Origin of the sequence: Trichlorobacter lovleyi (assembly GCF_015239775.1) — a bacterium.
Taxonomy (GTDB): domain Bacteria; phylum Desulfobacterota; class Desulfuromonadia; order Geobacterales; family Pseudopelobacteraceae; genus Trichlorobacter; species Trichlorobacter lovleyi_B.
Map to the genome: position 1 here is coordinate 1 of NZ_CP058409.1, position 57,671 is coordinate 57,671.

General features: G+C 52.4%; 51 protein-coding genes, 2 pseudogenes and 1 riboswitch (1 of these 54 running past the window's edge). Of the genes and pseudogenes, 30 read left to right on the forward strand and 23 right to left on the reverse strand.

Features of this window, described 5'->3' with window-relative positions; genetic code table 11:
• The first annotated feature begins 24 nt into the window (after positions 1-24).
• The 5 genes and pseudogenes from dnaA (at position 25) to tnpA (FY034_RS00025) (ending at position 7,524) form a co-directional block, all read left to right on the forward strand.
• Complete coding sequence (gene dnaA, locus FY034_RS00005) at positions 25-1,380, forward strand: chromosomal replication initiator protein DnaA (RefSeq protein WP_265555306.1); 1,356 nt, start codon at positions 25-27, stop codon at positions 1,378-1,380.
• Between the two features lie 230 nt (positions 1,381-1,610).
• A complete protein-coding gene (gene dnaN, locus FY034_RS00010; RefSeq protein WP_265552754.1) occupies positions 1,611-2,729 on the forward strand; it encodes a DNA polymerase III subunit beta in 1,119 nt (372 codons plus the stop codon).
• 13 nt (positions 2,730-2,742) lie between these two features.
• Positions 2,743-3,843, forward strand: coding sequence for a DNA replication/repair protein RecF (gene recF / locus FY034_RS00015; RefSeq protein ID WP_265552757.1), 1,101 nt, complete (start codon positions 2,743-2,745; stop codon positions 3,841-3,843).
• A complete protein-coding gene (gene gyrB / locus FY034_RS00020) occupies positions 3,840-6,248 on the forward strand; it encodes a DNA topoisomerase (ATP-hydrolyzing) subunit B (protein WP_265552759.1) in 2,409 nt (802 codons plus the stop codon). Before recF ends, gyrB begins: the two co-directional genes overlap by 4 nt.
• Before the next feature lie 761 nt (positions 6,249-7,009).
• Positions 7,010-7,524 (forward strand): annotated as a pseudogene (tnpA, locus tag FY034_RS00025) (IS200/IS605 family transposase).
• Here the strand turns inward: tnpA (FY034_RS00025) and FY034_RS00030 are convergent.
• From FY034_RS00030 to FY034_RS00050, 5 genes are all read right to left on the reverse strand, one after another.
• The gene (locus FY034_RS00030; protein WP_265552761.1) at positions 7,488-8,180 is read right to left on the reverse strand and encodes a DnaA ATPase domain-containing protein; all 693 of its coding nucleotides are present in this window, start codon (positions 8,178-8,180) and stop codon (positions 7,488-7,490) included. The pseudogene tnpA (FY034_RS00025) and the gene FY034_RS00030 sit on opposite strands and share 37 nt — an antisense overlap.
• A 47-nt stretch (positions 8,181-8,227) precedes the next feature.
• Positions 8,228-9,238: a cell division protein FtsZ gene (gene ftsZ, locus FY034_RS00035; RefSeq protein WP_265552762.1), complete on the reverse strand. Its 1,011-nt coding sequence runs from the start codon at positions 9,236-9,238 to the stop codon at positions 8,228-8,230.
• A 15-nt stretch (positions 9,239-9,253) separates the two neighbouring features.
• Positions 9,254-10,135, reverse strand: a complete 882-nt coding sequence (locus tag FY034_RS00040) for a hypothetical protein (protein ID WP_265552764.1) — start codon at positions 10,133-10,135, stop codon at positions 9,254-9,256.
• 201 nt (positions 10,136-10,336) lie between these two features.
• The gene (locus FY034_RS00045; RefSeq protein ID WP_265552766.1) at positions 10,337-10,864 is read right to left on the reverse strand and encodes a hypothetical protein; all 528 of its coding nucleotides are present in this window, start codon (positions 10,862-10,864) and stop codon (positions 10,337-10,339) included.
• Between the two features lie 34 nt (positions 10,865-10,898).
• Entirely contained in the window at positions 10,899-11,765 is an 867-nt protein-coding gene (locus FY034_RS00050) for a hypothetical protein (RefSeq protein ID WP_265552768.1), read from the reverse strand.
• Positions 11,766-11,886: 121 nt separating this feature from the next.
• On the opposite strand from FY034_RS00050, the gene FY034_RS00055 reads away from it, so the two are divergent.
• A complete protein-coding gene (locus FY034_RS00055; protein ID WP_265552770.1) occupies positions 11,887-13,371 on the forward strand; it encodes a DUF2779 domain-containing protein in 1,485 nt (494 codons plus the stop codon).
• Between the two features lie 42 nt (positions 13,372-13,413).
• Positions 13,414-14,550: a phospholipase D family protein gene (locus tag FY034_RS00060; RefSeq protein ID WP_265552772.1), complete on the forward strand. Its 1,137-nt coding sequence runs from the start codon at positions 13,414-13,416 to the stop codon at positions 14,548-14,550.
• A gap of 4 nt (positions 14,551-14,554) precedes the next feature.
• Here FY034_RS00060 and FY034_RS00065 read toward each other — a convergent pair whose 3' ends face one another.
• Positions 14,555-14,722, reverse strand: a complete 168-nt coding sequence (locus tag FY034_RS00065) for a hypothetical protein (RefSeq protein ID WP_265552774.1) — start codon at positions 14,720-14,722, stop codon at positions 14,555-14,557.
• Positions 14,723-14,877: 155 nt separating this feature from the next.
• Here FY034_RS00065 and FY034_RS00070 point away from each other — a divergent pair, with 155 nt between their 5' ends.
• Positions 14,878-15,555, forward strand: a complete 678-nt coding sequence (locus tag FY034_RS00070; RefSeq protein WP_265552777.1) for a hypothetical protein — start codon at positions 14,878-14,880, stop codon at positions 15,553-15,555.
• 25 nt (positions 15,556-15,580) lie between these two features.
• Here FY034_RS00070 and FY034_RS00075 read toward each other — a convergent pair whose 3' ends face one another.
• Complete coding sequence (locus FY034_RS00075) at positions 15,581-17,197, reverse strand: AAA family ATPase (RefSeq protein WP_265552779.1); 1,617 nt, start codon at positions 17,195-17,197, stop codon at positions 15,581-15,583.
• Positions 17,198-18,062: 865 nt separating this feature from the next.
• Between FY034_RS00075 and tnpA (FY034_RS00080) the strand changes: the two are divergent.
• Positions 18,063-18,473, forward strand: a pseudogene (tnpA, locus tag FY034_RS00080) (IS200/IS605 family transposase); the annotation flags it as partial.
• Between the two features lie 93 nt (positions 18,474-18,566).
• On the opposite strand, the gene FY034_RS00085 reads toward tnpA (FY034_RS00080), so the two are convergent.
• The 9 genes from FY034_RS00085 to FY034_RS00125 form a co-directional block, all read right to left on the reverse strand.
• Complete coding sequence (locus FY034_RS00085) at positions 18,567-18,941, reverse strand: hypothetical protein (RefSeq protein WP_265552781.1); 375 nt, start codon at positions 18,939-18,941, stop codon at positions 18,567-18,569.
• Positions 18,938-19,516 (reverse strand): hypothetical protein, encoded by a 579-nt coding sequence (locus FY034_RS00090; protein ID WP_265552783.1) that lies wholly within the window; start codon positions 19,514-19,516, stop codon positions 18,938-18,940. Before FY034_RS00090 ends, FY034_RS00085 begins: the two co-directional genes overlap by 4 nt.
• A gap of 20 nt (positions 19,517-19,536) precedes the next feature.
• Positions 19,537-20,778: an MBL fold metallo-hydrolase gene (locus tag FY034_RS00095; protein WP_265552786.1), complete on the reverse strand. Its 1,242-nt coding sequence runs from the start codon at positions 20,776-20,778 to the stop codon at positions 19,537-19,539.
• The gene (locus FY034_RS00100) at positions 20,775-21,866 is read right to left on the reverse strand and encodes a hypothetical protein (protein ID WP_265552788.1); all 1,092 of its coding nucleotides are present in this window, start codon (positions 21,864-21,866) and stop codon (positions 20,775-20,777) included. Before FY034_RS00100 ends, FY034_RS00095 begins: the two co-directional genes overlap by 4 nt.
• Positions 21,867-21,868: 2 nt before the next feature.
• Complete coding sequence (locus tag FY034_RS00105; protein WP_265552790.1) at positions 21,869-22,252, reverse strand: hypothetical protein; 384 nt, start codon at positions 22,250-22,252, stop codon at positions 21,869-21,871.
• Positions 22,253-22,396: 144 nt separating this feature from the next.
• Positions 22,397-23,410 carry an SMI1/KNR4 family protein gene (locus tag FY034_RS00110; protein ID WP_265552792.1) on the reverse strand — a complete coding sequence of 338 codons (1,014 nt, stop codon included), beginning with the start codon at positions 23,408-23,410 and terminating at the stop codon, positions 22,397-22,399.
• Positions 23,411-23,426: 16 nt separating this feature from the next.
• Positions 23,427-24,428, reverse strand: coding sequence for a helix-turn-helix transcriptional regulator (locus FY034_RS00115; protein WP_265552794.1), 1,002 nt, complete (start codon positions 24,426-24,428; stop codon positions 23,427-23,429).
• Between the two features lie 202 nt (positions 24,429-24,630).
• Positions 24,631-25,002 (reverse strand): hypothetical protein, encoded by a 372-nt coding sequence (locus tag FY034_RS00120; protein WP_265552797.1) that lies wholly within the window; start codon positions 25,000-25,002, stop codon positions 24,631-24,633.
• Positions 25,003-25,103: 101 nt separating this feature from the next.
• Entirely contained in the window at positions 25,104-26,066 is a 963-nt protein-coding gene (locus FY034_RS00125) for a replicative DNA helicase (protein ID WP_265552799.1), read from the reverse strand.
• Positions 26,067-26,716: 650 nt separating this feature from the next.
• On the opposite strand from FY034_RS00125, the gene gyrA reads away from it, so the two are divergent.
• From gyrA to FY034_RS00140, 3 genes are read left to right on the forward strand one after another with little or no spacing between them, the layout of a single operon-like run.
• Positions 26,717-29,263 carry a DNA gyrase subunit A gene (gyrA, locus tag FY034_RS00130; protein WP_265552801.1) on the forward strand — a complete coding sequence of 849 codons (2,547 nt, stop codon included), beginning with the start codon at positions 26,717-26,719 and terminating at the stop codon, positions 29,261-29,263.
• A complete protein-coding gene (locus FY034_RS00135) occupies positions 29,247-30,863 on the forward strand; it encodes a hypothetical protein (protein WP_265552803.1) in 1,617 nt (538 codons plus the stop codon). Before gyrA ends, FY034_RS00135 begins: the two co-directional genes overlap by 17 nt.
• Entirely contained in the window at positions 30,854-31,861 is a 1,008-nt protein-coding gene (locus FY034_RS00140) for an NAD(P)H-dependent glycerol-3-phosphate dehydrogenase (protein ID WP_265552805.1), read from the forward strand. The genes FY034_RS00135 and FY034_RS00140 overlap by 10 nt, the downstream gene beginning before the upstream one ends.
• On the opposite strand, the gene FY034_RS00145 is transcribed toward FY034_RS00140, so the two are convergent.
• The 6 genes from FY034_RS00145 to FY034_RS00170 all read right to left on the reverse strand — a co-directional run bounded on the left by FY034_RS00145 (position 31,789) and on the right by FY034_RS00170 (position 35,649).
• Complete coding sequence (locus FY034_RS00145; RefSeq protein ID WP_265552807.1) at positions 31,789-31,989, reverse strand: hypothetical protein; 201 nt, start codon at positions 31,987-31,989, stop codon at positions 31,789-31,791. The two genes, FY034_RS00140 and FY034_RS00145, sit on opposite strands and share 73 nt — an antisense overlap.
• A 219-nt stretch (positions 31,990-32,208) precedes the next feature.
• Complete coding sequence (locus tag FY034_RS00150) at positions 32,209-33,024, reverse strand: flagellar motor protein MotB (protein ID WP_265552809.1); 816 nt, start codon at positions 33,022-33,024, stop codon at positions 32,209-32,211.
• An 11-nt stretch (positions 33,025-33,035) separates the two neighbouring features.
• Positions 33,036-33,785 (reverse strand): flagellar motor protein, encoded by a 750-nt coding sequence (locus tag FY034_RS00155; protein ID WP_012468128.1) that lies wholly within the window; start codon positions 33,783-33,785, stop codon positions 33,036-33,038.
• Between the two features lie 3 nt (positions 33,786-33,788).
• On the reverse strand, positions 33,789-34,106 hold the full coding sequence (locus FY034_RS00160) for a flagellar FlbD family protein (RefSeq protein ID WP_265552813.1): 318 nt from the start codon (positions 34,104-34,106) through the stop codon (positions 33,789-33,791).
• Positions 34,107-34,196: 90 nt separating this feature from the next.
• Positions 34,197-35,294: an AAA family ATPase gene (locus FY034_RS00165; RefSeq protein ID WP_265552814.1), complete on the reverse strand. Its 1,098-nt coding sequence runs from the start codon at positions 35,292-35,294 to the stop codon at positions 34,197-34,199.
• The gene (locus FY034_RS00170) at positions 35,287-35,649 is read right to left on the reverse strand and encodes a PilZ domain-containing protein (RefSeq protein WP_265552815.1); all 363 of its coding nucleotides are present in this window, start codon (positions 35,647-35,649) and stop codon (positions 35,287-35,289) included. Before FY034_RS00170 ends, FY034_RS00165 begins: the two co-directional genes overlap by 8 nt.
• A gap of 159 nt (positions 35,650-35,808) precedes the next feature.
• Positions 35,809-35,908, forward strand: a riboswitch (TPP riboswitch).
• 56 nt (positions 35,909-35,964) lie between these two features.
• On the opposite strand from FY034_RS00170, the gene thiS reads away from it, so the two are divergent.
• From thiS to FY034_RS00215, 9 genes are all read left to right on the forward strand, one after another.
• Entirely contained in the window at positions 35,965-36,165 is a 201-nt protein-coding gene (gene thiS, locus FY034_RS00175; RefSeq protein WP_265552817.1) for a sulfur carrier protein ThiS, read from the forward strand.
• Positions 36,166-36,168: 3 nt separating this feature from the next.
• Complete coding sequence (locus tag FY034_RS00180) at positions 36,169-36,948, forward strand: thiazole synthase (protein WP_265552819.1); 780 nt, start codon at positions 36,169-36,171, stop codon at positions 36,946-36,948.
• Positions 36,949-36,956: 8 nt separating this feature from the next.
• Complete coding sequence (gene thiE, locus FY034_RS00185; protein WP_265552821.1) at positions 36,957-37,577, forward strand: thiamine phosphate synthase; 621 nt, start codon at positions 36,957-36,959, stop codon at positions 37,575-37,577.
• A gap of 119 nt (positions 37,578-37,696) precedes the next feature.
• Complete coding sequence (locus FY034_RS00190) at positions 37,697-38,650, forward strand: TIGR01212 family radical SAM protein (protein ID WP_265552822.1); 954 nt, start codon at positions 37,697-37,699, stop codon at positions 38,648-38,650.
• 135 nt (positions 38,651-38,785) lie between these two features.
• The gene (locus tag FY034_RS00195) at positions 38,786-42,436 is read left to right on the forward strand and encodes an Eco57I restriction-modification methylase domain-containing protein (RefSeq protein ID WP_265552824.1); all 3,651 of its coding nucleotides are present in this window, start codon (positions 38,786-38,788) and stop codon (positions 42,434-42,436) included.
• Positions 42,433-43,278, forward strand: coding sequence for a Bro-N domain-containing protein (locus FY034_RS00200; protein ID WP_265552826.1), 846 nt, complete (start codon positions 42,433-42,435; stop codon positions 43,276-43,278). Before FY034_RS00195 ends, FY034_RS00200 begins: the two co-directional genes overlap by 4 nt.
• A gap of 62 nt (positions 43,279-43,340) precedes the next feature.
• Entirely contained in the window at positions 43,341-44,444 is a 1,104-nt protein-coding gene (locus FY034_RS00205) for a DUF362 domain-containing protein (protein ID WP_265552828.1), read from the forward strand.
• A gap of 258 nt (positions 44,445-44,702) precedes the next feature.
• Positions 44,703-45,005, forward strand: coding sequence for a hypothetical protein (locus tag FY034_RS00210; protein ID WP_265552829.1), 303 nt, complete (start codon positions 44,703-44,705; stop codon positions 45,003-45,005).
• A gap of 71 nt (positions 45,006-45,076) precedes the next feature.
• On the forward strand, positions 45,077-45,268 hold the full coding sequence (locus tag FY034_RS00215; protein WP_265552831.1) for a hypothetical protein: 192 nt from the start codon (positions 45,077-45,079) through the stop codon (positions 45,266-45,268).
• A gap of 30 nt (positions 45,269-45,298) precedes the next feature.
• Here the strand turns inward: FY034_RS00215 and FY034_RS00220 are convergent, their stop codons facing one another.
• A complete protein-coding gene (locus FY034_RS00220) occupies positions 45,299-47,410 on the reverse strand; it encodes a TonB-dependent receptor (RefSeq protein ID WP_265552834.1) in 2,112 nt (703 codons plus the stop codon).
• A gap of 147 nt (positions 47,411-47,557) precedes the next feature.
• Here FY034_RS00220 and FY034_RS00225 point away from each other — a divergent pair, with 147 nt between their 5' ends.
• The 9 genes from FY034_RS00225 to FY034_RS00265 form a co-directional block, all read left to right on the forward strand.
• A complete protein-coding gene (locus FY034_RS00225; protein WP_265552837.1) occupies positions 47,558-48,427 on the forward strand; it encodes a phosphate/phosphite/phosphonate ABC transporter substrate-binding protein in 870 nt (289 codons plus the stop codon).
• Positions 48,427-51,459: a hybrid sensor histidine kinase/response regulator gene (locus FY034_RS00230; protein WP_265552841.1), complete on the forward strand. Its 3,033-nt coding sequence runs from the start codon at positions 48,427-48,429 to the stop codon at positions 51,457-51,459. The genes FY034_RS00225 and FY034_RS00230 overlap by 1 nt, the downstream gene beginning before the upstream one ends.
• Positions 51,440-52,549 (forward strand): response regulator, encoded by a 1,110-nt coding sequence (locus FY034_RS00235; protein WP_265552843.1) that lies wholly within the window; start codon positions 51,440-51,442, stop codon positions 52,547-52,549. The genes FY034_RS00230 and FY034_RS00235 overlap by 20 nt, the downstream gene beginning before the upstream one ends.
• Positions 52,550-52,621: 72 nt before the next feature.
• Entirely contained in the window at positions 52,622-53,494 is an 873-nt protein-coding gene (locus tag FY034_RS00240; RefSeq protein ID WP_265552845.1) for a phosphate/phosphite/phosphonate ABC transporter substrate-binding protein, read from the forward strand.
• Entirely contained in the window at positions 53,494-55,488 is a 1,995-nt protein-coding gene (locus tag FY034_RS00245) for a putative bifunctional diguanylate cyclase/phosphodiesterase (RefSeq protein WP_265552847.1), read from the forward strand. Before FY034_RS00240 ends, FY034_RS00245 begins: the two co-directional genes overlap by 1 nt.
• On the forward strand, positions 55,485-55,925 hold the full coding sequence (gene dtd / locus FY034_RS00250; protein ID WP_265552850.1) for a D-aminoacyl-tRNA deacylase: 441 nt from the start codon (positions 55,485-55,487) through the stop codon (positions 55,923-55,925). The genes FY034_RS00245 and dtd overlap by 4 nt, the downstream gene beginning before the upstream one ends.
• Before the next feature lie 5 nt (positions 55,926-55,930).
• Positions 55,931-56,227, forward strand: a complete 297-nt coding sequence (locus FY034_RS00255; RefSeq protein ID WP_265552852.1) for a hypothetical protein — start codon at positions 55,931-55,933, stop codon at positions 56,225-56,227.
• Between the two features lie 217 nt (positions 56,228-56,444).
• A complete protein-coding gene (locus FY034_RS00260; RefSeq protein WP_265552855.1) occupies positions 56,445-57,077 on the forward strand; it encodes a fused DSP-PTPase phosphatase/NAD kinase-like protein in 633 nt (210 codons plus the stop codon).
• A gap of 28 nt (positions 57,078-57,105) precedes the next feature.
• A protein-coding gene (locus FY034_RS00265) for an MGDG synthase family glycosyltransferase (protein ID WP_265552857.1) crosses the window boundary here: on the forward strand, positions 57,106-57,671 show its 5' portion. 586 nt of this gene lie beyond the right edge of the window; 566 of the gene's 1,152 nt are visible here — the first part of the coding sequence; its start codon is at positions 57,106-57,108; its stop codon lies beyond the right edge, outside the window.

The window sequence follows — 57,671 nt, forward strand, 5'->3', positions numbered from 1 at the left end:
ATGCCGTCCTCAAAAAACAGTGCCATGCATGCGGTTTGGAAGCAGACCGCTACGAATCTCGAAAAAGTTATATCACCTCAGAACTACACAAACTGGATTCAACCGATTCAATTCAGCCATGCTGACAATCAATCACTGTACCTGCTTGTACCCAACCAGTTTTTTAAGGAGTGGCTCGAGGATAACTACGTTGACCTGATCAACAGTGCCCTGTCGGTGACTGCGGATAAGAATATGCTGGTGACGTTCCTGATTCAGGAAAAAGAGGCAGATAACCTGCCGCTGGAAGTTATAGAAGCCCCACAGCAGAAGGAAAGCATATCCTTAAAGGAGCTGGATCAAGCCAAAGAGACAGCACCACTCAACCCGCTCAACCCACGCTATACCTTTGACCAGTTTGTGAGTGGTGCCGGAAACCAGTTTGCCCACGCGGCTGCCATGGCTGTTTCTCATAATCCGGCCATAACCTATAATCCGCTATTCATTTACGGGGGGGTCGGACTGGGCAAAAGCCACCTGCTTAATGCGGTCGGACATAAAATACTGTCAGATAACAACAGCACCAAAATTTGCTACTGTTCTGCTGAAAAGTTTATGCATGAAATGGTAAACTGTATAAAACTTAACAAGATGGATGAATTTCGTGAGCGCTTCCGTTCAATAGATGTACTTCTGATTGATGACATTCAATTCATAACCGGCAAGGAACGCACCCAGGTTGAGTTTTTTCATACCTTTAACGCACTGTACGAATCCCATAAGCAAATTGTCATAACCTCTGATAAATTTCCGAGAGAAATGCCAAATTTGGAGGACCGTCTGCGTTCAAGATTTGAGTGGGGTCTGATTGCAGATATCCAACCACCTGATCTGGAAACAAAAATAGCAATTCTCAAAAAGAAGGCTGATACAAACAGAATACAGCTTCCAGATGATGTGGCCTATTTTCTTGCATCGAGCGACACCAGAAACATCAGGGAACTTGAAGGAATGCTGATACGCTTGGGTGCCTACAGCAGTCTGCAGCATATCCCGATCACCTTAACCATGGCCCAAAACAACCTGAAGGATATACTGGTTAACAAGAGAAAAGAGATAACGGTTGAATTGATTCAAAAGACGGTGGCGGACCACTTTGGACTCAAGGTGGCGGACCTTAAATCAGAAAAGCGGCTCAAGGCGTTTGTACTAGCCCGTCAGGTTGCAGTCTGGCTTTGCAGGGATATGACAACTGCCTCCTACCCGGATATCGGTGCGAGGTTTGGTGGAAAAGATCATTCCACTGTCATCCATGCAACAAAAAAGATCGACAAATTACTGGTTGAAGATCCTAAATTATCTAAGATCATTAATGAATTAAAAGAATCAATTCAACAGTAAGACTTTGCATCAAGACCTGTGCATCCAATTGTTGATAACTGTGGGTAACTCTGACCCTGTTCATAACCGGTCCAAACCAAGGCTGTTAATCAACAGACATGAATGACATTTATCTTAATTAATTTAGTAAGATACAGGTTGTACACGGTTTCCACAGGACTAATAATAAATACATAGCTTTTAAATACTTTTTAACTGCTTATCTAATACCTGGAACAAAGGAGTCTGGCATGAATTTCAAAATTGACAGAGATACCTTTCTTAAAGCGCTGCAAAAAGTACAGGGCATTGTCGAAAAGCGGACATCGATGCCAATCCTGTCGAATATCCTGATCGAGGCACAGGGGGACAATCTTGAAATTGTCGCCACTGATCTTGAGGTAGGCCTGAAAGGCAACTATCCAGCCAAGGTGGAAAAAGACGGACGGATTACCGTTGGTGCAAAAAAACTGTATGAAATTGTCAAGGAACTCCCAAATCAGGAAATTACGTTTTCAACCAAGGAAAACGACTGGGTAGAAATCACCTGCGGCAAAGTCAGATTCAATATTGTTGGATTGCCCTCAGATGAGTTTCCGGCGGTAGCTACGGTTAAAGATGAACAATTGTTGGAGCTTGAAGCAGCCTTGTTAAGAAAGATGATTGAAAAAACATCCTATGCAATCTGTAACGATGAAACCAAATACAATCTCAACGGCATCTTCACCAGGGTCGAGCAGTCTGAAAAAGGTCAGTGCCTGAAGATGGTTGCCACTGATGGCCACCGGTTGTCTATTGCCTCCGCTGCCTTCAGCGGTACGGCAAATCCCGAACTGTTGAAGGGGGTTATACTTCCCAAAAAAGGTATCTTTGAGATTAAGAAGATTACCGACGAAGGTGACGGGCTCCTGCAATTCGGCTTTGTTGACAGCAGTGCCGTGATCAAAAAAGGAGACACAACGCTGGTCATGCGGCTGGTGGACGGAGAATTCCCTGATTACACCAGGGTCATACCGGCTGCAAACGAACAGATTGTAAAGGCACCGCGAGAAGAATTGATCCATGCCGTGCGACGGATGGCTATCCTGTCCAGTGAGAAATTCAAGGGAATCATGTTGGAGATTGAGGGGAATGCGGTCAAGATCTCATCGAGCAATCCGGAGCTCGGAGATGCCATGGAAGAGCTTGATGTAAGCTACGATGGAAACCCGTTCTCAGTTCGATTTAATGCCCGTTACCTGCTGGATGTATTGATGGTTTGTGAAAGCCAGCAGGTGTTGATGAAATTTAAAAACGAACTCTCGCCGTCAATTGTGACTCCTGATTCAGATGATGAACTTTTAGCGGTTATCATGCCAATGAGGCTCTAGATCAGACGTGTTTTTGAAGCAAGTATGGCTTGAACAGTACCGTAATATTCAAAAAGCCTGTATTCAGCCGGCACGACACCTGACCGTCCTGTATGGCAGAAATGGGCAGGGTAAAACCAATTTTCTGGAGTCTGTGTACCTGCTTGGGAATGCGCGACCTTTTCGAGCTGCCAAGGTTCCTGATCTGATCAACCATGGCAGCCGGTCAGCAGCAGTGCGTGGGTTGGTACTGGCAGCAGGCGTTGAAAGTACCATTGTACTCCATGTTGAAAACAGCACCCGCCGGGTAACGATTGATGATAAGGCGGTGCATCGGGCAGCTGATCTGCATGGAAAGCTGGCGGTTGTTGTCTTTTCACCCGATGATACAGCCATGGTCAAGTTGGGACCGGAAACCAGGCGGCGCTATCTTGATCGTTCACTCTATGCCAGTGATGCTGCTTTTCTGGCGGATTACCACAATTACTACCGCATCCTCAAGCAACGTAATGCGCTGCTTAAAACCAATCAGCAGGAGGGGCTTGATCTCTGGACTGAACAGCTGGCAACGGCCGGTATCAGGCTCATGCAGCATCGCCGGCGCTACACAGACCGGCTCAATCAGCTGTTGCAACAGAAGTATCAGCAGATAGCAGGAGAACGGGAAAAGGTGGCTGTTGCCTACCAGCCTGACGTGACCTGGGCAGCTGAGGACAACGGGGCAGAAGTCCTGTTGAATCTACTTACAAGCCAGTATGAGCAGGATCTGCGTTATAAGAGCACCGGTCGGGGTCCCCACCGTGATGACCTGCTGTTTTCGATTGGAGGCCGTCCCCTGAAAGGCTTTGGCTCACAGGGACAGCAGCGCAGCTTTGTGCTGGCCCTGAAAATGGCAGAACTTGACCATCTTCAGGAAACCTTTGGCGAGATGCCATTGTTGCTACTCGATGATATCGCTTCTGAACTGGACCGGGAGCGGATGACGAACCTGCTGGGCTATGTACGGCAGCGGGAGGTCCAGGTGCTGATAACAACAACCGACGTAACTCCCTTTCTTCCGGTGCTGCAGCAGGACAGCAAGCTATTCCGGGTTGAAGAAGGCAGACTGACGTACGAAGGAAACGGAACACCATGAGCGAGTTTGAACAGAACGGAACAGCAGCATCAAACGAGTACGGCGCTGGCAGCATCAAGGTCCTTGAAGGGCTTTCAGCAGTCCGTAAACGCCCGGCCATGTATATCGGCTCTACTGCCAGTGCAGGTCTGCACCACCTGGTGTATGAAATCGTTGATAACTCGATCGACGAGGCACTGGCCGGTCACTGCAACGATGTCTCGGTAACCATCAACACGGATGGGTCAATCACCGTGGTGGACAACGGGCGCGGTATTCCCACTGACATGCACCCCACAGAAGGCCGCTCTGCTGCAGAGGTGGTCCTGACGGTCCTGCATGCCGGCGGCAAGTTTGACAACGACTCCTACAAGGTCTCAGGCGGTCTGCACGGGGTTGGTGTCTCGGTGGTCAACGCACTTTCCAAGTGGCTTGACCTTGAGATCAGGCGGGATGGCAAGATCTGGCGCCAGACCTATCACCGTGGTGAACCGCAATCACCGCTGGAGGTAACCGGTACGACCCGTCGCCGTGGCACCAAGATCACCTTTATGCCGGATGAGGAGATCTTTGAAACCACGGAATACTCCTTTGATGTGCTCTCCCAGCGTCTGAGGGAACTGGCGTTCCTGAATGCCGGGGTGCGGATCAAGATCAATGATGAGCGTGCTGACGGAAAATCCCACGACTTTTTCTACGAAGGCGGGATCAATTCCTTTGTGGAATACCTGAACCGGGCCAAGACGCCGCTGCACCAGAAACCGATCTACTTCAAAGGGGAAAAAGGCGGTGTGGAGATGGAAGTCTCCATGCAGTACAACGATACCTATGATGAAAAGATCTTCAGCTTTGCCAATAACATCAACACCCATGAAGGCGGTACCCACCTGGCAGGTTTCAAGGCGGCCCTGACCCGCACCATGAACACCTATGCAGCCGGTAACAACCTGACCAAAAACGCCAAGGTGGCCATCTCAGGCGATGACCTGCGGGAAGGGATGACCTGCGTCATCTCGGTCAAGATCCCCCAGCCGCAGTTTGAAGGTCAGACCAAGACCAAGCTGGGTAACTCGGAAGTTAAAGGCTATGTTGAATCGCTCCTAAATGAAAAACTGGCGGTCTATCTGGAGGAAAATCCCCAGGTGGCCAAGCGGATCCTGGAAAAGTCCATTGAAGCAGCCCGTGCCCGTGAAGCGGCCCGCAAGGCCCGTGACCTGACCCGCCGCAAAGGGGCCCTTGATCTGGGTGGCCTGCCCGGCAAGCTGGCTGACTGCCAGGAAAAGGACCCGGCCCTCTGTGAACTGTATCTGGTCGAGGGTGATTCTGCAGGCGGTTCTGCCAAACAGGGACGTGACCGCCGCTTTCAGGCGATCCTGCCGCTGAAGGGCAAGATTCTCAACGTTGAAAAGGCCCGTTTTGACAAGATGCTCTCCTCCCAGGAGATCCGTACCCTGATCACCGCCATGGGTACCGGTATCGGCAAGGATGATTTTGACATTGCCAAGCTGCGCTACGGCCGGATCATTGTCATGACTGACGCCGACGTGGACGGTTCCCACATTCTGACCCTGCTGCTGACCTTCTTCTACCGCAACATGCAGGAGCTGATCGAACGTGGCCACCTCTACATTGCCCAGCCGCCACTCTACAAGGTCAAGCGGGGTAAAAAGGAACTGTACCTGCGTAACGAGGCAGCCCTGCAGACCTTCCTGCTGGAGGAAGGGGCTGAGGAACTGATCCTGAGCATGGAAAAAGGGGATCGCTCCTACATCGGCAAGCAGATCATTCCGGTGATACGTCAACTGATCGAGTGGCGGGCCCTGTTTGAAAAGGTGGTTAAAAAAGGTATTCCGGCAGACCTGCTTGATCTGCTGATCAGGGCCGGGGTACGGCCGGGAATCGAGGAAGTGGCTGGACTGGAGTCCTACCTGAACACCATGCAGGGGTTGATAGACGATTGTGATTACCAGTACCAGGCAGAGGATGAGCGGGTCACCTTCAGGATCGGCAATATGCGTTCGGTGATTGATAATCAGACGCTCGGGGTTCTTGCCAGCCATGAATATGAACTGCTGGTTGAATCAAACCGTAAGGTGGCAGAGCTGATGGCAGGCGGATTGGCCCGTCTGGAAGAAAACGGCAAGGGACTGCTTGAGACCAGCCGTCATGAAGAACTGCTGAGCTACTTCCTTGATTATGCCAAAAAGGGTCTGGCGATCCAGCGTTACAAAGGTCTGGGTGAAATGAACCCGGATCAGTTGTGGGAAACCACCATGAACCCGGAAAACCGGACGCTGTTGCAGGTCAAGATTGAGGACGTGGTTGAGGCGGATCAGATCTTTACGGTCTTGATGGGCGATCAGGTTGAGCCACGCAGAGAATTTATTGAGCTGAACGCCTTGAATGTCGTTAACCTCGATGTTTAAATCTGTATGTAGGTTTTCCCAATTAATGACTTTTTGGCCCCATAACTTAAAAAAATCCTACATACATTAGTATATTTTAACAAAAGCACCCAAGTGGGTGCTTTTGTTTTTGATTGGACATAAATTTAAAAATTGAATGCTCGCTATTCGACAGCAATTCCTTGTGACCCTTCTTAAAGCAGACTCCTAGTTTTAATCTCCCCGCAAATATTTCGCAATTTTGTCAATATCTGCGAGCCTATTCAGGCGACTTGCATCCTGTGATGTTTTATTTATATCACCGATTTTATTATGTTTTTTTTGTCAGCCTGCGATAAGGAAGGTACTATAAACAGAATAGCGGTCAGTTGAAAGGTAGATATGTTAATGACTACTAAAAACTGTCAACCAACTGGAAGAGCACGTAAGTTGTTAAAAGGTCGAATGTTGGTCACCCTGTAAAATTCGCAAGCCAAAAATGTGGACGTTCTGTCCACCTTGAATCCCCCCTTGAATATGACCTAGCAATCCAGCTTGAATTTGATCCTTCAGTCATACTCTTTCAAGAAACAACCCCTGGCCTTGAAAATCCAATATAACGGGAAAATTAGGACGGTACCGGCCTGGTGATTTTGAAGCGATTGCTATTGCAGCTAGCGCTCCTAATTGTAGGTTTTCAGTAAACCACCGGCTCTGCCGGTGAGACTTGAAAAGGTTATGCCGTTCCAGCGACATTTCCTCCTGAGGAAAGCCCCTAGAGGCAATCAACAGGAGGAAATGCCATGCGAGAGTGGCAAAGCTTAGCGCATGTAAAATGGGAGTGCAAATACCATGTGGTGATAGTGCCGAAGTACCGTAAGAAAGTGCTTTATGGTAGGCTTCGAGGAGAAGTTGGCAAAATCATCCGTCAGTTGTGTCGCCAGAAGGAAGTCGAACTTATCGAAGGTCATGCCATGGCAGACCATATCCATCTGGTATTAAGTATTCCGCCGAAGTACAGCGTTGCGATGGTTATCGGTTATCTGAAGGGTAAGTCAGCGATCCATATCCACCGCAAAGCCCAAGGCGTCAAGAAAGGTTTTACCGGTCGGCACTTCTGGTCACGAGGTTACTGTGTCAGCACAGTTGGGCTGGATGAAGAAATGATCCGAGCCTACGTCCGTGATCAGGAACATCTGGACAAACAAGAAGAGTTGGACTTTACCCAAAATACCTAGCCCCTTTTAGGGGCTTTCCTCAAGCCACCCGCTCTGCGGGTGGTCATGACTGCATCTCAACATTCATAAGAGAACTGTAGGTACCCAACCTGATCAGCATACCCTCCAATTGCCTGATACCGCTAACATCCACATCAGCCAGAAAATCTGCGACCTCATCTACCAGCTTTACCTGGTGCCGCAACGCCAGCTTTTCCAAAATCAACCGTTTGATTTCATAATCCGGCATTGTCAGCTCAACCTGCATTCCACCGGAAAATCTGGAGTGAAGTGCATCTGAAAAACCATCAAGTTTTGAAGTGTGCCGGTCTACGGCCAGCACAATCCGAGACTGTCGAATAAAGAGCTTGTCAAACAAGTACAGCAGCTCTTGCTGGCTTCGCTCCTTATTATCCAATCGCTGTAGATCATCCAATAACAGCAGGTCCACTGAGCCGAAACTAGCCCTAAAACTGTCCATCTGATTTTCCTTGAGGCATTCTATGAATTCCTGCACAAAGGTATCTGCTGAGCAGTATCTGATTTGCATTGCTGGATTCCACCTTAATGCCTGATGCCCTACTGCGTGCAGTAGGTGGCTTTTCCCAAGTCCGTGGCCACCATAGATGATTAAGGGGGTGAAGATTGCCCCGTGATCTATGGCTGCTGATAGGGCGACTGAAACGGCAAGCTGGTTGCAGCTTCCGTAGGCAAACGTCTCAAAAGTCCAGTCTGGGCGTAAAAATGTGTCAATCATGTTCAGCTCCTGTAGGGAGTGGTTGTGCTCCTGCTGTTGTTGTTCAGTTAAAGCTCAATCAGTTTACCCTTGGCCAGTCGTAATTTTGGTTTGTCCGTACCTGGTGTGACACCAATTCCGGTGGCAATCACCGTCACCTTGATCTGGTCTGCCAACTCTTCATCCACAACTACCCCGACGATAATGGTCGCATCACTCCTGATCTGCTCCGTCATCAACCTGCAGACCTGATCAAACTCATCCATGGTCATACTGCTGCTGCCGGCAATGTTGAGCAGCAACCCCTTGGCTTCACGGATGTCCAAACCTTCAAGTAGTGGATTGTGAATTGCCATCATTGATGCCTCTGTTGCTCGATCCGAGCCACTTGATATACCAACCCCCATCATTGCCATACCGCGAGAGCCCAGAATGGTTTTGAGATCACTCAGGTCAACATTGATATGGCCATGCTTACTGACGATCTCCACTATCCCCTGCACTGCCTGCCGCAGCAGGTCGTCAGCAGGTTTGAATGCCTCAAGCAATGAGGTTCCTTTGCCGGATATGCCGATCAGTCGGTCATTGGGTATAACAATCAGGCTGTCCACCAGGGGCAACAGGGTCTTGATCCCTTGATCAGCGATCTCCATACGGCGCTTGCCTTCACGGGAGAATGGCTTGGTCACAATAGCAACCACCAGTGCGCCTGCTTCTTTAGCCAACTTTGCAATCTCCGGTGTGGTACCAGTACCGGTGCCACTTCCCATGCCAGCAGCCAGAAACACCAGATCTGCCCCTGTAAGACTATTCAGGATGTCCTGCTGACTCTCCTGTACTGCAGCTCTGGCGATCTCTGGGTTGCCTCCGGTACCAAGCCCACGAGTATCTGTCCCGATCTGAATTTTCGAGGCAGCCCGTGATTTTCTGAGCCGAGGTTGCGAGGTGCTGATAGCAATATACTCAGCACCATCAAGGTTTGCTGCCAACATAGCATTGACTGCATTCAGGCCTGCCCCACCGATGCCAATGACCTTAATTGCTGCGGACCCTACGACAGTTTGCTCTCTGTATTCCACAAGCCCTCCTTCTGTCTAAACGATTGCCAGAACCGCTACCCTGGCAGCGTCAAGTAGGCTGTTATCAATGACGCAGTTGTAAATAATGTTAAATCCGTTGGTTGGAGGGGGGATAAAGAAGCGGAAAAGTTCTATGATGGCTTGGTCAAAGTCATTTAAATACGTTTCTGAGTTACAGTAGATACATGCCATAGCACCACGATAGCTGTTTGAACTGGTTACCTGCTGTTCTAGTTGTGTCAAAACCTTTTTGCTGGCCAGCACTCCCTTGTTTGCACCTGAAGCCTCACCGATTATAAAAATGCCGTTACTGCCTGAACGCAGTATCGAGTGCAAGGACGCTCTGACATTGGCAAAATCAACACCGGCAAAGAAAGTGGTGGTATTGACTAGGTCTGAAACCATTGCAATCAGATTACGGGCTATAATGGGGTCTGCAGCACAGTAGCAGGATGGCGATGAGTTTGGCTTGCAAACAGAATATTGGAGATAAGCAGGAAAATTGGGGCCAATAATGACTACCTGAACGCCTGCCTCTGCTGCTGCATCAACGCAGGCTGACAGCACGGAACTGCATAGCGGTTGAGCTGTGTCAGCAAGCATAAACAGCAGGTCACTATGCTGGATAGCATTAACCAAGCCGGAAAAGTCGGGTATATTGTGTTGCTGGTAATCAATACGCAACTCGTGGCAGCTGATATGAGGTACTGAATATGCCAGCAATCGCGTGCAGTACGTGCCGAATGAACCGACACCAATCGCAGATATACTCATCTTCTGCTGGCAAATTTCCGGTTGTCCATACTGTGTTACCAGAAGCGATGAAATGCTGTTAGGCAGTAGTGCTGCCGCAAGGCTACCTTGTAGTATGGTGGTGAGAAATGTCCGTCTGTCCATGTTCTGTCTCCATTGCCAAGATCTGAGTAGCGCCATAGTAGGCCAACAGAGCGTCAAAATATGTCGTTTGATATGTGTTAGGTGACGATTAAATTAGACAAACTTTGCATCTCGCCTTCTTAAAAACCTTTTGCTGCAGCATGATTACGTGGCGGTTACCATGTTTCGTGCATCACAATATTTCTAACTAAGCTTGTTTTGTCATTTTTTCATACTTTCTGCCCTCAGGCAGCTTAGGTAGGCAACAGCCTTCAGGCTTGCTGCTGCCTGATATTCAGCCTCCTCTTGGGACAAGAACGTGTCTTTAGCTATGATAGTTGCCACCATACACTTCCAACGCTCCACATGCAGTGGCCAGCAGTTGTCGGAAAACACACCAACATGCTTACGCAGAAGTTTCTTTTGCAAGGTCTGGTTGTCAGGCGTCAGCCTGATTATTGCATCCGCAAGGCCAGGTAAAACCCCCTGCGTGTGAAGATGTTCACCTTCTAACCATGCTTTAACCTCAAGTTTTGGATTTCCAGCATTAGCCGGATAGTTAAGAACCCCATTTGGATCGATATAAGGTTCTTCTGCTGTCTTACCGGACGGATTGGGGGCTGGCTTGATATCTTGGTGAACTGAGGCGTCTACCTGATTTGGCAACTCCTGTTGGAGTTGTTTTGTCTCTTCTGCAGCAAGGCAAGGCTTTGCAGTGTGTTGCTTGGTTTCAGAACTGATATCTTTCATAGTTGTGTTCTCCAGACCTCAGGCAATACAAAACTCACCGCATTGCCAGGATGGCGACTTTGATGGTATCAGCAGCTAACTGCTCATCCGGAATAGCTCCAAAGACAAAGGTGATGTCATTTGAGAAATAACCGTCCATCACTGAGGCAGCCTGGGCATAGTAGTCAAACGACATAGCAGGGGAGCCGTAGATACAGGCCATGGCACCGCGGCAGTTAGCTGAATCCAGCCCCTGCTGCTGTAGCTTTTCCAATGCTTGACTGCTGGCTAGAGATTCCCTGTCTGCACCAGTAGCTTCACTACATGAGAACAGACCATGGCTGCCTGAACGGAGGATTGCCTTGATATCACCATGGTCAATGCCAACAAAGCTGTCGGTGTTGACCAGATCTGCCACCAGAGCCACCAGATCTCGGACTGTGGCGGGGTCGGCAACCGTGCAGACAGGTAATGATGCACAATCAGTCGAGCGTGAAGAATGAAGGTGGGCTGCAGATGGCCCAATGAGCACTGTCTGCAGGCCTGCTGCTGTGGCTGCATCAATACAGGTTGCCAGCTGTGAAGCTGATGATGGTTGGCTTGCATCTGCAAGCAGAAACAGGAGATCAGGCTGTTGGATAGACAGGGGCAGCTGCGAGAAATCAAAACTGCCGGTATAATGCCGGCTTGACGCCAACACATGGCCGCTGATGTTGTGTACTGAATAGGCAAGCATCCTGCCGCAGAGTGCTCCAAACTGGCCAACACCCAGTGCTGCGATCCGCATGTTTTGTTGAGGAATTTCACCAAGGTGGTGCAGCGATGCATACTGTGCTATCAGAAGCGGAGAGATACTATGCGGTAGCAGTGTTGCTGCCAGCGTCCCCTGCAGCATGGTGATGAGAAATGTTCGTCTGTCCATAGTTATGCTCCCTGACTTACATCATTTGTAACGGTGGTCAGGGTAGTCGATATACGCGACAATGGCTGTCGCTTGAAAATGTTAGTGGTAGCAGTACATCATCCTGACAAATGGAGCTGCCATGAAAAAGTCTGCCATCCCCGGTCTCAGCAAGTCCCGCTACCTTAATGGTCTGCAGTGTCCCAAATATCTCTGGCTTGCAACATGGCGCAAGGAGCTGAGAAATGAATTTGATGAAACAACGGAAGAGATATTGGCCCAAGGGCATCAGGTAGGAGCCATTGCCCAGGAGCTGTTTCCTGGTGGTGTGGAGATCCCCTATGAAGGGCTGAGTATTGATGAGCAGCTGCAGCAAACACAGGAAGCTCTCAAGCAGAGCAAGGTCATTTACGAGGCCTCGTTTGAGTACAATGGAGTCTTTGTCAAGGCCGATATCCTGCGCAAGGTGCGTGGGGGCTGGGAACTGTATGAGGTTAAAAGTTCAAGTAAGCTAAAAGACACCTATTACGACGACCTGGCAGTGCAGTACCATGTCATTACCAATGCCGGTATCAAGATAACCAAGGCGCATCTGGTTCATATCAACAGCTCATATCAGCGCAAGGGCAAGCTTGATCCCCAGCAGTTATTTACCATTGTTGATCTGACCGAAGATGCCCTGGAAATGCAACCTGCAGTCAAAAAGCAGATTGCAACCATGAAGAAGATGCTGACCGGTGCAGAGCCGATTGTTCAGATTGGCCCGCATTGTGATGCCCCGTATGAATGCGCGTTTAGTGAGTATTGCTGGCAGGATGTGCCAGATGAAGGATCGGTTTTTGACCTTGCCGGTAACGGTGCGGACTGCTTCAAGCTCTTTCATGAGGGGATCACAAAGCTCAAGGACATCCCGCTTGACCGCGTAAAGGGCAAGCAACGCCAGCAGGTGGAAGCAGCCAAAAAGAAGCAGACCATTGTCAACAAAGAGGGACTACAGGAGTTTATGGATAGTCTCTGGTATCCACTTTGCTATCTTGATTTTGAGACCTTCATGGAGGCGGTTCCCTCCTATGATGGGCAACGTCCCTACCAGCAAATGCCGTTTCAGTTCTCGCTGCATATCCAGAAAAAACTAGGTGGTAAGGTATACCATCATGAATATCTGGCACCACCAGCTATAGACCCGCGCAAGGAGTTTCTGGATGAGCTGCTGAAGGTACTGCCTGATGACGGGTGCATCATGGTGTACTACAAACCGTTTGAGCAGAGTCGGCTTAAGGAACTGGCAGAACTTTACCCGCGTAAGAAAAAGCAGATACAGCATTTAATTGACAATATGGTTGATCTGCTGGATCCGTTCAAGGCACGGCATCTCTATTCTTGGAAACAGCAGGGCTCTCACTCGATTAAGGCAGTACTACCAGCCTTTGTGAAGGACTTGAGTTATGATGATCTGGAGATTGGTAACGGTAGTGCAGCCATGCAGGCCTACCACACAATGTGTACCTTGGTTGACATCCCCAAAAAGCTGGCTACACTCAGGAAACAGTTGCTGGCCTATTGTGAGCAGGATACGTTGGCGATGGTGAGGCTATTAGAAGTAATTGAAATTAAAGTAGACGGGTAAACAAATGTATCGGATCTATAATTTGAATTTTTGGGGGTTAGAATGAAAGCAATGAGTTTATTTTTACATTCTCCTGATTCAGACAGTAAATTAACGACTTTCTATGAAAAAGCTTTTTCAAATGCAATTGAACTTTATATAGTTACTGCATATTTGACTGATTGGAACGAATACCTACGGCTTAATAAAGACTGTAAAAGTTTTAGGGTTATAATAGGTAAAGATTTTGGCATTACAAAAAAAGATGCATGTCAAAAATTATTAAATTGGTTGCCTTCAAAAAGAAAAGGTCAATTTTTAGTTGCTGATTTAATTGGTGGATTTCACCCAAAAGCTGTTTTTTGGAAAGAAGCAAATCAAAAATGTTTTGCTATTATAGGATCATCTAATCTTACAAAAGCAGCATTTGAAACTAATTATGAAGCTAATGTTTATTCTGAAATACCAAATTCAGATTTTATTTTAGCTAAAGAATGGATTTTAGAAATAGAAGATAAATCAGTAGTTGTATCTGAAGATTGGTTAACTAAATATTCTGAAGCAAATAGAGTATCTATAAACAAGAAAAATAAATCATATAGCAATTCAATAATAGCAAATATAAAATTGCCTAGCCCACGTGGTATTAAAGAATCCATTTTAGTGAGAAGAGAACAGTTGAGTATATTTAACAAATACAAGTCTCGGCTAAAAAATTTATTCTATAGATGCGCAAACGATGTAGGAATGACTTCGATCGATTTTTATAACGAGTTACAATCCTATTGGGGATTTGATGTTGGTGATCGGATGCAGGGAAAGGGGTGGGAAATTCTTGGAAAACATAGCAATTTTAAAGAACTGTCATTGAGTTTTATGAATATAATTGAGGCTGACAAGAAAAATAGAGACGATGTTGTTGTAGAAGAAATAGACAGGCTCTCTGGGCTTAATGTGCCAACGAGAAAGGCTTTTTTATCTGAAATGCTGTGTTTGTTTTTCCCAAACGAATATCCATTGCTAAACACACCTGTAATTAGCTATCTCAAAAAAATAAAATTCAGACCCCCCAGAGATGCAAGTGAAGGGACAATATACATTGATATTGCGCGTAAACTCAGATTTTCACTAAAACAAAACCCTGACCATCCAGCAAAAAATTTAGCTGAACTTGATACCGTGATCTGGAGTTCCACGTGACCTTTTAGGTCACATACCCCCTCGGCACCCGCTCCGTAAGCCAGACCCAGCTTGCGGAGCGGTAGAACTTAAATCCTTCTGCATGCATCCTGCCAGCACTATCCAGCGTGATGCCGATAGCATCCGGTCGGTGCTGCAGCACAAGGCTTAAGAATTTGCTGATTTTTCTCATGGCAATTTCTACCCTGTTTAACCAATCAACGAATCAAGATATTACAGTGCCGAAACTGCAGCATTGCCAGCTCAAAGCGACCCGTTGTGTCGTCTGGTGATGATAGCCTTGATTGTAATGCAAAGGATTAGCGCCCTCCCGGATTGGAGGTTTATATGGACAGGCGTGGATTTTTAACGTCACTGGCAGTTGCACCGCTTGCAATCAGAAAGCTGACAACGCCACAGGCTGCTGCACATCAACCTTCCGGATACCCTGATATATTGCAGAATTTCTTGGAAAGCCAGCTGGAGTTGGACTACAGGTGCTATTCACTGAAACGTGATCCAATACAAAAAGAAAATCTGCGAACAGCATTCAGCATAGTCGCCCCAAAGACTAATTCAGATCTTGCTTTTGTTGTCTGGTGTGGCGAGAAATACCTGCCAGTGGCTGATGTCGCATATAGATATAGTGACAGCAGACAAGCAGGCAGATCAGGGCGTTGTGATCAGTATCCGTGTATATCGCTCGATCATTTCCGCATCCCTGATACCGGTGGCATATTTGCCTTCAAAGAGGAGCTGGCTGCTTTGCTTAGCGAACTTACGGATTTAAATTATAGAGAGGCAATGCAGGCGCTATTTGCTGTCTTCAGAGGTACTCAGGAGCAATTTCAGCGTAATAAAATCGATGCTGTTGATTTACAGAGGATGCTGAAGCCCAGGTATCGTGACCGCTATACACTGGAAGAGATCAAACGCCTGCATACCTTTATCAGCGACTGCTATGGAAACAGCGGTTACTACAGCATGGCTTTGATTACTGTGGAGCGAGCCCTGAACATGCTGTAGTAAACGCCTTGACTCGCATGTGTGGTTATACCCCAAACCCGATCTTCCTAGGGCTGGCCCCCTTGGCCTCACATTCTTTCTTCAGGATTCCATAGAGTTTGACCGCTGTGCCCGGCTCATCCCACAGCTCAAACTGGCGACTTGCCACGGCAAAATCGCCGGGGGTAAGCTGATTCAGCTGCCAAACCTGCTCCTCCCAAGCCAGAGCATCTGACCCGTTCCCGCCAAGCCGTACCAGTTCCTGCTTGAACAAGGCTACCCGCTGTTCTGGCTTGAGCGGATCAAACCGCACCTTGAAGGCAAACCTACGCAGTGATGCCTGATCAAGCTTGTTCATCAGGTTGGTGGTACAGATAAAGATCCCTTCAAACGCTTCCATCTGAGTCAGCAACTCATTGACCTGGGTTACCTCCCAACTGCGCTGTGCATCCCGACGGTCTGACAGAAAACTGTCCGCCTCATCCAGTACCAGCACGGCATCCTGCTCCCGTGCCTCGGTAAACATAGCAGCAATGTTCTGCTCCGTTTGCCCCACATACATTCCAAGGATACTTGATGCCCGTTTGACAACCAGCGGCTTACCTATTTGATCTGCCATGTAGCGGGCCAACTCACTCTTGCCGGTACCGGCAGCGCCGTAAAAGCAGAAAGTACCCTTTGGCTTGCGCTTGATGCCCTCAACCAGCTTGGCAATCGGCAGATCAGTATTGAGCCATTCCAGACTATAGCCGGTTCGGATAATATTTCTGTCGGGCTTACGACGTTGGCCCAGCAGACTGGTGCTGCGCTCTAATACTTGTTCTACCAGTGCACGTGCCTTGGCCTTGTTTTTGGGGCTACCGGTTTTGGCAACTTTTGCTGCCCGCTCAAACTGCGCTGGAGTGATTTCATCATTGGCCGCAAGCCGTTCGATCCAGCCTCGTGGTGGTTCAAGGCTATTCAAATGGTACTGGGCCATTGATACCCTGACCTCCTGAGGCGGCGTGGGAAATGCTACTGAATAGTCAAAGCGCCGCAGATAGGCCTTGTCAATCTGCCCCACCTTGTTGCTGATCCAGATTGCCGGTACCGGGTTATTCTCCATGGTGCGGTTGATCCAGGCCTTACCTGGGCCGGCACTAACAGAACCTTCACCATCTTCGCCAAACATCATTGAAAACAAATTTCCACCAGATTCAAAAACATCCTCTATTTCATCAAACAGGATCATAGCCTTATTGTTTCGCGCCAGGAGTCGCTGACAGAAGGCATAAGCGCGCAGTCTTGCCTCGCCTTTAATCGGATCTCCGTCCTTGTCAGCAAAGACAACCTCAAACAGTTCCAAATTCAGTTGCTCAGCAAGAGCCTGAACAAACTGGTTCTTGCCAACACCGGGTTTCCCATGAACAAGGATATTGACGCCACGCAACTGGTTTCTGACAGCATTCTGGAAATAGCTTACTAGCAATTCCTTCTCTTTTTTGAGATGAGGGAAGTTGTCCAAGCCAAGCTGGGGGGGGGCTGCCCTCCGCAAAAAATGAGACATTAGACTGTCTGCATTTTTGTGTGGTTTCAGCATGATGTCCTGCAGTCCTGACAGTATCTCCACCTTTTGCTCCAGATCGCAGAGACTCTTGTTGAGCTTGACCAGCCCCGTGCTCACCAAAGGGCTTTCAGGAAGGAGTGAACGGTGAAATTCTGATTCCTTTATGCCTGTCAGGTGTGACAGCAGTTTGCACAGTGAGTCAGTTGTTGTTTTATGTGACCTAGGGCAAATGGCTCCATGAAATTCAGAGAACATGCTTAGCCCTGCTGCAAAAGTAAAAACGACCTGATCTGCATCGGTCAAATTCAGCATATCGGTCAGCAGCTTGATATTTTTGAAGAGCAGAAGTGAGCTTGGAATTTTTTTCCTGGAAAGCTTCTGGCGCTGACTGACGAGCATTTTCATGCAATATCCAGCCGTAACCCTGTCCGGTTGCTCTAGGTGGTCGACATCTAAATTTGTCATAACGCAGAAGTCTGAGTCGTTGAAAGCATCTGGCCAGTTGCGGAAGGAACGGGGTTTATACCACCCATAATAGAGTGCAATGTCTATCAACCAGATCCCATAAAGGGGGGCGTACTTTATATTTTCACCTGGTCGCTTGCCATATGAATTGGTCTTTGCTGCTGCATGTGCGAGAAATGATAGTGACATGGCTTCTGCCTCCCAACAATAGTGTTGGGTACAGAGTGCCACACCATGACGACAGGATGTGTCGTTTTAGAGGTGTTCGGGTAATTGGTTATTTAAAGATCTACACCAGGGACTTGTAAATTAAGAATTACTAGCTGATAAGGAGTAAAGCTGTCGACGCAGGGCACTCCAGCACCACCTTTTAGTTCTTTTACGTCAGCAAAGCATTTTAATTGTAGGTTTTCAGTAAACCACCGGCTCTGCCGGTGAGACTTGAAAAGGCTATGCCGTTCCAGCGACATTTCCTCCTGAGGAAAGCCCCTAGAGGCAATCAACAGGAGGAAATGCCATGCGAGAGTGGCAAAGCTTAGCGCATGTAAAATGGGAGTGCAAATACCATGTGGTGATAGTGCCGAAGTACCGTAAGAAAGTGCTTTATGGTAGGCTTCGAGGAGAAGTTGGCAAAATCATCCGTCAGTTGTGTCGCCAGAAGGAAGTCGAACTTATCGAAGGTCATGCCATGGCAGACCATATCCATCTGGTATTAAGTATTCCGCCGAAGTACAGCGTTGCGATGGTTATCGGTTATCTGAAGGGTAAGTCAGCGATCCATATCCACCGCAAAGCCCAAGGCGTCAAGAAAGGTTTTACCGGTCGGCACTTCTGGTCACGAGGTTACTGTGTCAGCACAGTTGGGCTGGATGAAGAAATGATCCGAGCCTACGTCCGTGATCAGGAACATCTGGACAAACAAGAAGAGTTGGACTTTACCCAAAATACCTAGCCCCTTTTAGGGGCTTTCCTCAAGCCACCCGCTCTGCGGGTGGTCATGACTACCCTCTGGAAAATCAAGCTATTCCAAATACCCCTTATTGCAACGAGCACACTGGTAGTGTTCATCTCTCTCATTTTCGAGTTGAACTCCCTCGAGGCCAAAGAAAGCAACTATAGCCTCACGATTTCCTGTGTTTAAGCAGCCATCCACATACAACCGAAAGTGTTGCCTCGATTTAAAATAGACCACCCGGCCACGCGGATAGTAGTCGTAGGCGTGGCTCTTGAGTCGGCGCTCCACGTCAGTTTCAGGTTTCAGTTCGTCCCAGAAGTCGTAATGTCCACCGTGTTGCAAGGCATCACCGTATGGCTCGGCTTCGGAGAGTATCACCGCCTCACCGACAACCTTCCCTTCTATGCACCAGAACATACCGACCTTGGTGTCTTGCATCATGCTCTGCATGCTTTCAGATCGTGGTTTTTGCGGCATAATTGAATTTCACCCCATGTATTCTTGAATAATTCGTCACCGAGCTCCCGTAGCGAAATGATTAAAATTTGTCCGAAAGTGGCCACAAAGATATATTCCTGCAGTAATTCAGCATGCCAAACTTCATTCCAGGTTTTGAATGTGTTTGATCCAGCCGTTTGAAGCTCAAGCCCTTCTGGAGATATGGTCAAAGTACGCTTGCCGATTGACAGTGGATCTTTTTCGATCTGCTTTTGGGCAAGTTTGTTCGGGTACTGTCGATAGTTCCACCATGCCCAACCTGCAAGAAGTAACGATAGTAGAATTAAAACACTGATCCTCTCAACGACCGAAGAATACCCGAAAAAGCAGCCAATAATTGCTCCGCCAAATCCCCAGCTTGGATATCGAACAGCACTGAAAAACCGCTCTGGCCTTGAGGTAATGCTGGCATCATCAGCGGTGTGCTTGCTGAGCCCGACAATATCATCAGGGCCATTGAAGGTTCGATTGTAGAGTGCAAGAATATCTTCTGCCTTATTTTCATAGGTAATTTGCATCAATAGCTCCTTTCAAGACATCAAAGCTGTAACTCATCCCCGTCCTGTAGCATCACAACGTTCTCGAAATATTTACCATAGTCCGAAGCTTTTTCAGTGTGTATTGGTATGAGCTGCTTCGGTTTCAGTGCATTTGCCAGCCGCTGGAGATCCTCTACCGGCGCATGCCCGCTGGTGTGGGCATATATGAAATTAACTTTCGGGTCTTCACGAAAAGCGGCGATCCGGTCACTGCCGAAATAGTCGGCGTGGTTTCCATCAAGGTAGCCCAACCACTGCGAGTAGATGATATTGACCGGTTCTATGTCATTCCTGAAGGCACTGATTTTACGAAAGGATGACATTCTGCCGAAGTAGAGGAATGACGAAGGTGCTGACACCAACTCCTGCCACTTCACGCGATGACGGTAAAGGCGTCGCCGGAAATCTCCAAAATATTCAGGATTAGCCTTCAGTTTCTTATCAAGGCTGTAATCCGCGTAAACGCTAACCTCGGGCCACTCCATGCCCGGAACATTTCCGGTCACCTGTCGTACCTGCTCCAAAACCCATGCGGTGTAGATGTCGATGACCAGGGTTTTTCCGGATCTGTGACAAGCGTTAAATGAGGAGACAATACGGTCGATATTCTGGGATGAGGAGATAATGAAAGAGATATTTTTCTGGTTTCTGATGACTTCTAGTATTTTCTGCTCAACGGATGCTTCATCGGGGAACTGATCATTGCTTCGTTGCATCATCGTTCCTTCTAGAAACATCAGATCGATATTGGGGATTGGGTGTTTCACCATGTTCTCAAACAGCTTTCTCTTGCGGCCGTGCGCGCGGAAGTCGCCACCATAAAAAACCCGTTTCCCTTCTGCCTCAATCAGAAAGGCATAGGCATCGACTGCTGAATGATCCACTAGGTAGGGTGTAATCGTGAACGATCCAATATGGAAAGGCTTCCACGCTTTAAAATACTGGAAATGGTTGCCATGCAGCTCTTTATTCAACATGACGCTGGTTGTATCGATGAGATTCCTGCCGAGTTCTCCAATATAGACAGGAATTTCACATGGAAGGCGGCCCATGAGCCCGAAGTGGTCCTGGTGGGGGTGGCTGACCAGAACAGCGTCAGCCTTCAAGTCTGTCATATCTATAAGCGGACTGTTATCTGACAAAGGCAGCCCGATATCGAGAAGAATGGTTGTTGCCCCTGACGTCAACTGGATACAGGTCCCACCAATTTCATTGCTACCACGAAGAATGGTGAGTTTCATAAGGTGGTTGTCACATCTTTAAGAAAGAGTTTGCCATCTGCAGTACAGGAGATTTTGAATATTGAAGAACGGGATAGCGGATGCTTCAGAAGGTCATTAACCTCTCTGGCACGCTTCCAGTATTCATCACTTGCTGGATCCTTGCCATCGGTGACCGCCAAAACAGAGGTTGCAGATTCAAAGCCATTCGAGGGTATGAGGTTTAGTGCGTCTGTCGGCAAAATGCCCAGTTGCACTTTTTGACGAACCATCTTCTTGATATTCAGTACAATTTCAGGATCTGCAGTAGCTTTACTGAAGGATTTCTGATAGACCGCAGCCTGAAGCGGACCCCACGCTATTCCATCACCATTTTTGGCAATCTTCAGTTCTATGCAAATGAGCTGTTTGTCCTCCCCAATGGCTAAGAAATCAAGTTCATTTCCAAATGGTTTACTACAATCCTTTGCCCATTTATGATCTTGAGCCAAATCCTCTTTAGTGGATTCAACAGCACAGTCAATATCCTCCATAAAAATGGCTCTATCTCCGTCAGACTTTTCAACGGGATCTTCGAAACCTAGTATAGACTCTCTATCGAGAATCAGCCATTTTTTGCCGGACGCCCACTTTCTCCCAAATTCTATGCTGAGTCTGCTAGACCAATACCCCTCAGAAGCACCATTAAAGAACTTGCGTTTACTTGCATTGGCAACTTTCACAGCACTCAATAAAAAGTGTTTGATCTTTTCAGTGGTGCCTTCAAGGCAATCAAGATGAATTGCCTCCTTCAAAACAGAAAAACTTTTAGCGCAATCCTGTTTTTCCTGTACATCACTCTCCTTTGCGGTGCTGTAGGATTTTGATTTAAATCGGACCTTACCTTGAGTCGCAAGATTGAAACTAATGACGAGCAGACAGGTACCTGCATAATAAACCATTAATTCATTGTTTTCTCGCATATGAATATCAAAGGCAAATTCTCGTAGGCTTGGATCAACTCCTTCAGGACGCAAATCTTGTATCGCCTTAATCAGGTTTTTTACTCCAAATTTTTCCATCGCCTCTATTATTTCATCATCGAAGCAGCGCTTAAATCTGACGGCCATGGCTAATTTCCTCTTATATCTTTAGCTACAATATTGAATTGAATATTAAATCGCTCCAACTGTTCATTGTCGCCAATTTCTTTCCATTCGTTTAAAATCTCCTCATATCTCTCTAACTTTTCATCCTGATACTCTAAGTTATAATCAGCCAGCAATTCGGCCCTTCTAAGGAACCTTTTTGCTGACTCAATATCACCCAAATTCTCACGAAACGCCTGTGACAACAGTTTCATTTCAAAAAAATCTGGCTTCGTGTTTTTCTCTGCCAGAAGGAGGGTCTCCTTTGCCCGTTCTTTATTGTTAAGCTCCATCCAGAAACTTGCTAACGGAATAACATTAAATATTTCATCAGAATCGGTATATTTAATATGCTCTCCAGCGTTCAACAGGCATCTGTTGACTTCTGCTTTATCCCCAATTTCATCCTGCCAAAATCTTGCACAGGTATGCCAATCATCATAATCTTCCGCATATTTTTCAGCTTCTTGTAGACATCGTCTTGATTCCAGGCCGGATTTGTCAATGAAAAGTCAGCTTTTGGCACATTCAAGCCACTCACATAATATTTCGGCTTGTTTTTCTGCTTCTCCAGGATTGATCCACAACCAACACTCCTCTGCAATTTTGCGCAGTTCCTTACGTTCATGCCCACGCAGTGATTGTATTAGATTTGCGTGACAGTGTGCTGTCTCTCTATATAGAAACAGATTATCAATCAGTGACGCATACCCCTTTGCAATTTGATCTTCCAAGCGAGCTATGGCCTCAGGAAAAGAATCTTCTTTGCCGGAGGTGGTGCAGGCATCTGAAAGTTGCTGTTCACAAGCCTGTTTATCCATTTTTTCAAGAAGTTCCTCAAAGAAATTGGCCATTCCATGACTCATTTCCAGATTGTCATTTTCAAAACTCACATGACTACAACAAGTCTGGTTATGAGCTTCAGCCCGTTCAGATGCTCTTCCCAGTGATTCATCAAGCTTTAGGAACTCCTGGTTTGCAAGCTCATTAACAGCGGTAACCTGATCAGCAGTGAACACGTTGCATTGACTGGACGCTTTAAGAGGCTTGGAAGTTTCAATTATATTTCTGATCACATACATCGGCCAAGACGACGCAAGCACCTGACCAACTGTATTACCATATTCATCCGTTTCAATTACCGGAGCACATCCATATTCATCAATTATCGTCGAGTCCAGCGCCATGGTGATTGGCGCTCCTGGGTAGCCAATATAAATCCTTTTCCAACAATCTTGAGGATCGCCTTCATCAACACACCTGCCATCGCTTTCCATCAATTCAAATATCGAGTCAATTAATAATGATCCTTCTAAAAACTCGATGCGGCCAGATCCGTAAGTGGTTAGCCAGTAGCGATAATCCGGGGGAACAATCTTATTTAATTGTTGTTCATACTGGGTAATTTGCTCCTCAGAAACCGAGACCAGCTTAGTATAGGTGATCAGAGGTTTGGCTATCTCAAGGTACTTTATTACGAGATCTGTTTGTTGCTTTATTTTTTCTGAATACGATTGAGCTGACATAGATTCTCCATTCAAGTTAGCTTTGATTATTCGCATACATTTTCAAGTAGTCCATTGCCTGTGTAATGAACTCTTGCCGCAAGTCCTTTGGCTCCATCACCTCAACCCGTGCACCAAAACCATTTAGCCACCAGCGCAGTTGCAGAGTGTCTTCAACTGAGGCAGACAATTCAAAGCAGCCATCTGTCAACTCTTTTATCTTCTGGTCCTCTGAGAGTGGTGACTCTTTAAGCCGTTGAACATCAACCGGGTGACTGAATCTGAGCTTCAGGTGAATGGTCTGTCCCACCGGAAAGGTCAGTAGCTCTTGCACCCACCCATCCAGATCAAAGTCCTCCGGCACGGTGACTGGCTTGTCCAACAGGTCAATCGCCTGAAAACGGTGCAGCAGCAGCAGGATCGGATCAACATGCTGGTTGATGGAGGCGATCAGGTAGGTCAAGCCATCAACAAAGGTCATGCCCAGAGGATTTACCTCTTCGTATGTTTTTGACTTGCCAGATACGGTTGTGTAAGTGGCTTTGAAGCGTTGTTCCTCCAACAGGGCTGAATAAGCCTTTTCAGTGATTTCCGCTGATATTGTTGGCGGAATGGTCGTCAGGCTGCGGGATAGGACCCTGACTTTATTTGGCCAGGCAGCAAGCTTTGGATCAACAGCAGATTTTAAGCGTTGCTCTGCTGTTTTTTGATAGGGGATTAATGCTGAGAGTATGCCTTTCGGGAACATCTTTTCCAGATACTGGCTGGCAAGGGTAAAGGTAAGCGCAGTAACCGGATCCATGTTAGGCATGTCAAAGTTTGCAGCATCATCAGTCCATTTCCAGCCCGATGGTTTCCGCCCGTCGCTTGCAATCGGAAAGAGCGTTTCCAGTTCAATCAGATCCCGCTGGATAGTACGCAGGGTGGTTTCAATGCCGTCTTCATGCTTGAGGCGGCTACATATCTCCACTGTTGAGATACCGGTTCCTTTTCTGGGAATCATGCGTAGGATCAGCCAGTGACGGTAAAGCGTGTTCATGGTCTTTGCTCCATAATGTGGCAGGTAAACGACAAATGCTGTCGTTTATCATAGCAGACTTTTGTTTTGAGGCAATGGGTGTTGATATAATGCCTTGGTGCTGTATCAACATAACGAACCGACAGGCTGGAGATGTGTGTGTGAGGGATCTGATGCAAGGTAAAGGAGCTGGCACGCTCTTGCGAGCGTGCCAGCTGGATTGTTAGAATGACTCATCATCTTCCTGGGCATTATCCTCGGAATCATCAAGGTCGTTTTCATCAATCTCCAAATCTTCGTCATCTTCAAAATCAGGCAGATACTGCTCAACCAGTCGTGCCGGTACGCTTCGGGCATGGGAGAGATCCTGCTGGCGAGCAATTAGCAGAAATGAGTCACAGACAACCAGCAGCATCTCCATGTCACGCAGATGGCGATCAACCTGATTAAGGAACGAAGGAGTCAGTTTGGGTACTCCGGCAATACTCCGCATCTCCGGCCAGCCGAGCTGAAACTGTTCATAGCTGTCATTGGCAAAACTCTCGTCGTAAATGTCTGATAGTGCCTTTGCTGTCTCTTGTGCGGTGCGTGCCATGATGGGCCTCCTGTATCGTTATGAGTCCATTCTAGTTGAAGTTGGCGACAGATTGTGTCGTTTATCGGCTTGCCTGAGTCATCGGCAGATGATTAAATTACTCATCGCCAGCTTAGATCGCTAAGGCACATGGTCTCCGCATGAAAATTGACACATACGGTGCCGATCGGCCCATTTTTATGTTTTGCAACAATGATTTCAGCAAGATTTTCATGGTTGTGGACGCATGAGCTATCACGACGCCTGCAGGCTTTGCAGTAGACCGACTCCCGGTAGATGAGCAATATGACATCGGCATCGTCTTCAAGTGAGCCAGTGTTTCCCAAATCACTCAGTTTTGGCCGGGTCTTCTTTGCCTTCCGACTGTCTACTGACGAATGCAGTTGGGAGAGCAAAATAATGACAACACCAAGCTCTCTGGCTAACACCTTTAACGAACTTGAGATTCTGGATATTTCTGTAGGATCAAGAGCTGATCTTGAATCGTCACGCATAAGCTGCAGATAGTCGATGATGATAACCTGTACGTTATGATCAACTTTAAGGCGTATGGCCTTGGCAAGGAGCTCCGTAATACTGATACCTGAAGTGTCGTCAACATAGAGGGTGCTTTTCCGTAACGTCACCTTCGTATCATCAAGTTTGCACAGATCTGATTCCGATAAATTCCCGGTTCGTGCCCTACAGATATCCACGTGGGCAACCGCTGATAGCAAATGTATGCCCAGTTGTTCCTTTGACAGTTCAAGCGAAAATATTGCTGTGGGAATGGAGTGCTTTAGCCCCACGTTCATGGCAATGTTCATGGCTAGTGAACTTTTGCCATTTGATGGGCGTGACGCTATGACGGTCAATGTTCCCGGCTGCAACCCGCATAACATGTAGTCCAGGTCTAGAAGCCCCGTTGGATATCCGGTTATAGCTCCAGCATGTTCGTGGGACTGCTGAACCATTTTAAGTGATTCATCGATAAACTCATGCGCTGCATAAATTGGTTGACCGCTATAGCGGTACACAGGTTTGCACAATGAATTCTGTGCCGAACGATTTTCAAATGAGTGCATAACGCCTCCAGCTGTAGAGTATGCACAAGAGTAATCTCATAAGGCGTCAGTATGCGTCGTTTGAGTTAAGCAGTCGCCAATATGAGCCTATAGCCTGTCTCTGCGGGCTACGTGCAAATGGGGTTAATTACATGAAGCCCAATGACAATAATAAAAGTGGTCTATTCCCCCAAAGCGTCTTTCCACCCAACGTCTTTCCCCGAAGGATTTTCCCCTGGATGGGGGACGACGAGACTACTGAAGACAAAGACGATGAAGCCTCAAAGGTCTCTTCAGGCTCGTCGATCAGATCAGAATAAGCCAAGTTGATTATACGACATAAAGCCAACACCTAAAACCTATAGCCAGCTCAACAGGCTAGTCCTCCAGATCTCCTAAAAGGAAAGAATGGGGTTCTATTGCATGGCAATATATGCTATGTTACATAGCTTTTTATCCGCAGAGACTATATTTCTAATAATTCAGTAGGAAAATGTCATTAATTGAGGCCAATAAGTAGGATTTTGACGTTAATTGGGGCCAAAAGTGTTAATTTATGGGGCCATAGCGAATATAACTTATTGAAAATACAATTCCCCCAATGTCATTAATTGGGAACACCTACACACACTAACCGTTATACAACACACCATTAAACGAGGGGATACCTCATGCAGGAACAGGTAACGCAGAAGGTCGCAGTTAATATTGAAGATGAGATGAAGCGCTCCTACATGGATTATGCCATGTCGGTCATTGTCGGCCGGGCCCTGCCGGATGTACGGGATGGTCTCAAGCCGGTGCACCGCCGCTGTCTGTTTGCGATGAACGACATGGGCAATGACTATAACAAGCCCTACAAAAAATCGGCCAGGGTAGTCGGTGATGTCATCGGTAAGTACCACCCCCACGGTGATACTGCCGTGTACGATACCATTGTCCGGATGGCCCAGGATTTCTCGCTGCGCTATCTGCTGGTGGATGGCCAGGGTAACTTCGGTTCGGTGGACGGTGACAGCCCGGCAGCCATGCGGTATACCGAGATCCGGATGAAACAGCTCACCCACGAACTGCTGGCTGACCTGGAAAAGGAAACGGTTCCGTTTACCCCCAACTATGATGAATCCCTCTATGAACCGGCCGTACTGCCGGCCAAGTTTCCCAACCTGCTGGTCAACGGTTCATCAGGTATTGCGGTCGGCATGGCAACCAACATCCCGCCCCACAACCTGGGGGAGATCATTGATGCCATCATCGCACTGATCCATAATCCGGCCCTCAGCTATGAAGAGCTGCTGGAGCTGGTACCAGGCCCCGATTTTCCCACCGGCGGCACCATCTATGGCCGCCAGGGGATCATTGACGGGTATGCCACCGGCCGCGGGGTAATCCAGATCCGGGCCAAGGCCCATGTTGAGAACAGCAAAAAGCATGATCGCGAATCCATTGTGGTGACCGAGATCCCCTACCAGGTCAACAAGGCCCGTCTGATCACCAGCATTGCCGAGCTGGTCAAGGAAAAGAAGATCGAAGGGATCTCGGACCTGCGGGATGAGTCTGACCGTGATGGTATGCGGATCGTGATCGACCTGAAGAAGGATGAAAATGCCGAGGTGCTGCTGAACCAGCTCTACAAGCACACCCAGATGCAGACCTCGTTCGGTATCAATATGCTGGCGATTGTGCATAACCGTCCCAAGCTGATGTCACTGGCTGAGATGATGCACTATTTCATCGAGCACCGCCGCGAGATGGTTACCAAGCGGACCCTGTTTGAGCTGAAAAAGGCCGAGGCGAGGGCTCATATCCTGGAAGGTCTGAAGATAGCGCTGGATTGGCTGGATGCCGTGATCGAGCTGATCCGTGAATCCAAAACTCCGCCAGAGGCCAAACTGGGCTTGATGGAAGGGCGTTTTGCTGATCCGGACTACCTGCAGCGCCTGAACCTGCCCCGTCCTGCCGGGTATGAGAAGGCGGTACAGCTCTCGGAGATTCAGGCCCAGGCCATCCTGGAGATGCGACTGCAGCGCCTGACCGGTCTGGAGCGGGACAAGATCATTGCAGAGTATGAGGATATCCTGCGCCTGATCGCCCGCCTGAAGGAGATCCTGGGGTCGGATGCCGAGATCATGAAGATCATTGTGGGTGAACTGACCGAGATCAAGGAACGTTTTGGCGACAAGCGCCGGACCGAGATCGTGCATCAGACCGCTGATATCTCTCTGGAAGACACCATTGAAGATGCAGAGATGGTGGTAACGGTCTCCCATACCGGCTATATCAAGCGCAGCGCGGTTGATCTCTACCGGGCCCAGCGCCGTGGCGGCAAGGGTAAGACCGGCATGAAGACCCGTGAAGAGGACTTTGTGGAGCAGCTCTTTATCGCCTCCACCAAGGATTATCTGTTGTTCTTCTCTGACATGGGCCGGGTCTACCGGATCAAGGTCTATGAGATCCCGGAAGGCAGCCGCACCACCAAGGGTAAGGCGGTGGTGAACCTGGTCAATGTGCAGGAAGGTGAGAAGATCACCGCCATCCTGCCGGTCAAGGATCTGAACCGTGAAGACCTGTACCTGCTGATGGCTACCCGCAATGGCGTGGTCAAGAAGACCCCGCTGGTTGAGTACCTGAACATCCGGACCACCGGTATCAATGCGGTCAACCTGGATGAAGGGGACAAGCTGATTTCCGTTGCCCTGACCGATGGCCAGAAGGATGTCTTCCTGGCCTCGCGCCACGGCAAGGCGATCCGCTTCCCTGAGTCGGATGCCCGCCCGATGGGCAGGGTTACCCGCGGTGTGCGGGGGATGAACCTTGAGGCACGGGACGAAGTGATCGGTATGGAGGTGGTTGACCCGACGGCAACCGGTTCCACCATCTTCACCCTGACCGAGAACGGTTTCGGCAAGCGGACCGACCTTGACGAGTATCGCGGCCAGTCTCGTGGCGGCAAAGGCCTAATCACCATCAAGACCACCACCCGTAACGGTCTGGTGGTCGGCGTGATGCAGGTAACTGATGAGAACCAGCTGATGGTCATCACTGACCAGGGCAAGATCCTGCGGGTACCGGTGGCCGGCTTCTCGGTGATTGGCCGTAACACCCAGGGGGTCAGGGTGATGGTGACTGAAGAGCAGGAAAAGATCGTTGCCGTGGCCAAGCTGGCAGAACGGGATGATGACGACGGCATTGAGCCGGAAGGTGAAGAAGAAGCTTGATGTCATGGAGTTAAATGCTGTTAGTAGACTTCGTACACTTGATACCAGTTACCGTGAACGAAGACGGATTGTCAGGCTGCTTGATTTTCTGACACGTGATGAACTGACCCGGGATCAGCTGGAGCGGATCGGCCGGCGTTTGCAGAAATCAGGGCGGCGGGCCCTGCCGCCGCTGGTCAGACGGCTCTGGCGGGAACAGGATCATGAGCGGATCTACCGCTATACCTGCATGCTGGACTTTTTTGATGCCACCATCTGGCTGGACCAGCTGGTGGCTCTAACCCTTAAGCGCCGTGATCTTGCAGATGAAGGCAGACTGCCTCTGCTGGAAATTCTGCAGGATTACGGCATCGATGTCTCCTCCCCTCCCTTTTCCCGTGATGAGGTATCCGGCGCAACCCTGAACAGTTTCCTCGACCTCTGTCTGCAGGAAGGCTCCTGGGGCATGGTCCGCTTGATGGACCGCTTCCTGAATGCGGACGAGATGCTGCGGGACCAGCTGATCCGCCGCCTGGGCAGCCGGGCTGACCAGGGGGCTGCTGCTGCTGCGATGCTCAGAATGCTGGCCTGTTTCGAATACCGTGAAGTCGCCGATCTGGCGGTTGAGAGCCTGGGTACCCTGCGGCACGGCTGTGCGCTGCAGGTGCTGCAGGGCTTGCACGACCTGCCGGTGGAGGGGCTTGAGGAACGGATCAGCCGCAGTATCCGGCGTCTGGGCTTTCTGGGGATCAGAGAGCCTGAACCGCTCCCGGACCTGTTTGCAGAGCCGGTTGCACTGCTGATGGCCCAGGCAACGCCTCTGGACTGTTATGGGGTGCGGACACTCTGGTTTTCCTGGGAACTGAGCGATACCACCCTGGCAGGAATCGTGCTGCAGCTGGGGGATCAGGACGGTGTGCGGCATGCCGTGGCCTCGCGTTTCCAGAACCGTCGCGAGCATGATGATTACCTGGATGAGATCAACGCGGAAGAAGGCCTGTATCCGGTGGGATATGCCTATGCCGTCAACGTGCTCAAGGATGCCCTGCAACAGAGTATTGAGCGCAGCTTCTATCTGCCGCCGGACCTCTATGCCTGGCGCTACCTGTTTGGTGAGACTGATCTGCGACCAGCCGACTATGTACCCGGTTTCCCGGTAGAACTGCTTGATGGTCTGCTGGAGCGGATGGCGTCGCTGCTGGCCGGCTGTGAAGAACTGCTGGATGAACCGTTTTTTGAAGGCTGGCTTTTTACCGATCCTCTGATATATGAACTGGCTGAAGGCTGTGGGGCCACCCCCCTCGGCAGCTGTTCTCCGGATACGCAGCAGCTGGTCATTGAGCGTTTCTGTAGCGAACTGATTGAGCAGGATAAACCGGCCCTGCTGCGCCGGCTGCTGTTAACTGCCGATTTCATGCAGCAAAGCGACTGCCGGAAAGAGAGTATTCAGCAGGTCCTGGCCTTGGGGCTCAGTCTGGCCGGATCGCAGTTGCCGCTGAGCCGTCACCCCTTTATCAGACGACTGGGGTTTGACAGTATCGAGATGGCTCGCCAGGCCATGGTGGAAGGGTTTGATCCGCGCGCTAAACAGGCGTACGACGATGATGAGGAGTGGGAATGAAGATCGGGGTCATCGGAGCAGGCAGCTGGGGGACCGCCCTGGCTAACGTGGTCGCAGCAAACGGTCATGCAACAACACTGTGGGCCTACGAGCCGGAGCTGGTCACCGGCATGGCGGCAACCAGGGTCAATCATCTCTTTTTACCCGGCATAGAGCTGCATCCCGGCCTGCAGTATACCGGAGCACTGGCTGAAGCGGTCAGTGGTGCCGAACTGGTGCTGCTGGTGACGCCAACGCAGGTCATGCGGCATCTGCTTGCCGATCTGGCCGGCTCAATTGCTCCTACAGCCATACTGGCAAGTGCCTCCAAGGGGATTGAACTGGGGACGCTCTGTACGGTTTCGCAGATCTGCTGCCAGGTGCTGGGTGATGCGGTGCGGGAACGCTTTGTTGCCCTGTCTGGTCCGACCTTTGCCAAGGAGGTGGCTCTGGGCTTGCCGTCACTGATTGTTGCCGGCTCTGCCAATGATGCTGCAGCCCATACGGTTCAGGCAGCCTTCAGTAATCCGGTTTTCCGGGTCTATACCAGCGATGATGCCATCGGGGTCGAGTTGGGCGGGGCGGTTAAAAACGTGATTGCCATTGCAGCCGGTATCAGTGACGGCCTGGGCTTTGGCCATAATACCAGGGCAGCCTTGATCACCCGTGGCCTTGCAGAGATGAAGCGCCTGGGGCGGGCCATGGGGGCCCAGGATGCCACCTTTGCCGGACTGGCAGGCATGGGTGACCTGGTGTTGACCTGTACCGGTGACCTGTCCCGCAACCGTACCGTGGGGGTCAAGCTGGGCCAGGGACTGACCCTTGAGGTCATTATGGCAGAGATGCGGATGGTGGCTGAGGGGGTTAAATCAGCGGAATCGGTCAATGCACTGGCTCAAAAACTGGGCGTTGAAATGCCGATTACCCAAAAGGTCTATGAAATCCTCTACGGCAACAAACCGGCACGGCAGGCGGTACTGGAGCTGATGTCCCGCGACCTGAAACCTGAACAGGCCTGAGTTACCCGTCTTTTTACCTGTTGTTCAGCGGAGCGGGTCAGCAGACCTGCATCCTGCAGGAGATCGACGACTGTCCAGATCCCGCCTGCAACCACAATCACCCCGCCCATAAAAATCATCGGTTCCATGTCTGCCTCCTTGTACGTAGGGAGACGATAGCACAGGGCCATGACACAATATGTCCTTTTGAAAAATCAGTGTGGTGCCTGTCGACGGCGCGGCCCTGCGGCTGACCGGTTATCAGGCCTCAGCTGTTCTGTTTAGCGGGCGCCATGCAGCTGTGCTTGCATGCAAGGTTTTTCAACAACCGTGCCTGTGGGGAGAGTGCGGTCAGTCGTACTGAGAAATCAGGGTTCGCCCTGCTCAGCGCCACCGGAGAGCATAACGATATCCACCCGCCGGTTCTTGGAGCGGCCTTCTGAGGTTGTGTTTTCAGCAGTGGGGCGGAATTCCCCGTAGCCGGTGGCAGACAGTTTGCCTGGATCAACATCGTAGTTCTTCTGCAGGTAGCGCAGCACATTGGTGGCACGGGAGACTGACAGCTCCCAGTTGGAGGGAAACAGCGGGGTGCTGATCGGTATGTTGTCGGTATGTCCCTCAACCCGCAACGGGTTGGAGTATTGGGTCATGGCCTCAAGGATCGTATTTAACAGCTGGTACCCTGCCGGTTTGATCACCGCTGAACCGGAATCAAAAAAACCGGCCTCCTTCAGGCTGACCACCAGGCCGCGGCGGGTAATCCCGATGCTCACCTTGTTCTGGGCACCATGCTTGATCAGATAGGCCTCAATGGCCGACTGGATCTCTTTAAACTCCTTTTCCTCCGCCTTGCCTTTGCCGCGCCCCTTGTCCATGCCGCCCTGTCTCGGGCCGGCCGGCGGCATCTTGTTAATCATGGGGATAACGGCCATCTCAGGCTTGATCGCGGGGATCGGCTTGATATCCTGGGACTGCAACACCCCGCGTTGTCCAGCGGCGGCCTGGGTGGAATAGCCGAACGACTCCCGCATGGCGGCAGCCACCTCCTCAACCTTTTTCTTGTCGGTCTGGGACATGGCATACATGGTGACAAATACGGCAAACAACAGGGTGATGAAGTCAGCGTAGGAGACCAGCCAGCGCTCATGGTTGGCATGCTTTTCCGGCTCTTTTTTCAGCGCCACGTCAGAGGCTCCTAGTGCTCTTCACCGGCAAAGGCCTTCAGCTTTTGCTCAATAAAGTGAGGGTTTTCACCGTTCTGGATCGCAATCAGGCCTTCTACGATCATGACCCGCCGCAGTACCTCCTCCTTCATCCGGATCTTGATCTTGGAGCCGATCGGCAGACAGATGATGTTAGCGGTCATCAGGCCGTAGATGGTGGCAACGAAGGCGGCAGCAATACCTGCCCCCAGTTTTGAGGTGTCGGACAGGTTACCCATAACGTGGATCAGGCCAAGCACGGCGCCGATAATACCGATGGTGGGAGAGTAGCCGCCGGCTGCTTCAAAAAACTCAACCGAGTGTTTTTTGTGATCTTCATAGGCCATGATCTCGGCCTCAAGGGTCTCACGCAGCTTCTGGGGGTCAATGCCGTCAACCACCAGTGAAATCCCCTTTTTGATAAACGGGTCCTTGGCGTTCTGCGCTTCCTGCTCCAGCGAGATCAGGCCGTTACGGCGGGCCTTGGTGGCGTAGCCGATAATGTCCTTCACCACCGCTTCCGGGTCTACCTTGGGAGGCAGGAAGGCGGTCTTGATATCCTTGAAGCCGTTGATACAGGCAGCCAGCGGAAAGGAGATAAAGACGGCGCCAAAGGTACCGCCCAGCACGATCAGGGCGGATGTGGGTGAAATGAGCGCACTGACATGCACCCCTTCCAGTACCGCTCCGCCGAAGACAGCGCCAAAGCCGAGTGCAAGGCCGATTATTGTTGCTAAATCCATAGATCAGGTGTCCTGGCGGTGAAGTGGGTGTAGTGTCGCTTTGGTGTCGTCGGTAAGGAAATGTTCACTCTCGCTACGGTGGTAGCGTGAATTCCGTTGGCGCCGTAAATAGGCGTGGCCATTGGGAACAGCCCCTGAGCGACGTAAAATCCTGGACCTGAAGGCGATGATCCGGTTCAGAATGACCTGACAGTGTTCACGGACGAGAATGTGATGGCCGTTAAACAGCGTAATCACCGTGTCTGGGGTCTCTTCGACACTGACGATATGGTCAGGGTTCAGAAACATCGTTTGTCGGTCAAGGCGGGTGACCAGGATCATGTAGTCCTCTAAGTTGATTTTTCGCTAACAATATCAAACAACTGGATATGGTCAAGCTTTTTCGGTTATCAGGGTTGCAGTTGAGACCGGCTATGCGCCGAGCATTGCGTCTATCGCATCAAAACTTATATACTTTTCGGCAATTGAGTTAATAAGTTCAATCTTTTCCGTATCGTCAGGTCCGATTTTCGAGACATGCTCCCGCAGGCGGTAATAGACCTGGGAGGTGGTATCCTCGATTCTGATGTAGGGGATGTTGCTGTCTTCCAGGATGCGCTGGGTGATACCGGAGATTGGCGCATGACCGGCCACGATCAGCCCTGCCAGACGTTGGCGGAATTCGGGGATATGATGCAGCGATGAGGCGGTCACGATCAGCTCGTCGCGGGAGCTGGTCACGATCAGCAGGGTTGACTCCTCCAGGCTGTCAATCACCCGTTGGGAAGAGGCGGCACCCAGCTGGATGGTGTGGCAGATCCGGCTGCGGTCGGCAGGGTCACCATGCAACGGCAGCTCCAGCAGTTCACCTACGTGCTGCAGGGTCGGGTCTGCCAGAATGGGAGAATAATCAAAGGCACTGGTGACCAGCAGCTGCTGGTGCTGGAACGCCTTGGTCAGATAGGCCAGAGAGCGCTCGCGCTTTTCCGGCACCAGCTTGTTGGCCATGATAACCCGCACATTGGCCTGTTCGCGGGCATAGAGGGCCAGATTCAGTTCCACCGCATCGATGACGTTACCGATACCACCGCCGGTCACCATCAAAACCGGTGCCCCCAGCATGGCAGCCACCTGGGCGTTATTGACACCCACCACTGAACCGACACCACCATGTCCGGCCCCTTCGATGATCAGAAAATCAAACTGCTGCTCCAACTCGGCACAGGCCTTGAGGATCGCCTGGCGGGGTGCCAGCGGGTCAATCTTGCCATCCAGAAACTGACGGGTCGAGCCGGGGGTCAGGGTCATGGGGGACATCAGGTGCGCCACATCATCCATGCCAAAGACACTGGAAAACATGGCCGCATCCTTGTCCATGGTCAGACCGCGGTACTGGATGCACTTGGGGCCGATCGGCTTCATGAAGCCAACCCGACGGTATTTCTGGAGGGCCAGATGCATCAGCGAGAGCGAGATGGTGGTCTTGCCGCAATGCTGACCGGTTGCGCCGATAAATATCTTTCTACACATGCGTGGCCCCTCCCTGCGGCAGCGGTTCTGGAACATGGCATAAACCCATATAGCGGTCGCGCCCGTTATGGAAGCGGATGATCCGCACCCCCATACCGCACTTTTTCACCAGATGGAACAGGTTCTGGGGGACCCGCTTGGCCCACATGACCCGGGCATCGAAGCTGATCGGCTGGTCATCGACCAGCAGTTCAATCCTGAGGACGGTATTGGGGTTACAGACATTGGCGGTCTTGATGAACAGCCCCAGCGGTGAGAGATCCTCGGTAAAGGCGCGTCTGCTGGCGGCCTCATCAGTACCAAAACAAAGGGCTATCCGCCTGCGTTTCCGGTCATTGTTGCGCTTGTCGGCCATAGGAACCATCTCCCGGGTAAGGTAATGAAATAAGAGAATACCATAGTATTTGAAAACTGCATCTTAACTCTGTGTCAGTCCGGTTTCTGCACAGGAGAATACCGTTGACAATCAGAGGTGAATCCACTAGGTTTGCCCTAGTTCTTTCTGTCTAACCATGTAAACCGCTAGGGGAGTTTCGACTGAGAGCAGCAACCGGCTGCGACCCTTGGAACCTGATCCGGGTAATTCCGGCGTAGGGAAGCGGACGATTTCGAATACCGACGAATCGCCGCCCTTCCAGGCGGCTTTTTTTTATTGCGGGAGGTATGTGCCATGCAGGTCGTAATCAACGGAGAAATGCGGCAGCTTGCCGACGGGACCACGGTCGGCCAACTGCTGGAAGAGTTGCAGATTCCGGTCACACGGGTGGCTGTGGAACGCAACCTGGAGATCGTTCCCAAGGCCGGCTATGCTGAACAGACATTGCAGGATGGGGACAGGATCGAGATAGTCCATTTCGTAGGGGGAGGATAGCAGATGTCTAAAGGTAAACTGACAATTGCAGGAAAAGAGTTCAACTCGCGCCTGATGGTGGGAACCGGCAAGTACGCCTCGAACGAGCAGATGGTGGCCGCGCTGGAGGCCTCCGGTGCCGAGATCATTACCGTGGCTGTCCGGCGGGTCAACCTGGCCGAGATGGGCAAGGGCTGCATGCTGGACTACATCGATCCTAAAAAGTACACCCTGCTGCCCAATACTGCGGCCTGCTTCACGGCTGACGATGCGATCCGCACCTGCCGTCTGGCCCGTGAGGCCGGTCTGTCCGACATGGTCAAGCTGGAGGTGCTGGGTGATGAAAAGACCCTCTTCCCGGATAACGAAGAACTGCTCAAGGCGGCCAAGGTACTGGTTGCCGAGGGCTTCACGGTCCTGCCCTACTGCAGTGATGACGTGATCCTCTGCAAGAAGCTGGAGCAGCTGGGCTGCGCTGCCGTGATGCCGCTGGCTGCGCCGATCGGCAGCGGCCTGGGCATCCGCAACCCCTATAATCTCAAGATCATCATGGAAGCGGTCAGTGTGCCGGTCATCGTGGATGCCGGGGTGGGTACCGCCTCTGATGCCGCGCTGGCCATGGAACTGGGCTGTGATGGGATCCTGATGAACACCGCCATTGCCGGTGCACAGGATCCGGTTGCCATGGCGCGGGCCATGAAGCTGGGGGTCGAGGCCGGGCGTCTTGCCTATGAGGCGGGCCGGATACCCAAGAAGCTGTATGCCACGGCTTCTTCACCGCTGACCGATCTGATCGGCTCGTAAGGCTCACTGTGATTGACTTTTCCCTGTACCTGATCACTGACCGCACTCAGACCGCCGGCAGGCCGTTGCTGGAGGTGGTTGAGGCAGCACTTGGCGGCGGGGTGCGGGCTGTGCAGTTGCGGGAAAAAGATCTGCCGGCGGCTGAGCTGTATGAGCTGGCCTGGGAAATGAGGGCGCTGACCAGCCGCTATGATGCCCGTTTGCTGATCAATGAGCGGATTGACGTCGCCCTGGCGGTTGAGGCGGACGGCGTCCACCTGGGGGTGAACTCGCTGCCGGTTACGGCTGCCAGGCGGATTGCGCCTGATCTGTTGATCGGCTATTCCAGCCATGGCGTGGGTGAGGCCGTGGCTGCCCTGGCCAAGGGGGCGGACTTTGTCACCTTCGGCCCGGTCTTCCCGACCCCCTCCAAGGCGGCCTATGGTGAGCCGGTGGGGCTGGGAGAGCTGGGGCGGGCCTGCAGGCAGACCGTCGGTGATCTGGTCTTCGGCCTGGGTGGCATCAAACGCACTAATCTTGAGCAGGTCACTGCTGCCGGCTGTTACCGGGTGGCCCTGATCTCGGATATCCTGGCTGCGGCTGATCCGGCTGCAGCAGCCGAGGCCTTCCGGCGGGGACTTGGTTGTTAGTAACACCAATCGTTTTACCGCAGAGGACGCGGAGTAAGGTAGAGGGACTGCAAAAGTATATCCCGTGTGCTTTTCCCGGTTTTTACCTCTGTGCCCTCTGCGGTGATTAAAGGTTTTGCATGTCTGCGTTTTCATCTGAACATATCCATCCTGACCTGCGGATCAACTCCTACGGCCACTACCTGCGCCGGCGTTTTGGCTGCCGGGTCAGCAAGGTTAATGTGGACGCCGGTTTCACCTGCCCCAACCGTGACGGCAGCAAAGGTACCGGCGGCTGCATCTACTGCAACAATGTCTCCTTCTCCCCCCGCGACACCCAGGCCGAGATTCCGCTTGAAGAACAGGTCACAACCGGGATGGCCTATCACCGCAGGCGTCTTAAGTCAGATAAATTCATTGTCTATTTCCAGAAGTACACCAACACCTACGCCTCGGTAGACCATCTGGCAGAGCTCTACCAGCGTGCCCTGGCCCTGCCTGATGTAATCGGTATCTCGGTTGGCACCCGGCCTGACTGTCTGACTGACGAGGCGTTGGAGCTACTGACCGCGATTGCCAGGGATCACTACGTCTGCCTGGAGCTTGGCCTGCAATCAGCCGATGATGCCATTCTGGAACAGATCAACCGGGGACACTCGCTGGATGATTTTATCTCCGCCGTCAAACGGGCCTCAGGCCGCGGCCTTGATATCTGCGCCCACCTGATCTACGGCTTTCCCGGAGAGCAGCCGCAGGAGTTTGTCAAATCGGCCGACCTGCTTGATTCGTTACCCTCAATTACCTCGGTCAAGCTGCACCAGCTGCATGCCGTGGAAGGGACTGAACTGGCTGCCATGTACCGTCGGGGCGAGTTTGACCCGATCAGCCTTGAGCAGTATGTCGGCACTGCGGCGGATTTTCTGGAGCGGTTGCCGTCCCGGATCAGCATCCAGCGCCTGTACGGTTCATCACCGCTTGAAATCAGGGTTGCGCCGCAATGGGGTTTGAAGAATAACCAGATGTGGTATGCTGTGTTAAACGAGTTGAAGCGCCGGGGCAGTTGGCAGGGATGTAAAGTAACTCGTCGCGGTTAGTTGATACGACCGGTGTTAAAGGACAGAATGATGATTCTGTCCTTTTTTGTTTGTGTGGCAATTGCAGGACTCATTTGTTATAAAGTTTAGGCGTTTACCGATGTTATTCATGTGCAACAGCATATAAGGCATTCTATGAAGCTCACCATTCTGCCACCTCAAAAATCCCTCAACAAGGCCTACCTTAAACAAAGCCTGAAGCGGGATCAGATCGACCTTTTCAGGGCCAACCTTGCCCGGATGTTTGAGCGTATCCGTACGGGTACGGACGAGCATGAAGAGCACCTCAAGAATATTGTCTCAGACTTTCTGAAAGACACCTGGTACAAGCAGACCCACGAGATCAACACCAGCGGTCGTACTGATCTGGTCATCCATAACGGTACAAACTCGAAAGACACGGTTGGCGTACTGCTGGAGGTTAAACGCCCCGGCAACAGCGCTGAAATGATCTCCCACGACAAGCCCAATAGCAAGGCGCTGCATGAGCTGCTGCATTACTACATGCAGGAACGCTATATAAAGGGCAATCTGGAAGTCAGGCGTCTGATTGTCTGCAATATCTATGAATGGTACATCTTTGATGCCGCTGATTTTGAGCGTCTGTTTTTTCAGAACAAGAAGTTTGTTGAAAGCTATCAAAAGTGGAGCAATGGCCTCTTTAGTGGTGACAAAACCGACTGGCTCTATAGAGAAATCCTCAAGCCGTTTGTTGAAGGCGAACTGGAAAACCTTCCCTGCACCTACTTTAACCTGAAAGAGTACGAGCGGATTGTCCGTAATCCTGCCAAGGCTGAAGACAACAAGCTGATCGCCCTCTACAAGGTACTCTCTCCGCCACACCTGCTAAAACAGTCCTTTGCCAACGACAGTAACTCCCTGAACAGGGAGTTTTACAGTGAACTGCTGCATATCATCGGCCTTGAAGAGGTAAAGGAAAAAGGCAAGAAGCTGATCCGGCGCAAGCCCGAAGGCAAGCGCGATGATGGATCTCTGCTGGAGAACACCTGCAACATCCTTAAGACCCGTGGACGGCTTTCTGTCCTTGCCAACCCGCAGCAGTACGGAGCTGATGCAGATGAACAGTATTTCAGCGTTGCCCTTGAACTCTGCATCACCTGGCTTAACCGTCTGCTGTTTCTGAAGCTGCTGGAAGGGCAGTTGATCACCTACCATAAGGGCGACCGCAGCCATGCCTTTCTCAACAGCAGCCGGATTGATGATTTTGATGAACTGAATGAGCTGTTTTTTGAGGTGCTTGCAGTACGGGTTGACGAGCGCAGCCAATCAGTACGGGAAAAGTTTGGGGCCATTCCGTACCTAAACAGCTCCCTGTTTGAAGAAAGCGATCTTGAGCGGGCCACCATACGGATCAATGAACTCAAGAACCGGCTTGATCTGCCGCTTTCAAGCTCCACCGTGCTTAAGGCAACCAACGGCAAGCGCTTAACCGGCAGCAAAAACACCCTGAACTACCTGTTTGAATTTCTGGATGCCTATGACTTTGGCGCAGAAGGCAGCGCCGAGATTCAGGAGCAGAACAAGAGCATCATCAACGCCTCGGTGCTGGGCCTGATCTTTGAAAAGATCAACGGCTACCGGGACGGTTCCTTCTTTACCCCTGGATTTATCACCATGTACATCTGCCGTGAAACCATCCAACGGGCCGTACTGCACAAGTTCAACAACACCTATGGTTGGGACTGTAGCAGCCTGATTGACCTGCACAATGAAATCTACCGCCAGCGTGTACCGGTTAACGATGCCAATGCCCTGATCAACTCCTTAAAGATCTGCGATCCGGCTGTGGGTTCCGGCCACTTCCTGGTTTCAGCTTTAAATGAGATCATCGCCATCAAGAGTCAGCTGCGGATACTGGCCGACAGAGACGGTAAGCTGCTGCGCTGTGACCTGACCATTGAAAACGATGAACTGATCGTCACGGTTGATGATCAGATCTTTGAGTACCACTTCAAGGACAGCGAATCACAGCGGATACAGGAGACCCTGTTCCACGAAAAAGAGACCATCATTGAAAACTGCCTGTTCGGGGTGGATATCAACCCCAAGTCAGTTATGATCTGCCGCCTGCGGCTCTGGATAGAGCTGCTGAAAAACGCCTACTACCGCCGCAACAGCGACCAGCTTGAAACCCTGCCCAACATTGATATCAACATCAAGTGCGGCAACTCGCTGGTCAGCCGGTTTGCCTTGGCCGGTATGCCGTCACTCCCTGCAGCCGGACGCAAGAAGCAGAAAGAACTGGCCGACAAATATCGTGAACTGGTCTTCTTTTACAAACATGCCCCCAGCAACAAGGCAGAAGTACGCAAGCAGATTGAGAACCTGAAACATTCCCTGGAGAACTTTGGTCTGCCCAATGACAAAGAGCTGATCGCCCTGCGCAAAAAGGAAAACGAAGTGGCCCAGCTTGGTTTTGCCTTTGATAAAAAAGGGACTGAAGCCAGGCAGAAGCTGATGAAAGAGGTAGAAGCGCTGCAGACCCGCTTTGCGGAGAAGGAGCGGCTGCTGTACAGCAACGCCTTTGAATGGCGTTTTGAGTTCCCGGAAGTGCTGGATGATGCCGGGGAGTTTATCGGCTTTGATGCGGTGATCGGGAACCCGCCGTATGGCGTTGCCATGGCAAAAGAGTTGAAGCAATGGTACCAGACCTACACGCTACGGGGAGAAAGCTATGTTCTCTTTGTCGAAAAGGCGTTATCGCTATTGAAGTATCAAGGGCAGTTCAGCTTTATCATTCCTGACACCTATTTGAACCTGAACTTTACTGCGCCGTTACGAAGCCATCTGTTACAGAATTCATACCTGCAAGAACTGGTGTTACTGCCATCCCGTGTTTTTGATGATGCCACGGTTGACACCACCCTGCTTTTTACCGAGAAAGCTGCTTCAGCTGAGGTGTTTCATCAGTCCTCAGTGCGGGTTAAAAGCTTTTCAAAACAAGCCAGCCAGATAGACCTTGATCTGCCTGAGTACGCTGCTACTGCTGATACGGTTTCATGGCATACCCAAGGCAGTTTTAATGTTCAGCTTGGCGGCGCTGCTGAAACACTGTTGAACCGCTTAGTAACCACACTACCTAGCATAGCTGAATTGGCAGAAATGTTTTCAGGTATAAAGGCTTATGAGGTTGGTAAAGGGAATCCACCACAAACGGAAGCAGTTCGTTCTACTAAGCCATTTACCTCCACAGTTCAAAAGCACAAAGACTTTTTACCGTTTTATGATGGCAAGCATGTGGGGCGCTATCGGATATTTTGGGAGAAAAACAATTGGCTTCACTATGGACCTTGGCTTGCAGCACCTCGCAAACCGCAAAATTTCGTTGGTGAAAAAATTCTGATTCGAAAGATTGTGGCTGACACCCTTATTGCCAGCTATGTGCCGGAAACTTCCTACTGTAACACCTTGCTGCATGTTCTAAAAATTAAGCCGGAACACAAGCTATCTTACTTGTATCTGCTGGGGGTTTTGAATTCCCGCTTTATCGGCTGGTACTTCAAAAACAGATTCCAGATTTCGGCTGAAGACACCTTCCCGCAAATCATGATCAGCGATATCCAGCAGTTTCCTGTGCCAGAGGCACCAGAAGACCAGCAAGTTCCGATCGTCGAGCGCGTGCAGCAGATCCTGGATGCCCCCGACAGCCCGGAAGTTCCCCGACTTGAAGCCGAGATCGATCGCTTGGTCTATGCCCTCTACAACCTGACCGACGAGGAGATCGCTCTGGTGGAGAAAGCTTCTGCAAAAGGAGGCACACTATGACTGCACAGCAACTTGTCAAGTTGGCTGTCTTTGAAGGCAAACAGATTCGGAAAACCATCCATAATGATGAATGGTGGTTTTCAGTGGTGGATGTCTGTGAAGTGTTAACAGAAAGTCCGGATTCGGGTGCTTACTGGAGAAAATTGAAACAGCGCTTAAACAAGGAAGGCAGTCAGGTCGTGACAAATTGTCACGGACTGAAACTGCCTGCCGCTGACGGGAAAAAATATACCACCGACTGCGCCAACACCGAGGGGATGTTCCGCATTATCCAATCCATCCCCTCCCCCAAGGCAGAACCATTCAAACGCTGGCTGGCGCAGGTTGGCTATGAGCGGATTCAGGAGATTGAGAATCCGGAGCTGGCACAACAGCGGATGAAGGAGTTATACGAGCAGAAAGGCTACCCCAAGGATTGGATCGACAAGCGGTTGCGGGGTATCGCCATCCGCCAGAACCTGACCGATGAATGGCAGGAACGGGGCATCAGCTCAGAGCGTGATTTCAGCATCCTGACCGCCGAGATAGCCAAGGCCACCTTTGGCGTAACCCCTTCTGAGCATAAAAATCTGAAAGGTCTGACCAGAAAAAATGATAACCTGCGCGATCATATGACCGATCTGGAACTGATCTTCACCATGCTGGGAGAAAAGGTGACCACTGAGATATCGCAGACCGAAAAGCCTGGTACCTTTGAAGAGAACAAAAGGGTGGCGAAACGGGGCGGCCGGGTGGCTGGTACGGCTCGCAGGGAAACAGAGAAAGAACTTGGTAGAAGCGTAGTCAGCAAGCAGAATTTTCTTCCCAAAGAGCTTGCTGAGGATACGGAGAAGAACGCATAAAGATCATTTCGCACGTGACCACTGGTTATAACTGGCCACGTTGCATTACAGGAGGAGCGACCATGTCCAAAGTCTTTTTTGCTGATATGCGGGCCAGCCACAAAGAGAACCTGTTTGACAAGATAACCAAGCTGCTGACCATGTGCGGTCTGGCGCAACGGGTCAATGAAGGGGATCTGACGGCAGTCAAGATCCACTTTGGCGAAAAGGGTAACAGTGCCTTTATCAGGCCGATCTTTGCCCGGCGGGTGGTGGATGAGCTGAAAAAGCTGGGGGCCAAACCGTTTCTGACCGATTCTTCCACCCTCTACCCCGGCGAGCGCAAGGAGGCGATCTCTGCCCTGGCCTGCGGTATTGAAAACGGCTTTGCCTACGCCGTGGTCAATGCACCGCTGATCATCTCGGACGGTCTGCGGGGGGTCACCGAGACCACGGTTCCGATTAGCGGCGAGCTGCTTAAAGAGGTCTACATCGGTACCGAGATTGTGGAGGCTGATGCCCTGGTGGCGCTGTCCCACTTCAAGTGCCATGAGCTGACCGGTTTTGGCGGCGCCATCAAGAACCTGGGCATGGGCTGTGCCAGCCGCAAAGGCAAGCTGGTGCAGCATTCCACCGTGGCCCCGGTGGTGACGGCCAAGCATTGTACCGGTTGCGGACTCTGTATCCGGGCCTGTGCCCATGATGCGATTCGGATTATGGATGGCGTGGCAGTGATTGATGCAATCAAGTGTGCCGGCTGTTCCCGCTGTATTACGGTCTGCCCCACCAAGGCGGTGGCGATCCAGTGGAACGAGGCTGCTGATCTGGTGATGAAGAAGATGGCAGAGTATGCCAGCGGTGCGGTGGCCAACAAGCAGGGCAAGACGGTCTACCTCAACTTTATCACCCAGGTCTCACCGGCCTGCGACTGCTACGGCCATTGTGACGCCCCGATTGTGAACGATATCGGCATCTGTGCCTCGATTGATCCGGTGGCGCTGGATCAGGCCTGTGCCGACCTGGTCAATAATGCCCGCGGCAATCAGGATTCCGCTCTGAAGAGCGGCCATGAGCCGGGGGGCGACAAGTTCCGGGGCTGCTGGCCGGAGATCCCCTGGCAGGTGCAGCTTGAACATGCGGAAAAGGTCGGGTTGGGTAGCAGAAGCTATGAGCTGGTCAAGCTGTAACAGGTTTTGAAAAACTATTCCGGAGGCCGTCTACGGCGTTGCGCGGTACTCGCTCAATCGCCTAACTCGTTGTTATGTCTCATTCGCTGCGTTCCGTGCGCCTTGTACCCGGCCTTCCTCATAACGTTTCTCAAAACCCTGGTAACCGGTAGTTATGCCGGCCCGGCCTGTTCCCTGCCGTAGACCGCTCACGGCTGGTGCGCGTATAGCTGCATCAGCCGTTTGTTTTTTCAAGAACAGCGTGTTACTCTGGATCCCATGACAGCCCGGAATCACCATCGCATACGCTGCTTCTGCTGTTGTCTGCTGCTGCTCTCCTGCGTGCTGCAGCTGGTTGCCGTCCCTGCCTGCCAGGCGTCTGCCGACAGCCCTGTCTTCCACACACTGCTTGGGTGTGATACCACGGATGAAAATGGTGGACCTGTCGATCCTGATGAAGACGACAGCTTCATTCTGCTGCCGCCCCTGCAGCAGACATGGGCCGCCCACGCCGTAACGCCGCTGCAGATACCCTCCCCCGCCTCCCCTGTCTACAGGAGCCTCTATACACCGCCGGAATAACCGCCTGCATCGGCCTTAGGCTGTTGTTGAGCTACTGTTCTGATCTGCTGTGGTGTCCAGAGGTGATTGTCATGCCGGTTGAGTTTTGTCTGAATCCTGAATGTAAGCGACAGTTTGAAGTGATTGAGTTTGGCCATGACCGTCCGGCGCAGCCTGAGCCGCGCCAGCTGGTCTGCCCGTACTGCGGTCATACCATCTACCGCAAGACCAGAGGCGCATTTATTGTGCATCAGCTCGATAGAATGATGCTGCGGAACGACTAGCCGTGTTGCGAGCGTGGCCTCAAGGCCGGTCTAGAAACGATAGCTGGCTGACAGGGCAAAATTTCGTCCGCTTTCAGGGATACGAACCGCCATGGTAAGGGGGTCGCGTTGATAGGACAGCGGTTGGACATAGCTGCTGTCAAAAAGATTATTGACGGCGGCAGTAATGGTAAATCCGTTGTAGCGAGTGCCAAGATGAAGATCTGTGACGCAATAGCCCGGCATAGAGGTCTCATTCAGGGTGGCATCAAAACGGTTTTGGCGGGCCACCAGGGTCTGGCTGATACCGGCAAAGAAACGGCGGTCATCATACTGCAGAGCCAACCGTCCACGTAGCGGCGGAATCTCGGCCAGCGGCCTCCCGCTGGTCCGGTTGCGCCCTTCACTGTAGGCCACCATGCCTGAAAGCTTGCAATATGCCGGTAGTTGCAGCGTGCCATCAAACTCGACCCCCCAGATGGTGGCATTCAGATTGGTTGTGCTGCGTGCAGGGGTAAGGGGATTGGTGCCATCGGGATCAGGCCGGGAAACGGGTAGAATAAAATCTGTAGCCTGACTGTAAAATGTGGTCAGCTCGGCATGGTGCCTGCCGGATACCCAGGTTACCCCTGCATCCACCTGATGCACGACCGTCTGGCGTAGAAACGGATTGCCGAGCAGGTTGCTCCCCTGACGGTTCTGGCCGACATATAATTCATGCCCATCAGGAATTCGGCTGGCACGCCCGGCTTTCAAAAACAGTTCCAGATCAGGCCGCAGCTTCCAGAACAGCTGGGCATTGGCACCCCAATCAGCAAAGTCACGACTGTACGGGATTACCTGACCGGGATAGTAGGGCTGATAGAAGTTGGCAATACGTCCCGGAACCAGGCCTTCAGCATCCACCCGGCTGACATCACCCCGCACTGACAGCACCGTCCGCAGCGTGTCAGTCAGCGGCAGCTCATACAAACCAAACAGGCCGATATTACGGGTTGTGACATCAGGTATGGCAACCGTGTTGCGGTTGTCATTGTAGCGGTAGTCTGGTGTGGCAGATGTCCCGAAATTCAATAATGACGAGTAGCTGCCGCTCCAGGTGCGCTGGTAAAAATCAACCCCCTTGCGCAACTCACCGGCGCCCGGAGCGATTGTGGCGACGAGCCTCGCCCCGGTGGTATCAACGACAAACCGGTTGGACATGGCATAGGGGCGTTGATTCAGCAACAGGGCATTTCGATACGCGGTTGTCAGGCTTGTTGTACTCTGCACGGCGTTGGTGGGATCAGAAGAAAGTCTCAGTCTGTCGTCCAGCAAGGTACGCGCCCTGCTCCACCACCCCTGCAGACTGATTTCACGAATCAGGGGAGAAATATTCCGCACAGTCAGGCGGCCGTTCAAACGGTGTACCTGTTCGTCTGAAACATCAAAATTCATAGTGGGAACCTTGATGTCCGTCCCTTGCAGAAAGGCGTAGGAAAGCTCCATCCGGCTGTCTTTGGACAGATTCAGCCCTCCTTTCAGCCAAAAGGAGTCGATACGGTACATTGGCTGTTCTTCGCTGCCGGAGCGATAGTTATTGTTCCGGCCCGGGTAGGTTGTGCGAAGCAGAGAGACGCCATTACCGGCTTCCGGCACCCCGGAATAACGCCCCAGATAGCCGGCGCCAAAATCGGCCCGTTCGTTTCCAACCGAAACAAAGGCCCGTCCCTCGGTTACATCATAGGAACCGTAGGAAAAAGAGGTCTTTCCGGATAGCTTCGGTGGGTTGGCAGGCGAAACCACCTCAACACTGCCGCCGGCAGCACCGGGATAGGCCAGGTTGTAGGGGCCTTTGGTGACAATGATCGTGCTGATATCGGTATTTTGGAGCAGGAAGGGGGGAGCATCGATTCTGAAAGGGGTGGCACCGAAATAAGGGGCTCCGTCAAAGGTAATCATCAGGTTTTCACGTTGATAACCGCGAATGACGATGTTGGAGAGGGCGCCTTTGGTAAAGGAGCTGACACCAGCCAGCCGGAATACCTCGCGAGGGTCTGCCGGAGCAGGGCTGATGGTGCTCTCAGGCTCTTCCGCACTGCAGATGCCGGCCAGCAGGATAAGCAGGCCGGTCGTCAGTATCAGAGGGAGTACCTCTGTCTTTTTTGACAAAAAAAACGGCATAGGGCCCCTTTCCGGTCAACTGACTGCGGATAACTATAGCGCAGACAGAGCGGTTTACAAGCCCGCAATGGAAACAATTAGAAGTGGTGAAACAGAAAAAAACTGGTACTATCAAATTTCATTAAAGGGCTTCAGGGAGGGTAGATCATGCTGCGATCATTACGGTATCCCTTGGGTGTTTTTGCACTGTTTCTGATGCTGAGTCTGCTGGTCGCACCTGTAGAACTCCAGGCCTCCAGCACTGAAGCGGTCGCTGCAGAATATACCATGGGAGTCTTTCCTTTCATCCCTACCGCCAGCATTGAGGGCATCTTTGCCCCGCTTGCCGCAGAGATCAGCCGTGCCACCGGCAGGCCGATCAAGCTGCGCACCACAACCTCTTTTGAAAAATTCATGGATGAGTTGCGTAGCCGCTCGTACGACATTGCCTTTATCCAGCCCTTTGACTATGTGGATATTGCCAAACCGGGCGGCTACCTGCTGCTGGCGGCTCGCAACGACCGTTTGACCAGCCATATCGTGGTCAAGCAGGACAGCCCCATCAAGACCTTGAAAGATCTCAAGGGAAAGAGTCTGGGGATGCCGCCTAAGGTGGCCGCAGTCAGCTTTATGAACCTGGTTTCCATCAAAAAGGCCGGGCTCAGGCCTGAACATGACGTGAAAATAGTCTACCTAGCCTCCCACCAGGCCTGTCTGCAGCAACTGATGATCGGCAAGGTAGACGCCTGCGGTGTCTCTCCGCCGGGGGTGCGGCTGGTGGAACAGCAGATGAAGACCCGCTTTCGCCTGATCCATGAAACCCCGGAGATCCCGTCACCGCTCTTCGTGATCAAAAAAGAGCTGCCGTTACGTGACCGTGAGGCGGTCAAGGCCGCGCTGCTGGCCAGTGACCTGAATGGTGTCAATCCCCAGCTGCGCTCCATGTTTTTGGGTGAGGTGCCGAAACCGTTTCGTGTCACCACTGAGCGGGACTATGACGTCATTCAGACCTACCTGAAGTTGCTGAGGCAGCGCTGATGCAGATTAACTCGCTGCGCTACCGTTTTGCACTGATTATTGCGGTGGTAGCCGGGTTGCTGCTGGCCCTGGTGACCTGGTTGAGCATCAGTATGTCCCACCAGGTGGCCCGCAGTCAGCTTGAAACGAAAGAAGCGGTATTTAGTTCATTTTTGCAGGATATCACCCGCAACTCGCTCTTGCAGGGTGAGTATGAGGTGTTGCAGCTTTACCTGGAGAAGCTGCAGCGGGATCCTGAGGTCCGGCAGATCAGGGTTGCCGATTCTCGCGGAATAATTGTGGCCAGCACTATTCCGTCCGAACTGGGGAGCCGGCTTGCGGCTGAATCCGGCACGCCGGATGATGAGCTGCAGCGCCGGATTATTTCAAATGAAACCGGCGTGGTCGGAACGGTAGAAATCAGGTTTTCCCATCTCCAGATGGAGCAGCAGCATGCGCATGTACTGAAAACCAGCGTGCTGATCGCGTTGCTGAGCTTTTGCCTGGTGGTCGGTATCAGCCTCGCGCTGGGATTTTTCTTGACCCGGCGTCTGGTGCGCCTGACCGAGGCAGCGAAACGGTTGGCACAGGGGGATCTGACCATCCAGGTGGAACAGGGTGGCGGTGCGGATGATGAGATCGGCCTGCTGGGGAGCGCCTTCAATACCATGGCCCGTCAGCTGGAGGCGATGATCTCCGAGCTTCGCAGCGTAAATACGACCCTTGAGGAGCGGGTGCTGGAGCGGACCACGCTGCTTGAGTCGGCCAATCAGGAGCTGGAAAAGGCACGGGATGCGGCTGAATCAGCCAGTGTTGCCAAGGGCAGCTTTCTGGCCAATATGAGCCATGAGATCCGCACCCCGATGAATGCCATCATCGGCATGACCCACCTGGCCTTGCGCACCGAGCTTTCACCACAGCAACGGGAGTATCTGCGCAAGGTCTCCTTTGCGGCTGAATCGCTCCTGGGAATCATCAATGATATCCTTGATTTTTCTAAAATCGAGGCTGGCCGGATGGAGATGGAGCAGCAGGATTTCCTGCTGGAAGAGGCGCTTGAGAAGCTGACCATGCTGGTCTCCGGCAAAATGCTTGAGAAAAAGCTGGAGTTTCTGGTGGAGTCCGATCCGGCCATTCCTGCGGCCCTCGTGGGTGATGCCCTGCGGTTGGGACAGGTCTTGAGCAACCTCTGTAACAATGCGGCCAAGTTCACGGAGCAGGGGGAGATTGTGCTGTCGGCACGTCTGGTCAGGCGGGAGACGGAACAGGTTCTGCTGCGTTTTTCCGTACGCGATACCGGTATCGGCATGGACTCTGAGCAGCTGGGAAAGCTCTTCAGGCCCTTCAGCCAGGCCGATGTTTCCACCACCCGCAAGTATGGCGGTACCGGCCTGGGGCTGGCCATCTGCAAGCAGCTGGTTGAGTTGATGGGGGGGGAGCTGACGGTTGCCAGCGAGCCGGGCAAAGGCAGTGAGTTCAGCTTCACCGCCCGCTTCGGGATAGGTAGATTGGAACCCAAAAACCGGATTATACCGGAGCCGGACCTGAGGGGCAGGCGGGTGCTGGTGGTGGACGACAACCGCAGCGCCCGTGAGATTTTCGAGGGCCAACTGACGGCGCTGAATTTCAGCGTCACCAGCGTCCCGTCGGCAGAGGCCGGTCTGGCAGAACTGCTGCGGGCTGAGCGGAAAGAGCATCCCTATGATCTGGTGATCATGGATTGGATCATGCCGGAGCTGGATGGTTTTGAGGCAGCGCGTCAGATTCGCTGTAGCGATGCCATCACGCACCATCCCCGGATCATTATGGCCACCGCCTACGGTTGCGATGAGGCGGCGCGCAGGGCAACCGTCGAGGGGCTGGATGGCTATATAACCAAACCGGCCAATCTTTCCGTCCTGTTTGACGGGATCATGACCGCCTTTGGGAGGGAAAGCAGACTGGATATTGCCGGCAGCTGGAAGCGGGACGAGCATGACCGTGCCCGGCTTGCCGCCATCCGTGGTGGGCGGGTGCTGCTGGTGGAGGACAACGATTTCAACCGGCAGGTGGCGGTAGAACTGCTGGCTTCACTGGATCTGCAGGTGAGCACGGCAGAGAACGGACTTGAGGCGATCAGGCTGATCACGCAGGAACAGCCTGATCTGGTACTGATGGATATTCAGATGCCGGTTATGGATGGCTATGAAGCGACCCGTCAGATCCGTAACCTGCCCGGCTTTGCCGCTACTCCGATTGTTGCCATGACCGCCCATGCCATGGCATCTGACCGGGAACGCTGCCTGAAGGCCGGTATGAACGACTATATTGCCAAGCCGATTGTGCCGGAAGAGTTAACCCGCCTGCTGCTGGACTGGCTTCAGCCCGTGGCCGTTGACGCGCCGTCTGCAGAAGGCAACCGGCCGGAGCCTCAGAGTGACACCACCCCGCTACCCGAGGGATTGCCCGGCATTGACCTTACTACCGGGTTGCACTACTGCAATAGCAGGCCAGCCTTCTACCTGGAGCGATTACACAGCTTTCGCGATACCCGGCGCTCTGCCGATCTGGAGATACGGCAGGCGCTGGCTACCGGTGACCGGGAAACGGCCCACAGGTCTGCCCATACCATCAAATCGGTCAGCGCCAGTATCGGGGCCATGCAGCTGGCAGAGTCGGCCCGACAGCTTGAGGCCGTTCTGGCAGAGCCGGACCAGTCGCCGGACGCTGCCTTGACCCTGTTTTCAGAACAGCTGGCCGTGGTGCTTGCCGGACTGGAGCAGGGCCTGGACCCTGTCCTGCCGGTGCCTGCACCCGGCCCTGCTTCGGCGGACCCTGCCAGCTGTCTGGCCGTTGCCCGCGAGATCGTCAAGCTGCTGGATAGCGACCTGCCGGGTGCCATGGAACGGATTGATGCGCTGGAAGGCTGCCTATCCGGCGGTTGCCTGCAGCAGGACCTGGCAGAGCTGAAGCGCTGTCTGGCCGTTTTTGATATAGACAGTGCCCATGCAATTCTGGAGCGCTTGACGGTGCGTCTGGAGCAGGAAGCAGGAGGTGGCCAGCGTGGTCAGTGATCCCAAGCGGCGCAAGGTACTGATTATTGATGATACCCCGGAGAACATCCAGGTCTTGATGAACCTGTTGCGGGACGAGTATGCCATTGTGGTGGCCAATAACGGTGAGCGGGCACTGCACCTTGCCACAACGCAGCCGGTGCCTGATATTATCCTGCTGGATGTCCTGATGCCCGGCATGGATGGTTACGAGGTCTGCAGCAGGCTGAAGCGTGATCCCCGCACCGAATCAATCCCGGTCATCTTTATCACCGGGTTGTCAGATCAGGCAGATGAACAGCGCGGGCTTGACCTGGGGGCGGTTGACTATATCCACAAGCCGTTTACCCCCTCGCTGGTCAAGGCGCGCTTGCGTAATCATCTGGAGTTGAAAAGCCATCGCGACCACCTTGAAGAGCTGGTCCATGAGCGGACCAGGGAACTGATTCTGACCCAGGATGCGGCAATTTTTGGCCTGGGGATCCTGGCGGAATACCGTGATATTGAGACCGGTGAACATATCCGCCGTACCCAGCATTATGTCCGGCTGATGGCGGAGCAGCTGAAGGAACATCAGCATTTCAAGGGGTACTTTGACCGGAATACCATGCGGCTGCTCTTTAATTCAGCGCCGCTGCACGATATTGGTAAGGTCGGGGTACCGGATAATGTCCTCCAGAAACCGGCTTCGCTGTCGGAGGCTGAGTTTGAAACCATGAAGCAGCATACGGTTTTCGGGCGGGATATTATCAGCAGAATTGAAGCCGCTATGCGTAATAATGCAGCCTCAGCCTTTCTGCGTTTTGCCGAAGAGCTTGCTTATACCCACCACGAACGGTGGGATGGCAGCGGCTACCACGGCTTGAAGGGGGAGCAGATTCCGGTCTCAGGCCGCTTGATGGCCCTGGCTGATGTCTATGATGCCTTGACCAGTGTGCGGGTCTATAAACCTGCCTACCCCCATGAGCAGGCAATTGAGATCATTACCGGCGGGGATGGCCGCACCAGTCCTGACCACTTTGATCCGTTTGTACTGCAGGCCTTTCTTGACCTTGAAGAGGAGATCAGGCTGGTCTGTCTGTCGTACCGGGAGCCGGAGGGTGATCCCTGACTTTTGCTATGGAAACAGGGGGGGATCAATGGTATGTTGAGGCACTTTTCAAGGAGGTGCCAAGCGACGACTATGATCTTGCCCCGTATCTCTTTTCTGATCGTTACCTGCCTGCTCTGCGCGTTACTTACCCTGGAAAACAGCCCCTGCTGTGCTGAGGAGCCTGTAAAAAATGAATATGTGCTGGGGGTCTTCCCTTTCCTGCCGACCGCCAACCTGGAAGGGATCTTTGCCCCGATTGCAGCCGAACTGTCCAGGGCGCTGGGGAAACCGGTCCGGTTGCGGCTGACCAGTACCTACGGTAGCTTTATCACGGCCCTGAAAGACCAGTCCTTTGACATTATCCATGTCCACCCCTTTGACTATGTGCAGTTTGGCCGTCCCAAAGGCTATCATCCCCTGGTGGCCAGGTCGGAAGATCTCTTTGCCCAGTTTTCGGTTAAAATTAATGCCCCCATCACAAAACTGGCTGATCTGAAGGGAAAGCGGCTGGGAACACCACCTGCCACCGGTTCCGTAACCTATCTTGCACTGGATGCGGTCCACAAGGCAGGCCTTACACCCGGCAAGGATCTGACGGTGCGCAACTTCCCCAACCATCTGGCCTGTCTGCAGCAGTTGCAGATCGGCACGGTTGACTCCTGTGCCACCAGCGCTTCAACCCTCAAGACCTTTGAATCCCAGTTCGGATTACCGCTCAAGCGGATCGGTCACTCCCTCTCCATCCCCCACACCCTGTTTGCCGCCCATACTCGGATTCCTGCCGCTGACCGGGAAATTATCAAAAAGACGCTGCTTTCCAGCTCACTTGCCAAGGTTGATCCACAGCTGCGGCAGCTGTTCATTGAATCCGGCAATGCCGCTACCGGGAGTTATTTCAAAGCGGTCAGTGACCGGGATTATGAATCGACCCGGCGGATACTGAGGCAACTGGGAAGCCAGTGATGGCCATCTCTCTGAAATACCGGATCGCCCTGGTGGTCTTTGTGCTGCAGGTGGCCATCTTTTCTCCGCTGCTCTGGTTTACCTTTACCGCCTACCGGGATGCAGACCTGCAACAACTGCAGACCCGTGAAGATGTCTTTATGAGGCTGGTCTCCCAGTTGGGGCGCAAGGCGCTCCTGACTGGCGAGCCGACCGATTTCCAGCTATTTATCGCTCCGTTCAGCAAAGATTCCCATATCAACCGGATCATCTTGCTGAACCAGTCCGGTATTGTGGTTGCCAGTACCGCGCCCGTGGATCTGGGCGGACCGCTGCCGGTGCAGAAAAACGAACGGAACACCGTCTGGAAGACCAGCGAGATTGCCAATGCCACCGAGCGGCTGGGGGCCATTACGGTCCATTTTTCCCGGGCCGAACTGGATAAAAAGGTTGAGACCCTGCTCAAGCGGGGGATCCCGATTGCCGTGGCCGGTGTCGTACTGAGCGCCCTGGTGGGGTTGGGGCTGGGATCGCTGTTGACCCGCCGACTGAAGGCGCTTGAGCAGGCCACCCGTCAGATGGGGGAAGGTGATATGGAGGTGACCGTTGCGATCTCGGGCAATGACGAGGTGGCACACCTGGCCCAGGTCTTCAACGAGATGTCCGGCAGTCTGCGCTCCCAGTTTGATGAGCTGCAACAGGTTCAGCAGGAATTGTCCTTTCAGGCGCAGCATGATCCCCTGACCGGCCTGCCCAACCGCCTGCTGTTTGACCTGCGCTGCAGCCAGGCCATCGCAACCGCCCGGCAGCACAAGCAGTTGCTGGCGCTGCTGTTCTTTGATCTGGACCATTTCAAGAACATCAATGACAGCTACGGTCATCAGGTGGGGGATGCGGTATTGCGCTGCGTGTCTGCCCGCCTGACCATGGCCTTGAAAGACCACAACCTGATCGCCCGCCTGGGTGGCGATGAATTCTGTGTCCTGATTGAGCAGGTTGAACAGGAACAGGAGGCTGCCGCCGTTGCCGAGTCGATCCTGCATATGCTGACCGTGCCGCTGGAATGTGAGCAGCATGAGTTCTTCCTTTCTGCCAGTATCGGCATCTGCCTCTATCCCCGGGACGGCGAGGATGAGGTCAGGCTGTTGCGCAACGCCGATACGGCCATGTACCGCGCCAAGGCAGCCGGCCGGGGCGGCTACCGCTTCTACTCCCATGAACAGACCTCGTCGGTACAGGAACGGACCTCACTGGAACAGCGACTGCGCAAGGCGATTGAACGTGGTGAGCTGCGGCTGAACTATCAGCCCCAGGTCTGTCTGACCACCGGCAATCTGGTCGGGGTGGAGGCGCTGGCGCGCTGGTCAAGCCCGGAGTTCGGGCTGGTGGCCCCGGAAAAATTCATTCCGATCGCGGAAGAGAGCGGCCAGATCCTGGCGATGGGTGAGTGGATTCTGGACGACGCCTGCCGCCAGATGCAGAAGTGGCGCAAGGATGGTTCAACCATCCCCCGTGTGGCGGTCAATCTCTCCGCGCTGCAGATCCAGCGCAGCGATATTGCCACCCTGGTCCGCCGCACCCTGGACAGCACCGGCCTGCCTGCCAACTGCCTTGAGCTGGAGATCACGGAAGGCTATATCCTGCAGGATGCTGACCGGGCCGTGGCGGTGCTGCAGCAGTTGCGTGACCTGGGGGTCTCGATTGCCATCGATGACTTCGGCACCGGCTTTTCATCGCTGTCGTACCTGCATCGTCTGCCGATCGACCGGCTCAAGATCGACAAATCCTTTGTGCAGGAGATCGGCTCCACCTCACGGGCGGCCCAGGTGGCCCAGGCCGTGGTCAGCCTGGGCAAGACCCTGGGATTGTCCATCATCGGTGAGGGGGTTGAGCAGCTCCACCATGCCAATGCGCTGCGGGAGTGGGGCTGCCATGAAGGCCAGGGTTTCCTGTATGCCCCTGCCCTTGCCCCGGATCAGCTGCACCTGTTGGCACCGTTCAAGAGGCAGTCATGAAGGCGGTCATTCAGCGGGTCAGCAGCGCACAGGTTACAGTGCATGGTGAGGTGGTCGGGCAGATCGGCCAAGGTATCATGGTGCTGCTGGGGGTGGAAAAAGGTGATGGCGAGGCGGCGGCGGACTGGCTGGCTGAGAAGATGGTTGCCCTGCGGATCTTTGAAGACGAGGCCGGCAAGATGAACCGCGCCCTGACGGATATTGGCGGAGCGGTGCTGGCGGTTTCCCAGTTTACCCTGGCCGGTAACTGCGACAAGGGACGGCGCCCCTCCTTTGATACTGCTGCTCCGGCTGATGAAGGCAGGCGGCTGTACGACTATTTTGTCGGGGCCCTGAAACGTCAGGGTGTACCGGTTCAGACCGGTATCTTTCAGGCAGACATGCAGGTGGCGCTGGTCAACGACGGACCGGTCACCTTCATTCTGGAGCGGAGGTAGCACGGATGCAGCTCGGGAGCTTTAAGGCCGCGGCAACCAGCGGCGGTTTCTGGTCGGCCTGGCTGCTGTTGACGGCAGCCCTGCTGATACCGGCCCCCACGGCCAGTTTCTGCCTGGCCTTTCTGGCGGTCAGCGCTGCGGTGTTCCCGCTGGCATTCGGCTCACGAAAACAGCGTCTTGGAGCCGTTGCGGCGCTGGTGCTCAGTATCCTGCTGGTCTTTGCACTGCTTGACAAGGCCAGAAACGATCCCTATTTCAAGAAGCACCGCACAGCCAGTCTACCTGCCCGGTTTCTCCCCTAGCGCCACAGCCCGGATGATCTTCCGTTGAGCGCAGCACGTACATCTACTGCAGCAGCTCTGGACATCCAGTGTATCTCACATGCTGCCCCGCCGCAGTCATTCATCAAACCGGATCAGAATACAGTTGTGCGATATCGCTATATTGCACCATTTGCCACGCTATTGGCATGCTATCTGTAATCACAGCCAGGAGTCTCATTCAAACGAGGGCCACACCATGCTGCTGCCAACCTGCCGTTTCCTGATCGTTGTTTCCTGCTGCCTGACCATCCTGACCGCGATTGCCTGGGCAGATGCCCCGGCATCGTCCCCCAACAGAGCGGATGCCGGCCAGGGATTGATTGTCCGCTCCTCTGAGCACCTCTACAACCTGCCCGGCCTGGGCAATGCAGGCAGGGTCGCCCCCGGTATCTATCGCGGTGAACAGCCCGGGCCGGAGGGCTATGCAACCCTGAAACGTCTGGGGATAAAGACCGTGATTGATCTGCGCACCAGCGAGAGCGAACAGGCCCAGGTGGAGGCAGCCGGGATGAAGGCGATCGCCGTGCCGATCGAGATGACCCGCAAGGGGCTGAGGGAAAAGGTTGACCAGGTCGTGGCCCTGATGGCCGATCCGGCCAATCAGCCGGTCTACGTGCACTGCCGGCATGGTCAGGACCGTACCGGTATTGTGGTGGCGGCCTATCGGCTATCACAGCAGGGCTGGAGTCTCAAGGATGCCGAGGCAGAGATGCAGGCCTTTGGCTTTAATGATGTCTGGGTCAACTTCAAGAAGTTCATCCGTCGTTACCAGGTGCAGGATGCAAAGGCGCTGAAGGCCCGGACAGCACAGCCGTCAGTGGCCCGTTAGTCCGGCCCTCGCGTCCAAGGAGCCCACTATGACCAGCCAGTCTTCAAACAGGAAAAAGCTCGCCGTATTCAGTGTCTCTGCCGGTGCCGGTCATCTGCGGGCAGCACAGGCCCTGGTTGCTGCTGCCGGGTGCTGGTATCCCGAGGTCGAGGCGGTGCATATTGACCTGATGGAGCTGGTGCCGCAGCTTTTCAAAAAGGTCTATGCCGACTCCTACCTGAAGGTGGTTGAAAGCCATCCGGCGCTCTGGGGTTACCTGTACGACAAGAGCGATCATGAAAAACCGGATTCAGGCCTGAACCGGCTACGGCGTGCCATTGAACGGCTGAATACCGCCAAGCTGGGTAGCCTGCTGCAGGAGCTGCAGCCGGATCATATTATCTGCACCCATTTTCTCCCTGCCGAACTGCTGTCCCGCAAGATTCGCCATGGCAAACTCGGTGCCCCGGTCTGGGTACAGGTAACGGACTTTGATCTGCATGCACTCTGGATTCAACAGCAGATGAGCGGCTATTTTGCCGCCCATGAAGAGGTGGCCTGGCGGATGGCCGAGCGGGGGATTCCTGCAGCAACGACCCATGTCACCGGCATTCC

Coding starts and splice junctions, on each gene's coding strand:
- dnaA (WP_265555306.1), top strand. CDS start 25: ATGCATGCGGTTTGGAAGCAGACCGCTACGAATCTCGAAAAAGTTATA.
- dnaN (WP_265552754.1), top strand. CDS start 1,611: ATGAATTTCAAAATTGACAGAGATACCTTTCTTAAAGCGCTGCAAAAA.
- gyrB (WP_265552759.1), top strand. CDS start 3,840: ATGAGCGAGTTTGAACAGAACGGAACAGCAGCATCAAACGAGTACGGC.
- FY034_RS00030 (WP_265552761.1), bottom strand. CDS start 8,180: ATGATTGACACATTTTTACGCCCAGACTGGACTTTTGAGACGTTTGCC.
- FY034_RS00040 (WP_265552764.1), bottom strand. CDS start 10,135: ATGGACAGACGGACATTTCTCACCACCATACTACAAGGTAGCCTTGCG.
- FY034_RS00045 (WP_265552766.1), bottom strand. CDS start 10,864: ATGAAAGATATCAGTTCTGAAACCAAGCAACACACTGCAAAGCCTTGC.
- FY034_RS00050 (WP_265552768.1), bottom strand. CDS start 11,765: ATGGACAGACGAACATTTCTCATCACCATGCTGCAGGGGACGCTGGCA.
- FY034_RS00055 (WP_265552770.1), top strand. CDS start 11,887: ATGAAAAAGTCTGCCATCCCCGGTCTCAGCAAGTCCCGCTACCTTAAT.
- FY034_RS00060 (WP_265552772.1), top strand. CDS start 13,414: ATGAAAGCAATGAGTTTATTTTTACATTCTCCTGATTCAGACAGTAAA.
- FY034_RS00065 (WP_265552774.1), bottom strand. CDS start 14,722: ATGAGAAAAATCAGCAAATTCTTAAGCCTTGTGCTGCAGCACCGACCG.
- FY034_RS00070 (WP_265552777.1), top strand. CDS start 14,878: ATGGACAGGCGTGGATTTTTAACGTCACTGGCAGTTGCACCGCTTGCA.
- FY034_RS00085 (WP_265552781.1), bottom strand. CDS start 18,941: ATGATGCAAGACACCAAGGTCGGTATGTTCTGGTGCATAGAAGGGAAG.
- FY034_RS00090 (WP_265552783.1), bottom strand. CDS start 19,516: ATGCAAATTACCTATGAAAATAAGGCAGAAGATATTCTTGCACTCTAC.
- FY034_RS00095 (WP_265552786.1), bottom strand. CDS start 20,778: ATGAAACTCACCATTCTTCGTGGTAGCAATGAAATTGGTGGGACCTGT.
- FY034_RS00100 (WP_265552788.1), bottom strand. CDS start 21,866: ATGGCCGTCAGATTTAAGCGCTGCTTCGATGATGAAATAATAGAGGCG.
- FY034_RS00110 (WP_265552792.1), bottom strand. CDS start 23,410: ATGTCAGCTCAATCGTATTCAGAAAAAATAAAGCAACAAACAGATCTC.
- FY034_RS00115 (WP_265552794.1), bottom strand. CDS start 24,428: ATGAACACGCTTTACCGTCACTGGCTGATCCTACGCATGATTCCCAGA.
- FY034_RS00120 (WP_265552797.1), bottom strand. CDS start 25,002: ATGGCACGCACCGCACAAGAGACAGCAAAGGCACTATCAGACATTTAC.
- FY034_RS00125 (WP_265552799.1), bottom strand. CDS start 26,066: ATGCACTCATTTGAAAATCGTTCGGCACAGAATTCATTGTGCAAACCT.
- gyrA (WP_265552801.1), top strand. CDS start 26,717: ATGCAGGAACAGGTAACGCAGAAGGTCGCAGTTAATATTGAAGATGAG.
- FY034_RS00145 (WP_265552807.1), bottom strand. CDS start 31,989: ATGGAACCGATGATTTTTATGGGCGGGGTGATTGTGGTTGCAGGCGGG.
- FY034_RS00155 (WP_012468128.1), bottom strand. CDS start 33,785: ATGGATTTAGCAACAATAATCGGCCTTGCACTCGGCTTTGGCGCTGTC.
- FY034_RS00160 (WP_265552813.1), bottom strand. CDS start 34,106: ATGATCCTGGTCACCCGCCTTGACCGACAAACGATGTTTCTGAACCCT.
- FY034_RS00165 (WP_265552814.1), bottom strand. CDS start 35,294: ATGTGTAGAAAGATATTTATCGGCGCAACCGGTCAGCATTGCGGCAAG.
- FY034_RS00170 (WP_265552815.1), bottom strand. CDS start 35,649: ATGGCCGACAAGCGCAACAATGACCGGAAACGCAGGCGGATAGCCCTT.
- thiS (WP_265552817.1), top strand. CDS start 35,965: ATGCAGGTCGTAATCAACGGAGAAATGCGGCAGCTTGCCGACGGGACC.
- FY034_RS00180 (WP_265552819.1), top strand. CDS start 36,169: ATGTCTAAAGGTAAACTGACAATTGCAGGAAAAGAGTTCAACTCGCGC.
- FY034_RS00190 (WP_265552822.1), top strand. CDS start 37,697: ATGTCTGCGTTTTCATCTGAACATATCCATCCTGACCTGCGGATCAAC.
- FY034_RS00195 (WP_265552824.1), top strand. CDS start 38,786: ATGAAGCTCACCATTCTGCCACCTCAAAAATCCCTCAACAAGGCCTAC.
- FY034_RS00200 (WP_265552826.1), top strand. CDS start 42,433: ATGACTGCACAGCAACTTGTCAAGTTGGCTGTCTTTGAAGGCAAACAG.
- FY034_RS00205 (WP_265552828.1), top strand. CDS start 43,341: ATGTCCAAAGTCTTTTTTGCTGATATGCGGGCCAGCCACAAAGAGAAC.
- FY034_RS00210 (WP_265552829.1), top strand. CDS start 44,703: ATGACAGCCCGGAATCACCATCGCATACGCTGCTTCTGCTGTTGTCTG.
- FY034_RS00215 (WP_265552831.1), top strand. CDS start 45,077: ATGCCGGTTGAGTTTTGTCTGAATCCTGAATGTAAGCGACAGTTTGAA.
- FY034_RS00220 (WP_265552834.1), bottom strand. CDS start 47,410: ATGCCGTTTTTTTTGTCAAAAAAGACAGAGGTACTCCCTCTGATACTG.
- FY034_RS00225 (WP_265552837.1), top strand. CDS start 47,558: ATGCTGCGATCATTACGGTATCCCTTGGGTGTTTTTGCACTGTTTCTG.
- FY034_RS00230 (WP_265552841.1), top strand. CDS start 48,427: ATGCAGATTAACTCGCTGCGCTACCGTTTTGCACTGATTATTGCGGTG.
- FY034_RS00240 (WP_265552845.1), top strand. CDS start 52,622: ATGATCTTGCCCCGTATCTCTTTTCTGATCGTTACCTGCCTGCTCTGC.
- FY034_RS00245 (WP_265552847.1), top strand. CDS start 53,494: ATGGCCATCTCTCTGAAATACCGGATCGCCCTGGTGGTCTTTGTGCTG.
- dtd (WP_265552850.1), top strand. CDS start 55,485: ATGAAGGCGGTCATTCAGCGGGTCAGCAGCGCACAGGTTACAGTGCAT.
- FY034_RS00255 (WP_265552852.1), top strand. CDS start 55,931: ATGCAGCTCGGGAGCTTTAAGGCCGCGGCAACCAGCGGCGGTTTCTGG.
- FY034_RS00260 (WP_265552855.1), top strand. CDS start 56,445: ATGCTGCTGCCAACCTGCCGTTTCCTGATCGTTGTTTCCTGCTGCCTG.